Annotated in this window: 41 protein-coding genes and 1 pseudogene (2 of these 42 only partly in view); 31 read left to right on the top strand and 11 right to left on the bottom strand. The window is 70.8% G+C overall.

All coding sequences use genetic code 11. The annotated features are described in order from the left end of the window. A protein-coding gene (locus tag ACR3IO_RS07145) for a formylglycine-generating enzyme family protein (RefSeq protein WP_434070480.1) crosses the window boundary here: on the top strand, window positions 1-11 show its 3' portion. It extends 736 nt beyond the left edge of the window; the window shows 11 of its 747 coding nt (coding positions 737-747); its start codon lies off the left edge, out of view; its stop codon occupies window positions 9-11. Window positions 12-39: 28 nt separating this feature from the next. On the opposite strand, the gene ACR3IO_RS07140 is transcribed toward ACR3IO_RS07145, so the two are convergent. Beyond that, complete coding sequence (locus tag ACR3IO_RS07140) at window positions 40-438, bottom strand: pyridoxamine 5'-phosphate oxidase family protein (RefSeq protein WP_434070479.1); 399 nt, start codon at window positions 436-438, stop codon at window positions 40-42. A gap of 158 nt (window positions 439-596) precedes the next feature. Between ACR3IO_RS07140 and ACR3IO_RS07135 the strand changes: the two genes are divergently transcribed. The 5 genes from ACR3IO_RS07135 (at window position 597) to ACR3IO_RS07115 (ending at window position 5,135) form a co-directional block, all read left to right on the top strand. After that, the gene (locus tag ACR3IO_RS07135; protein ID WP_434070577.1) at window positions 597-1,574 is read left to right on the top strand and encodes a zinc-binding dehydrogenase; all 978 of its coding nucleotides are present in this window, start codon (window positions 597-599) and stop codon (window positions 1,572-1,574) included. 92 nt (window positions 1,575-1,666) lie between these two features. After that, entirely contained in the window at window positions 1,667-2,863 is a 1,197-nt protein-coding gene (locus ACR3IO_RS07130) for a 3-oxoacyl-[acyl-carrier-protein] synthase III C-terminal domain-containing protein (protein ID WP_434070478.1), read from the top strand. Then, on the top strand, window positions 2,860-3,561 hold the full coding sequence (locus ACR3IO_RS07125; RefSeq protein WP_434070477.1) for an iron-containing redox enzyme family protein: 702 nt from the start codon (window positions 2,860-2,862) through the stop codon (window positions 3,559-3,561). Before ACR3IO_RS07130 ends, ACR3IO_RS07125 begins: the two co-directional genes overlap by 4 nt. Then, a complete protein-coding gene (locus ACR3IO_RS07120; RefSeq protein ID WP_434070476.1) occupies window positions 3,561-4,415 on the top strand; it encodes a DUF6999 family protein in 855 nt (284 codons plus the stop codon). The genes ACR3IO_RS07125 and ACR3IO_RS07120 overlap by 1 nt, the downstream gene beginning before the upstream one ends. 84 nt (window positions 4,416-4,499) lie before the next feature. Next, the gene (locus ACR3IO_RS07115) at window positions 4,500-5,135 is read left to right on the top strand and encodes a hypothetical protein (protein WP_434070475.1); all 636 of its coding nucleotides are present in this window, start codon (window positions 4,500-4,502) and stop codon (window positions 5,133-5,135) included. Between the two features lie 47 nt (window positions 5,136-5,182). Here the strand turns inward: ACR3IO_RS07115 and ACR3IO_RS07110 are convergent, their stop codons facing one another. The 5 genes from ACR3IO_RS07110 to ACR3IO_RS07090 form a co-directional block, all read right to left on the bottom strand. After that, window positions 5,183-6,928, bottom strand: a complete 1,746-nt coding sequence (locus ACR3IO_RS07110; RefSeq protein ID WP_434070474.1) for a SulP family inorganic anion transporter — start codon at window positions 6,926-6,928, stop codon at window positions 5,183-5,185. A 180-nt stretch (window positions 6,929-7,108) separates the two neighbouring features. Beyond that, entirely contained in the window at window positions 7,109-9,328 is a 2,220-nt protein-coding gene (locus tag ACR3IO_RS07105; protein WP_434070473.1) for a family 43 glycosylhydrolase, read from the bottom strand. A gap of 150 nt (window positions 9,329-9,478) precedes the next feature. Next, window positions 9,479-11,662 (bottom strand): family 43 glycosylhydrolase, encoded by a 2,184-nt coding sequence (locus ACR3IO_RS07100; RefSeq protein WP_434070472.1) that lies wholly within the window; start codon window positions 11,660-11,662, stop codon window positions 9,479-9,481. Between the two features lie 29 nt (window positions 11,663-11,691). Then, complete coding sequence (locus ACR3IO_RS07095; protein WP_434070471.1) at window positions 11,692-14,583, bottom strand: immunoglobulin-like domain-containing protein; 2,892 nt, start codon at window positions 14,581-14,583, stop codon at window positions 11,692-11,694. 84 nt (window positions 14,584-14,667) lie between these two features. After that, window positions 14,668-17,637 carry an immunoglobulin-like domain-containing protein gene (locus ACR3IO_RS07090; protein ID WP_434070470.1) on the bottom strand — a complete coding sequence of 990 codons (2,970 nt, stop codon included), beginning with the start codon at window positions 17,635-17,637 and terminating at the stop codon, window positions 14,668-14,670. A gap of 232 nt (window positions 17,638-17,869) precedes the next feature. On the opposite strand from ACR3IO_RS07090, the gene ACR3IO_RS07085 reads away from it, so the two are divergent. From ACR3IO_RS07085 to ACR3IO_RS07035, 11 genes are all read left to right on the top strand, one after another. After that, entirely contained in the window at window positions 17,870-20,569 is a 2,700-nt protein-coding gene (locus ACR3IO_RS07085; protein WP_434070469.1) for a LamG-like jellyroll fold domain-containing protein, read from the top strand. A gap of 50 nt (window positions 20,570-20,619) precedes the next feature. Then, complete coding sequence (locus ACR3IO_RS07080) at window positions 20,620-24,771, top strand: beta-L-arabinofuranosidase domain-containing protein (protein ID WP_434070468.1); 4,152 nt, start codon at window positions 20,620-20,622, stop codon at window positions 24,769-24,771. A 528-nt stretch (window positions 24,772-25,299) separates the two neighbouring features. Then, window positions 25,300-25,881 carry a hypothetical protein gene (locus ACR3IO_RS07075; protein WP_434070467.1) on the top strand — a complete coding sequence of 194 codons (582 nt, stop codon included), beginning with the start codon at window positions 25,300-25,302 and terminating at the stop codon, window positions 25,879-25,881. Between the two features lie 97 nt (window positions 25,882-25,978). Beyond that, complete coding sequence (locus ACR3IO_RS07070; RefSeq protein ID WP_434070466.1) at window positions 25,979-27,037, top strand: WxL protein peptidoglycan domain-containing protein; 1,059 nt, start codon at window positions 25,979-25,981, stop codon at window positions 27,035-27,037. Between the two features lie 133 nt (window positions 27,038-27,170). Then, a complete protein-coding gene (locus ACR3IO_RS07065) occupies window positions 27,171-29,801 on the top strand; it encodes an immunoglobulin-like domain-containing protein (protein ID WP_434070465.1) in 2,631 nt (876 codons plus the stop codon). A gap of 170 nt (window positions 29,802-29,971) precedes the next feature. Beyond that, a complete protein-coding gene (locus ACR3IO_RS07060) occupies window positions 29,972-31,000 on the top strand; it encodes a LacI family DNA-binding transcriptional regulator (RefSeq protein ID WP_434070464.1) in 1,029 nt (342 codons plus the stop codon). Next, window positions 30,997-32,541, top strand: a complete 1,545-nt coding sequence (locus tag ACR3IO_RS07055; protein WP_434070463.1) for a sugar ABC transporter ATP-binding protein — start codon at window positions 30,997-30,999, stop codon at window positions 32,539-32,541. Before ACR3IO_RS07060 ends, ACR3IO_RS07055 begins: the two co-directional genes overlap by 4 nt. 186 nt (window positions 32,542-32,727) lie before the next feature. Beyond that, entirely contained in the window at window positions 32,728-33,723 is a 996-nt protein-coding gene (locus ACR3IO_RS07050; protein ID WP_434070462.1) for an ABC transporter substrate-binding protein, read from the top strand. Between the two features lie 131 nt (window positions 33,724-33,854). After that, window positions 33,855-35,486 (top strand): sugar ABC transporter ATP-binding protein, encoded by a 1,632-nt coding sequence (locus ACR3IO_RS07045; RefSeq protein WP_434070461.1) that lies wholly within the window; start codon window positions 33,855-33,857, stop codon window positions 35,484-35,486. Beyond that, window positions 35,483-36,574 (top strand): ABC transporter permease, encoded by a 1,092-nt coding sequence (locus ACR3IO_RS07040; RefSeq protein ID WP_434070460.1) that lies wholly within the window; start codon window positions 35,483-35,485, stop codon window positions 36,572-36,574. Before ACR3IO_RS07045 ends, ACR3IO_RS07040 begins: the two co-directional genes overlap by 4 nt. After that, window positions 36,571-37,626 carry an ABC transporter permease gene (locus ACR3IO_RS07035; protein ID WP_434070459.1) on the top strand — a complete coding sequence of 352 codons (1,056 nt, stop codon included), beginning with the start codon at window positions 36,571-36,573 and terminating at the stop codon, window positions 37,624-37,626. The genes ACR3IO_RS07040 and ACR3IO_RS07035 overlap by 4 nt, the downstream gene beginning before the upstream one ends. Before the next feature lie 118 nt (window positions 37,627-37,744). On the opposite strand, the gene ACR3IO_RS07030 is transcribed toward ACR3IO_RS07035, so the two are convergent. From ACR3IO_RS07030 to ACR3IO_RS07020, 3 genes are all read right to left on the bottom strand, one after another. After that, on the bottom strand, window positions 37,745-38,224 hold the full coding sequence (locus tag ACR3IO_RS07030) for a hypothetical protein (protein ID WP_434070458.1): 480 nt from the start codon (window positions 38,222-38,224) through the stop codon (window positions 37,745-37,747). Window positions 38,225-38,283: 59 nt separating this feature from the next. Next, window positions 38,284-38,562, bottom strand: a complete 279-nt coding sequence (locus tag ACR3IO_RS07025; protein WP_434070457.1) for a hypothetical protein — start codon at window positions 38,560-38,562, stop codon at window positions 38,284-38,286. A gap of 127 nt (window positions 38,563-38,689) precedes the next feature. Continuing rightward, window positions 38,690-40,447: an L-aspartate oxidase gene (locus ACR3IO_RS07020; protein ID WP_434070456.1), complete on the bottom strand. Its 1,758-nt coding sequence runs from the start codon at window positions 40,445-40,447 to the stop codon at window positions 38,690-38,692. A gap of 77 nt (window positions 40,448-40,524) precedes the next feature. Here ACR3IO_RS07020 and ACR3IO_RS07015 point away from each other — a divergent pair, with 77 nt between their 5' ends. The 12 genes and pseudogenes from ACR3IO_RS07015 to ACR3IO_RS06960 all read left to right on the top strand — a co-directional run bounded on the left by ACR3IO_RS07015 (window position 40,525) and on the right by ACR3IO_RS06960 (window position 53,985). Beyond that, window positions 40,525-41,472, top strand: a complete 948-nt coding sequence (locus tag ACR3IO_RS07015; RefSeq protein WP_434070455.1) for a LysR family transcriptional regulator — start codon at window positions 40,525-40,527, stop codon at window positions 41,470-41,472. A gap of 172 nt (window positions 41,473-41,644) precedes the next feature. Beyond that, window positions 41,645-42,592: pseudogene (locus tag ACR3IO_RS07010) on the top strand (manganese catalase family protein); the annotation flags it as partial. 280 nt (window positions 42,593-42,872) lie between these two features. Next, on the top strand, window positions 42,873-44,252 hold the full coding sequence (locus tag ACR3IO_RS07005; protein WP_434070454.1) for an FAD-binding oxidoreductase: 1,380 nt from the start codon (window positions 42,873-42,875) through the stop codon (window positions 44,250-44,252). After that, a complete protein-coding gene (locus ACR3IO_RS07000) occupies window positions 44,249-45,613 on the top strand; it encodes a class I SAM-dependent methyltransferase (protein ID WP_434070453.1) in 1,365 nt (454 codons plus the stop codon). Before ACR3IO_RS07005 ends, ACR3IO_RS07000 begins: the two co-directional genes overlap by 4 nt. A gap of 302 nt (window positions 45,614-45,915) precedes the next feature. Continuing rightward, window positions 45,916-47,964, top strand: coding sequence for a HelD family protein (locus ACR3IO_RS06995; protein ID WP_434070452.1), 2,049 nt, complete (start codon window positions 45,916-45,918; stop codon window positions 47,962-47,964). A gap of 106 nt (window positions 47,965-48,070) precedes the next feature. Then, window positions 48,071-48,556 carry a nucleoside deaminase gene (locus tag ACR3IO_RS06990; protein ID WP_434070451.1) on the top strand — a complete coding sequence of 162 codons (486 nt, stop codon included), beginning with the start codon at window positions 48,071-48,073 and terminating at the stop codon, window positions 48,554-48,556. Window positions 48,557-48,717: 161 nt separating this feature from the next. Further along, window positions 48,718-49,626 (top strand): lytic transglycosylase domain-containing protein, encoded by a 909-nt coding sequence (locus tag ACR3IO_RS06985; protein ID WP_434070450.1) that lies wholly within the window; start codon window positions 48,718-48,720, stop codon window positions 49,624-49,626. 8 nt (window positions 49,627-49,634) lie between these two features. Continuing rightward, window positions 49,635-50,546 (top strand): oxygenase MpaB family protein, encoded by a 912-nt coding sequence (locus tag ACR3IO_RS06980; RefSeq protein ID WP_434070449.1) that lies wholly within the window; start codon window positions 49,635-49,637, stop codon window positions 50,544-50,546. Window positions 50,547-50,625: 79 nt separating this feature from the next. Next, window positions 50,626-51,837 carry a low temperature requirement protein A gene (locus tag ACR3IO_RS06975; protein WP_434070448.1) on the top strand — a complete coding sequence of 404 codons (1,212 nt, stop codon included), beginning with the start codon at window positions 50,626-50,628 and terminating at the stop codon, window positions 51,835-51,837. A gap of 306 nt (window positions 51,838-52,143) precedes the next feature. Then, a complete protein-coding gene (locus tag ACR3IO_RS06970; protein ID WP_434070447.1) occupies window positions 52,144-52,413 on the top strand; it encodes a hypothetical protein in 270 nt (89 codons plus the stop codon). Between the two features lie 157 nt (window positions 52,414-52,570). Beyond that, complete coding sequence (locus ACR3IO_RS06965) at window positions 52,571-53,197, top strand: hypothetical protein (protein ID WP_434070446.1); 627 nt, start codon at window positions 52,571-52,573, stop codon at window positions 53,195-53,197. Beyond that, on the top strand, window positions 53,194-53,985 hold the full coding sequence (locus ACR3IO_RS06960; protein ID WP_434070445.1) for a PspA/IM30 family protein: 792 nt from the start codon (window positions 53,194-53,196) through the stop codon (window positions 53,983-53,985). Before ACR3IO_RS06965 ends, ACR3IO_RS06960 begins: the two co-directional genes overlap by 4 nt. A gap of 86 nt (window positions 53,986-54,071) precedes the next feature. On the opposite strand, the gene ACR3IO_RS06955 is transcribed toward ACR3IO_RS06960, so the two are convergent. Both ACR3IO_RS06955 and ACR3IO_RS06950 read right to left on the bottom strand, forming a co-directional pair. Next, window positions 54,072-54,695, bottom strand: a complete 624-nt coding sequence (locus tag ACR3IO_RS06955) for a response regulator (protein ID WP_434070444.1) — start codon at window positions 54,693-54,695, stop codon at window positions 54,072-54,074. Then, entirely contained in the window at window positions 54,692-55,915 is a 1,224-nt protein-coding gene (locus ACR3IO_RS06950; RefSeq protein WP_434070443.1) for a sensor histidine kinase, read from the bottom strand. Before ACR3IO_RS06950 ends, ACR3IO_RS06955 begins: the two co-directional genes overlap by 4 nt. Window positions 55,916-56,100: 185 nt before the next feature. Between ACR3IO_RS06950 and ACR3IO_RS06945 the strand changes: the two genes are divergently transcribed. Further along, entirely contained in the window at window positions 56,101-57,174 is a 1,074-nt protein-coding gene (locus ACR3IO_RS06945; protein WP_434070442.1) for an ABC transporter permease, read from the top strand. After that, on the top strand, window positions 57,171-57,671 hold the 5' portion of the coding sequence (locus ACR3IO_RS06940; RefSeq protein ID WP_434070441.1) for an ABC transporter ATP-binding protein. 195 nt of this gene lie beyond the right edge of the window; only the first 501 of its 696 coding nucleotides appear in the window; it begins with the start codon at window positions 57,171-57,173; its stop codon lies off the right edge, out of view. Before ACR3IO_RS06945 ends, ACR3IO_RS06940 begins: the two co-directional genes overlap by 4 nt.

Genomic DNA, 57,671 nt, shown 5'->3' with positions numbered 1-57,671 from the left:
GCCAGGCGTGACGCGTGGGCGACAGCCGGCCCTGCGGTGTCAGCCGTCGCTCGCGCGCATCCCGACGGAACCCAGCACTCGCTCGACCGTGAGCTCGAGCACGATCCGATGCGGATTGGGCCGCGGCTGCCGGTAGCGTGCGGCGTAGAGCGCGACGGCGAGCGCGATCGATTCAGGATCGGTGCGGATGCACGCCGGCCCTTCGAAGCTGATCCAACGTCGGCCGTCGACCGTGTTGACGCTGGCGCGGCCGCTGCGCTCGGCGTTGACGAACTTCTGCGATCCCCGGCTGCCGATGACGCGCACGATGCCGTCGAGGTACGTGATGCCGACCGGCACCGAATGGATGCGCCCACGCCGATCGAGGGTCGAGAGCGTGGCGAGGTGGTACTCGGAGAGGAACTCCCGTGCGGTGTCGGTGAGTGCTTCGTGTGGCATCAGAACATCGTAGGTGTCGGGTCCGAGCGAGCCGACCGATCGACGGACGGGAGGTTCGGTGCTCGGTGAACGCCCAGACCCGGGGCGTTGGATGGTCGAGTGCCGCCGGATCGGCGGCGAGCAGGGGACCAGAGGAGCGCAAGATGGAGCAATCGATGATGCGGGCACTCGTGCACGACCGGTTCGGCGACTCGGCTGAGGAGCTGTCGGTGCGAGAGGTCCCGGTCCCCGAGCCCGGTGCCGGGCAGGTGCGGGTTCGCCTGCTGCTCTCGCCGATCCACAACCACGACCTCTGGACGGTTCGCGGAACCTACGGCTACAAGCCCGAGCTGCCCGCAATCGGCGGCACCGAGGCGCTCGGCGTCGTCGATGCGCTGGGCGAGGGCGTCGAGCACCTCTCGGTCGGGCAGCGCGTCGTCACCGGCGGCACGCTCGGGGTCTGGTCGGAGTTCTTCATCGCGTCTGCTGCGGCCCTCATCCCGATGCCGGACGGTGTGCCCGACGAGGTCGCCGCCCAGATCGTGGCGATGCCGTTCAGCGCGGTCAGCCTGCTCGACTCGCTCGCGCTCGAGCCCGGCGACTGGCTGGCGCAGAACGCGGCGAACGGCGCGGTCGGGCGGCTGCTCGCCCAGCTGGGGCCTGCTCGCGGAATCAACGTGGTCGGGCTCGTGCGTCGTGCCGCCGGCGTCGACGAACTCACCCGGCAGGGCATCGGCAACATCGTCGCCACGGATGACGAGGGCTGGCGTGAACGCGTCGACGAGGTGACGGGCGGCGCCCCGATCCGGGTGGGCGTCGACGCGGTCGGCGGTGCCGCGAGCGGCCAGGTGCTCTCGTTGCTGGCCGAGAACGGCACGCTCGTGGTGTTCGGTGCGATGGCGTCGCCAGTCATGGAGATCCCCTCGGGCGACGTGATCTTCAAGCAGGCGACGGTCAAGGGTTTCTGGGGCAGTCGGGTGAGCGCCACCATGGCGGCCGAGGAGCGCGCCAGGCTCATGGGCGAGGTCTTCACACGTCTGCGCGAAGGCGTCATCACCCTGCCCGTCGAGGCGGTCTACGGATTCGACGGGATCGCGGAGGCGAGCCGTGCGAACTTCGACGCCGGCCGCATCGGCAAGATCATGCTGCGACCCTGAGCCGACAGGCGGCGAATGCGTGCGTCCTCGGAATCTGCACAGAACGATGGATGGCGACGCCTGTGATGCATCGCGTGCCCTAGTGTCTCCCCATGGGTTCAACGGCGACCGCGTACCTCACCGGCTTCGGCGCATACCTCCCCGGTGATCCGGTCGACAACGACGGCATCGCGGCGAGGCTCGGCGGCGACGACGCGGTGACCGAGCGCATCCGGCGCCGGGTGCTCGAGGCGAACGGCATCCGGCAGCGGCACTACGCGCTCGACGAGCACGGCGAGCCGACCGAGCTCAACGAGCAGCTCGCCGTCAAGGCGCTGCAGGCGGCCCTCGACGACCGCGGCATCCGGCCCGAAGACCTGCGCATGCTGGCGTGCGCGACGACGATGGGCGACCTGCTCGTGCCCGGCTTCGCGTCGATGGTGCACGGGAGGCTCGGCGGCGGGCCGATGCAGACGCTCACGGCGTCGGGCGTGTGCGCCTCCAGCCTCGCGGCGCTCGACGCGGCCGTGAGCAAGATCCGGCTCGGCGATCATCCGCGTGCGGCGGTGGTCGGCTCCGAGCTGCCGAGCCGCAGCCTGCGCCAGCGGCGGTTCGACGGCATCCGCGCGGGCATGGACTCGCACTTCCTGCGGTGGATGCTCTCCGACGGGGCGGGTGCCGCGATCGTCGAGTTCCAGCCGCATCCGACCAAGCCGTCGCTGCGGGTCGACTGGGTGCGCCAGGTCTCCCTCGCCCACGAGCACGACGTGTGCATGCGCGCCGGCATGAGCGGCGCCGAGCCGAGCGTCGGGCACACCTGGCAGGACCTCGACATCGCGGATGCCGAGGCGGCCGGCATGTTCGTGCTCCGTCAAGACGTGAGCATGCTCGACGACCTCGCCGAGGCCGGCTTCCGGCAGTTCGAGGAGCTCGTCGACATCGGCCTGGTCGACGTCACGCACCTCGACCACGTCGTCTGCCACTACAGCACCAACGCGTTCCGCGACCTCGCGTTCGACGCGCTGAGCCGCCGCATCCCGAACCTGAACACCGACCGCTGGTACTCCAACCTCGAGACGCGCGGCAACACGGGCTCGGCGAGCATCTTCATCGCCCTCGAGGAAGCCTGGCGCACCGGCCGCTTCAAGCCCGGCGAGACGGTGCTGCTCGCGGTGCCCGAGTCGGGCCGGTTCTCGTTCGCCTTCGCCCACCTCACCGTGGTCGCCCCGCCCGGGTGGACCGCCGCACAGCAGCCCGCATCGCCGACGTCCACCGACCAACCCGCATCCGACGACCAAGGAGCAGCATGACCGACACGACCACCATCAGCACTGCGGATGCCGCGGCATCCGGTGTCGACACCCTCGCCGACCGCCTGGCCGACGTCTGGGTCGAGCTCGAGGAACGCCTCGACCGGGTGCCCGTGCTCAGCCGGCTGGCCGACGGCACGGTGACGTTGCGCGACTACGAGCGGCTACTCTTCAACCTGCGCCAGCAGGTGGTCGACGGCTCGCCGTGGATCTCTCGCGCGGCGTCGAACTTCGACATCGACCACTTCGAGCTGCGCACGGCGGCGATCCGCCACGCCGAAGAGGAGCACCGCGACTACCTCATGCTCGAGCGCGACTACGTGGCGATCGGCGGGTCGCTCGCCGAGCTGCGCGCCGGCCGCAAGAACCTCGGCTCCGAGGCGCTGTCGGGCTACATGTTCCACTACGCCGACCGGCCGAACCCCACCGGGCTGCTCGGCGCGATGTTCATCATCGAAGGGCTCGGAGCCAAGCGCGCAGCCGGCTGGGCCGAGCGGTTCCAGGAGGTGCTCGGCCTCGCCGACAACCAGGTGCACTTCATGCAGTACCACCAGGAGGCCGACAGCGAGCACACCGGTGCCCTCGAGGCCATCCTCACGTCGGGCATCATCGACGATGCCGCCGCCGACGAGATCGTGCGCTGCGCGCAGGTCGTCGCCCGCCTCTACGCGCTGCAGTTGGAAGAACTGGACAACTGATGACCGAGCCGCTGCGATCCGACCCGAGCATGTGGGAGGCGGTCGCGGTCGACCCCGCCGTGCCGATCGATCGCGCGGTCGTGCGCAAGATCATCGCCGACCAGCGTCGCCTCTCGCGGCGCTGGCTGTACCCGCTCGCACGGCCGTTCTCACGCGTCGTCGTCGCGCTGATCTCGATCGTGAAGCGCGTGCTGCCGTTCCGGTGGATGCCGCTGACGACGATGGACCGGCTGTGCATCTGGTACCTGCGGCGGTTCGTCTCGCCCGATGCCGTCGAGCTGCTCATCCGGCACTTCGTCATCGAGACGAACCTCGTGAACTTCGTGCTGCGCAACACGGATGCCACGGTCCCGCCGGTCACGCTGCGGCCCGTGAGCCTCGCCGAACTGGGCGACCACGCCGTCGTCGAGCACGACGTCAACGTCTACGACGTGCTCATCGCCCTCGACGGCGTGCCGCTGGCGCCGCCCGCGCAGCTCGACTTCGCGGAGCTCGACATCCCGGCCATCGACGCCGAACGGCGACGGCTGCGACTGCTGCGCCTCGACATCCAGACCGCGCTCTGCGTCATGAACATCCCGTTCTCGATGGCGCTCACGATGGAGGAGTACCGCCGCGCCGTGCACTCGATGCGGTTCGACGACTCCTTCCTCGAGATCCTCGCGGTGCTCTGCGACGACGACACCTTCCGCCACTGGAAGAACGGCGAGCTGACCGTCTGGATGGACTCCAACGTCGACGTGCCGCGCATGGTCTACCGGCACGCCCTCATCTGCGAGTACGCGCACGCGCACCTCGTGAAGCTCGCGGCCAGGGCGGATGCAGCGTCGGAAGCGGCGGCGACCGAAGCTTGAACGCGGCCGCCGGGCGCCTCGCCCGCGCGTCGGTCGCGTGGCCTAGGGTCGTTGCGGGTCACACGAACATCGAGAGGCGGCGGCATGTCGGACCGTGATGCAGCAGACATCGGCGAGCCGCTCACAGAGCGGTATCCGACTCCACGCCGTCGGAGCTTCCTCGCGACGGCGGCGATCACCCTGGCCGTCCTGGGGGTCGGGTTCGCGATCCTCGGGTTCACTCCCGGGATCCTGGTGGCGCTCTACGGGGGGATGATCGCCGCCTATGTTGCTCTCCCGTACACGCTCCTGGCGATCATCGTGCGCGAGGTCGTGGCCCGGCGCGGCCAGGGCGGCGGCGATGACGAACCCCGGAACGACGAGGCGATCCGCTTCGGACTGTTCCGCCAGCGGGCCTCGTTCGTGACTGCCATCGTGATGCTCGTCGCGATCGTGATTCTGGTGGTCATGGCCAACGTGTCGGGCTCCGTCCCCGGCGGATCGGGCCCCTTCGGGGGCGGACTTGCGGTGTTCGGGGCGTTCGCCGTCTTCGCCGGGGCGTTCGCGATCGTGGTGAACGCGCCCTCGATCTACTCGGCCCCGATCGTGCGCTCCGAGCGGTACGCCGTTCGCCAGCGCATCGGTGCCTGGAGGCTGATCCTCGCCACCACGATCCTGACGACCCTGTCCTGGCTCGCGTACTGCGGTTTCGGCGTGTTCTTCGTCACGCAGTCCATGTAGCTCTGACGCCAGGGCTTCGGCTCTGTCCGGCTCGGTGCCTGTCGAGCTCAGGCGATCGTCGAACCGCTTGCGCCCGGAGGCGGCCCCGGGTGCTCGAGCTGCGCTCGCACCGCGCGGTCGACGTTGCCGTGGATGTTGTCGGCGCCGATGCGCTGCAGGACCCCGTCGCGAGCCAGCGTCGCGCTGACGGCAGGCTTCAGGCGGGCGAGGCGGAGGATGACGTCGGAGTCCTGGGCGAGCACGACGATGTCGTTCATCTTGGCGCACCCCTGCGAGTCGATGAAGTTGATGCCCGCGCAGTCGAGCACGATCCCGGTGAGGTCGGGCGTCGAGTGGATGATCTCGCGGACCCGGTCCTCGAGCGCATCGGAGGTTGCGAAGAACAGGCCGCCGTCCATCCGGATCACGACGACACCCGGGATCTGCTCGTCGGCGGGATGCTCGCTCACGTCGCGGAAGACCTGGGTGCCCCGCTGCCGTGCGAGGGTCGCGATGTTGGGATGCGTGGCGACCCCGATGAGCCAGACGACGGACAGTCCGATGCCGATCATCACGCCCGCGAGGACGCCGAAGGTCAGGGTGCCGGCGATCGCGGCGATGGCGATCCAGAAGTCGAAGGGCTGCACGCGGGCGAGGCGGCGCATCTCGGGGATGTTGATCATGCCCATCACGACGGCCTCGATGATCAGGGCGGCGAGGACCGGTTTGGGCAGGCCCGAGAAGAGTGGCGCCAGCACCAGCAGGGTCAGCAGGACGGTGAGCCCCGAGGTGAGCGACGCCAGTCCGGTTCGGGCGCCCGCGTGGTCGTTGAGCGAACTCGCCGACAGGCTGGTCGAGACCGGCATGCCCTGGAAGAGGCCGGCACCGGCATTGGCCACTCCCTGGGCGATCGACTCCTGGTCGATGTCGACCTGGTAGCGGTGCTTGGCAGCGAACATCCTCGCATCGCCGGCGGTCTGCGAGAAACCGATCAGCACGAGCGCGACCGCGGCGATCCCGACCGTGGCCGCGTTGTCCCACATGAGGCCGAGGTCGGGCACCGCCAACGAGGGCAGGCCCCGCGGCACGTCGCCGACGAGCGCAACGCCGCGGGCCCCGAGATCGAGGAGCCACGAGGCGAGCAGGCCGCCGACCACGAGCACCAGCGCACCGGGCATCCGAGGCGCGAACCGGCCGACGCCGAAGACCACGACGAGCGACACGACCCCGACGATCAGCGTGGTCCAGTGCGTCTCGTCGAGCGTGCCGAACCACGACCACAGTTCCTGGATCGCGTTGGAGCCCCCGGGGTCGGTGCCGGTGAGCTTCGGGAGTTCGGAGATGACCACGTCGACGGCGGCCCCGAACAGGAACCCGGTCACCACGGCCCGCGAGAGGAACTGCGCGATCCATCCCATCCGGAGGACGAACAGGAGCAGGAAGAGCACGCCCGATGCGAGCGTGATGCCCGCGACGAACGAGGCGATCTGGGCCTGGTCGGAGAGTCCTGTGGCGAGCACGGCGCTGCCCGCGACGGCCGCCAGCGCCGAACTCGGTCCCATGGAGATCTGGCGGCTGGTTCCGAAGATCCCGTACAGGATCGCGCCGGCCGCGGCTGCGTAGAGGCCGTTCTGCAGCGGGACCCCGGCGATGCCCGCGTAGCCGAGGTTCTTCGGCACGATCAGGGCCGCGACCGTCACCCCGGCGATCAGGTCGCCCGCGAGCCACCGGCGGTCGTACCCGCGGATCCAGCCCAGCAACGGGATGAATCGAGCGACCCCGGGCCGCCGGTTCTGGTCGGGGGCGACGTTCATCGCACGTGCTCCCGCTCGCCGACGTGGCCGGTCATGGATCCATCATGGCCGGTCGGCGACGATCGGGATAGGGCGACGGGTCGGATGCCGCGGCATCCGACCCGTCGACGAACGCCTGATCAGCTCGCGGCGACGACCTCGAACTCGGGGAGGACGTCGGTGGACGGTCGGAGGTTGGGGTCAGCCGCAGTTCCGGGCGACGTATCCGGTGGAGACCGTGTCGGTCGCCGAGGGGTCGACACCGGTCGCGGTGACGGTCGCTGCGCCGGCGGGCAGCGCGACGAGTCGGCTCGAGAAGCTCGCGCTGGCCGAGGCGCCGGCGGCGAGGGACGCCACCTGCTTCGTTCCGTACGGCGTCTCGATGTCGACGGCGACGGACTCGTCGGACTCGTTCGTCGCGGTGACGGCGAGCACGGCCTTGCCGGCGACGCATCGACTGGTCGCGACGGCGGACACCTCGACCTGCCCGCCGATCAGCTGCGGCGCGACGCTCGTGAGCGTCGGCTGCACGACCTGGAAGAGTCCGTCGGCCCCGATCGCCAGCTTGTCGATGGTCGTCTCGCGGTGGGTGCCGTCGCCGTTCGGCATGGCGAAGCGGTGGTACGCGATGTACCAGTCGTCGGTGCCGGGCACGTTGATGATCGAGCTGTGCCCGGGGCCCTTGATGCCGAGCGAGAGGTCCTTCTGCAGGATCACGCCGCGGTAGGTCCACGGCCCGGTGACGCTCGTCGAGGTGGCGTAGCCGACCCGGTAGTTCTCGGAGCCGGTGTCGTCGATCGAGTAGGTCAGGTGGTAGAGCCCGTCGCGGTAGTTCAGGAAGGTGCCCTCGCGGAACGAGGTGAGCCCGCCGATCGCCGCGATCGTGCCCGGCTCGAGCGAGAGCATGTCGTCGCTCAGCTCGGCGTAGACCGGGCTGCCGTTGCCCCAGAAGAGGAAGTACCTGCCCGACACCGGGTCGTGGAACGCGGCCGGGTCGATGGCCTGGCCCGACGTGACGGCCTCGTTGTTCAGCACCATCGCGGTCGGCTGGGCGGTGAACGGGCCCTCGGGGCTGTCGGCCACGGCCACGCCGATCGTCTTGCGGTTGAGCGACGCGTTGTGCCCGCTGAAGTAGAAGTAGTACCTGCCGCCGCGCTCGATGATCGTGGGCGCCCAGGCATTGCCCGTCGCCCACGGCACGTTTCCGTTCGCGCCGTCGAGCGTCAGGAACGGCTCGGCGGATCGCGTCCAGTTCACGAGGTCGCTCGACTTCCAGACGTAGAAGTCCTTGCCGCCCCAGCCGGCGGTGCCGTCGGTCGTCGCATAGATGTAGTACGTGTCGCCGAAGACCGCGATGTTCGGGTCGGCGTACAGCCCGGGCAGCACGGGGCTGTTCACGGACTGGGCCGACAGCGTCCAGGTCGAGGTCGCGCCGTCGGGAGCGGTCAGCGTGTAGGTGACCGGGAACGTCAGGTCGACCGTCGAGCCCGACGCGGGGGAGACGGTCACGCCCGCGGCGGCGACGAAGGTCGGGGCGAGCGCCGTGACATCCGTGCCCGGCTTCACCGGGAGGATCGCCGTGCGCGTCGTGCCGTTCACGATCGGGCCGAGCTTCAGTTGCGTCGGGTCGGCGATCGAGACGTCGGTCAACTGGTCGGTCGCGCCGGCATTCGTGAGCACCTCGGATGCCGAGAGGGCACGGTCGAACACCTGCACGTCGTCGAACGAGCCCTTGAAGTACTCGTCGGCCGCGTAGAGCGACTTGCCGAGGTAGCCGTACTGGTTCGAGCCGAGACCCGCAACCGTCGTGCTCAGCGCCGCGTTCTCACCGAGCTTCGCGCCGTCGAGGTAGACGGTCATCCTCGTGCCGTCGAAGACCACGTCGTAGTGGTGCCATGACGCGTTCGTGGTCGCGCCGGTGACGGCCGACTCGTTCTGCCACGACGCCTTCGTGATGGCGCTGCGCACCTCGGCGCCGCGCAGCCGAAGGTAGTAGTAGTTCGTCGAGTCGGTGCCGAAGGCGAACGTGAAGAAGTTGCCGCTCGTCTTCTCGCTCTTGACGTCCATCGAGACCGTCATGTTCGTGCGGCCGTCGAAGAAGCCCCGGGGGAACGACGCGAAGCCGTTCGTCGTGCCGTCGACGCGCAGCACCTTGCCCCGGTCGGCGTCGGTGACCACGGCGGCGGTGCCCGATGCGGTGAGGTCGGCGGCGCCGACGGCATCCTGCAGGGTGCCGTCGTCGAAGGAGTACGACGCGATCGGCTCGGGTGGCGGTGCCGTGTCGGCCACGGCCGGCATGCCCGCGAAGAGGGTCGACGCCACGGCGGCGCCGACGATGACGGATGCCGCGGCGGTGCGCCGGGCCTTGGTTCGGCGCGGGTGCCGCGCGAGGGTTCGATCACCGGATCGTGAAGAGTGCATCATCGGTCTCTCTGTTCGTTCGGTTCGTTCGGTTCGGTTCGTGGGTCGGTTCGGTTCATGGAGCGGGCGTCGGATCGGTGGCGGTCGTGACGAAGGCGCCGCCCCCACGGGGGAGACGGCGCCTTCGTCATCGCATCGGGTGCGGATGCCTCAGCAGCTCGCCGCCGCGTACGCCGCCGTGGTGCTCAGCGAGCGTGCGGTGTCGGACGGATCGGCGGCCGTGATGGTCACGGTGCCGGCGGCGATCGTCTTCGCGCGAGTCGAGAACGACGCGCTGGCCGACTCGTCGGTGTCGAGCGCGAACGCCTTCGACCCGAAGGTGCTCGTCGCCGTGACGTCGAGCGAGACCTCGTCGGCGTTGCGCACCGTGCTCACGACGACGGCCTTGCCCGCGACGCACCGCGTCGCGGCGACCGCCTCGACCGCCGCCGGGGCGACAGCGTCGGCCGCGACCGAGGAGACCCGGTAGCGCTGGCAGTCGTTGTTCAGCACGCTGTACTGGTGGATGCGAGTGGCATCGGCGGCCGCGCAGAACGAGAGGTCGAGCGCCTTCAGGCTGGTGCCGTTGCGGAACTCGACGACCCCGTCATTGCTGACGAGCACGCGCCAGGTGCTGCCCGCGATGCCGCACGCGCCCTGCGTGACGGTCGCGGAGTCGGCCGTCGAGCCGCCCGTGACCGACAGGCACTTCGCCGGTGCCGAGCCCAGGTGGATCTCGGACTCGCCGTTCGCCGCCGCGGTGAACGTCACGCCCTGGCATGCGGCGCCGACGTACTCGCGCTGCTGCAGGATCGCGCCGTCTGCGGTCGAGCAGCCCGGCAGGTCGAACGACTTGCCCGAGGCGATCGAGGTCACGACGACCGAGCCGGCGGGGCGCAGCGCCCAGTCCTGGCCGGCCGACGCGTTCGCGCTCGCCTGCACGACCGCGACCCCGGTCGAGGTTCCGGTCGCCGTGTCGAGCACCTTGCCGCTGGTACGGTTCGTGAGCGTCGACCAGCCGCCGGTCGTCTGGGCGACCGACCACTGCTGGCAGCCCGTCGTGACGAACGGCGTCTGCAGGACCCCGGTGCCCTGGGCCGTGCCGCATTCGACCGGGCCGAGCGAGGTGCCGCTCACCGCGTTCACGATGCGCAGGTACCCGTCGCCCGTGGTGTCGAGCACGAAGCGCGAGCGCGACGAGGCGCAGTCACCCTGCACGAGCGCCGCGCCGTCCTCGGCGGAGGGCACCGTGGCGCAGAGCCCGGTGCTGCGGCTGACGAGGTTCCACCTGGCGCCCTCGACCTGGGCCGTGATCGGCGCGTTCTCGCCGCTCGGCACGGACACCTGCGTGCTCGTGGCCTGCGGAACGCCGAAGTCGGGCTCACCGGCATCCGACCAGTCCACGATCTGCGCGCGCGCCGAGCGCTCACGACTGCAGCCGCCGTCTGCGCGGGCGTTGGCGTGGTACAGGTTCCACGTCTCGGTGCCGTCGGGCGAGGTGAAGAAGTCGTTGTGACCGGTGCCGTAGACCCCGTTCGCCTTCGAGAAGACGGGTCCGTCGCTCTTCTGCCATGACGCCTGGAGCACGGGATCGCCGCCGAGGTACTCGAGCGTGCCGAGTTGGTAGTCCTCGGTGCCGCAGAAGCTCGCCGAGTAGACGATCCACGTCTTGCCGTCCTTCTGCAGCGGGATCGGACCCTCGTTCACGGGCTGGCCGATGACCTCCCAGTCCTCGGTCGGCTGCGACAGGATGTTGAGCGATCCGGTCGCGGTCCACGGGTTCGACATGCGGGCGATGTAGTTGCTCTGCAGCCCGTCGGGCGCGAACGCCGACCAGGTCACGAACAGCTCGCCGTTCAGCTGCAGGTAGGCGCCGTCGATGTTCCAGTCGTCGGTCGGGATCGGACGGCCCTTGTACGTGTACGGCCCCATCGGGTCATCCGCCGCGCTCTCGATGACCTGCAGGTGCTGGGTGCCGTAGTTGCCCGACACGCCCATCGTGTACATGAGGTACCAGCGCCAGCCGTTCGGCCCCTCGAGGCGCTGCAGCTCGGGCGCCCACATGTTGCCGTTGCGGCCGGTGTTGGTGTCGGAGTACACGGTCACCGGCTTGGTGGTGCCGAGCCCGGCGAGCGTCGGCGCCTTGCGCATGACGACCTTGTTGTCCCACGTGGTCGACACCATGTAGTAGTTGCCGTCGTGGAACTCGATCGTCGGGTCGGCCGTGTCGGGAGCCAGCGGATTGGTGAAGGTGTCGGCGCCGATCGCCTCGGCAGCCGGCGCCTGCGCGGCGTCGAGGGCGGTGAGGCCGGTGACGCCCCCCAACGCCAGCGCGGCGACCAGGGCGGTGTGCATCAGGTTCCGGATGCCGCGGGGCGCGCGCCTCAGCACGAGCGGCCCTCGTACGAGGCGGTGACGGCCGCGCCGTCGACCGTCGCCGTGACCTGCCCGGCGGGCACGGTCGCGAGGCGGCTCGAGAACGTGACCGACTGGGTCGCGCCCGCCGCGAGCGTGATGACGCGCTCGCCGTAGGCCGAGGAGACCGTGGCGGTGAGGCCCTGCGCCCCGCGGTTCGTCGACTTGGCGACGAGCGCCACCTTTCCGGCCACGCAGCGGGTCTCGACGACCGCCTCGACACCGGGCGTGACGGTCACGGTCGCCGTGACCGGCATCCGCGAGTCGTCCTGCGCCACGCCCTGCACCGTGAAGGTGCCGGGTGCCGCGTAGTCGCCCGCGGGCACGTCCTCCCAGACCACGTCGGCCTGCTTCGCGGTGCCGTCGGCGGTCGTGAGCGAGGCCTTCGGCAGCACCGGAGCCAGTCCGGCCCGCGTGCTCACCTCGATCGGGGCGACCTCGGCCACGGCGACGCCCGGGGCGTACGCCTCGAGCACCTTCTGGTACTCGGCGCGCGTCACCGGGATCACGGTGCCGTGGCGCGGCTTTCCGCCGTCGCTGTTCTGCGGCAGGTTCGCACGCAGGGTCGTGCCGAGCGGCTGCCAGGAGGAGCCGTCGGTGATGTCGGCCGAGCCGAACGGGATGTAGTGGTTCGGGCCGCCGTGGTACGACGGCTGGTCGATGAAGAGGTACCACTCGAAGCCGTTGACGTCGCCGGGGTTCGACGGGAAGATGCTCGGCCCCTCGCCGCTCGAGTAGGTTCCGCCGGGCTCGCCGTTGGGCAGCCCCGTGGCGACCTTCTCCTTCACGAGCGTCCACTGGTCGGCTGCGCCGGAGGTGCCGGGCAGCGTGCCGCTGATCGTGGCGAGCAGGTCGGTCGACTTCTCCTCGCGGATCGTCATCGACGCCTCGTCCTTGGTGAAGCGGTAGAAGATGCCGTCCTGCTCGGCGACGGTGGAGTCGATGAGGCCGAGGCCCGTGCCGCGCTTGACGTCCGACCAGACCTGCGGCTCCGAGAACGTGACGAAGTCGTCGGTCGTGGCGTAGACCATGCGGTTGTAGGTGACGGCCGTGCGCGACGCCGGGTTGGTGTCGGGGTAGAGGTTCGACGCCCAGAACACCACGTAGCGGCCGAGCGCGTCGTCCCAGTAGGCCTCGGGCGCCCAGGTGTTGCCGGCGTAGGGCGTCGAGACCTGGATGTGCCGCTGGTTCGACCAGGTGACGAGGTCGGTCGACTCCCACACCTCGATCGCGAGCGAGCCCGAGATCTGCGCCGTCGTGAAGCCGCCGGCGAGTCCGGCGACCTTCAGGTCGGTGGCGAGCATGTAGAACTTGTCACCTTCGTGCGAGCGGATGATGAACGGGTCGCGGAGGCCGGTCGTGCCCTGCGTCGAGGTGAAGATCGGCTCCCCGTCGTTCAGCGTGTTCCAGCGCAGCGCGTCGTTGCCCTTGGATGCCGCGAGGCTGACGCGCTCGGCGCCGGCACCCTCACCGGTGAAGAACGCCCAGACGTAGGCCTCGGGGTCGTCGGCGGTGGTCGGCTCTGCGGGCACCGTCAGCGTGAAGCTGCGCCTGGCCGTGGCGGTGCCGCGCGTGGCGGTCGCGGTCAGTGCGACCTCGGCGTCGGCGGCGGGCCGGGTGATCGCGATCGTCGCCGTGCCGGCCTTGACGCCCGCGCGGATGGCGGCGACCGCGTCGCCCGAGGTGACCGTCCAGTCGATGGTCGAGCCGTTCGCGCCGAGGGTCGGCACCGAGAAGCTCGTGCGCACGTCGTCGGTGCCGGCGAGCGCGACGGCCGCGAGGTCGGCGTCGACCTGGGCCTGGTCGGTGAGCTGGGCGGGAACGGTCACCGGGTAGTCGCGGGTCTCGGTGGAGCCCCCGGCGGTGAAGGTCGCGGTGAGGGTGACCGCGGCGTCGGCCGAGCCGGCCGCCGGGCGGGTCACGGTTGCGGCTCCGCCCGAGACGGCGATGGCGGCCCCGTCGGACGCCCACGAGATGGTCGCGCCGCGCTTGGCCGTCGGCAGGGTGAAGTCGGCCGTCGCGGTCGCGGGCACGGTCACGTCGGCGACCGCGCCGGCAAGGGCCTGCTCGGCGTAGACCTGCTGCACCGTGGCGGCGTCGAGCGCCTCGGCGTAGACCGCGTAGTCGTCGACCGAACCGGCCCAGCCGGCGTCGTTGTACGTCGAGCGGCCGAGGTAGGACACGAGGTTCGCGCCGAACGACGACACGTCGCGCGCGATCGTCACCTGGCCGATCTGCGTGCCGTTGACGTAGGCGGTGAGCTTGCCGGCGACCCCGTCGATGACGGTCGTGTAGAGGGCCATGCCCGCAGGCGTGCGGATGCCGGTGGTGGCGGCGTTCGTCGAGCCCGGGCCCACCTCGGTGCCCCACGGGGCGCCCGCGTTGACGGTGTTCGTCAGCGAGGACTTCACGTAGCCGCTCGGGTTGGTCGGGTTCAGGAGCCAGTAGGCGCTCGAGTACGAGGCACCGGATGCCACGGGCGCGCCGAGGAAGGCGGCGGCGACGTTGGCGGGACCCGAGCGGTTCTCGAGCCAGGTCGAGACGGTCACCTGCTTCTTGCCGACGAGGCCGGCGGTCGGGATCTCGAGGTATCCGGCGGTCGCGCGGGCGCCGCCCGGCAGCGACAGGGCGCCGCCGTCGACGGTCGCGCCGGACTGCTTGATGACGCCGTCGTTGCCGTTGCCCGTGGCATCGGCGACGACCCCGCCAGTGGCGGCGTCGAACGTGTAGTGGATCAGCGGGGCGGGCGCCGGTGCGGCGCCCGCGGCCTGCGGGGCGAGAGCCCCTGCTGCGGCGATGGCGGCGGTCACCGCAACGGCCGCGGCCCCCGTCCGCATCTTTCGCACGAAGGTGTCGCGCATGTCACTCCTTTGTGGTGGTGCAGTGGTGGTGGTCGAGAAGGCGGGGCCGGATGCCTCGGCGGGTCGCCGAGGCATCCGGACCGCTCAGCCGCAGTTCGCGGCCGGGGTGGGGAAGGTTCCCTCGAAGGTGGACCCGTCGGCGGCGCTGCCCGTGAGGGTGAGTGTGCCGGCGGGGATCGAGGCGGCGCGCGTCGAGAAGGACGTCGAGGCGGAGGCGCCCGCGGCGAGCGTGAGGTTCTTGCTCCCGTACGGCGTCTGCAGCACGGTGTCGGCGCGCTGGTCGTCGGCGTTGCGCGTCGTGACGACGAGCTGCACCTTGCCGGCGACGCATCTGGTCGCGGCGGTCGCCGCGAGCTCGAGGCCGCCCTGCAGCTCGACGGCGGCCGAGGTCGAGGTGGCGACGAGGCCGTCGGCGTAGCCGTCGTACTCCGCGGTGACCGAGGCGATGCCGGCGGGCACGGCGACGGTCGCCGCGCCGTCCTGCAGGTCGACGGTCTCGCTCCAGTCGCCGCCCGAGAAGGTGACCGAGCCGACGACGTCGCCGCCGTCGGCCGCCGTGACCTCGGCCTCGACGTCGCGGCCGTCGGCCGTCAGCTCGGTGGTCGAGTCGACGGCCGTGATGCCGGTCCAGTCGTGCATAGCGGTGAGCACCGTCTGCGGCACGCTGACGAAGGCGCCGTGGCGCGGGCTCGCAGGCAGGCCGCCGACGGGGCGGACGTTCCAGCTCGAGCGCTGCGAGAGCCGGTCGGACTGCGAGCTCGACGCGATCTCGGCGCCCGTCGTCGCGAAGGCCCGGTAGCCGCCCGCGCCGTAGTTGTCGACGAGGAAGACGTACCCGTCGCCGCTCGCGTTGTTCGGGTCGCCCTCGTTGAGCTTCACGATCTCGGGGCCTTCACCCGACTGGCCGGTCTCGAGGCTCGTCATGCGGGTGTCGGTGAGCTGCCAGGTCTGGTTCGGGTCGGCCGTCCAGCTCGACGCGGTCGTCGGCGCGGTGAGCACCTTCGAACGCTCGAGGAAGATGTCCTTGCCGGATTCGAGCGTTCCGGCGGCGCCGCTCTCCTCGTTCTTCGTGAACCGGTAGTAGTAGTCGTCGATCTTGGTGACGGTCGAGTCGATGCGGGCGTATCCGGTGTCCTGCCAGCTCGCGGGCGGCGACGTGAAGGTCTTGAAGTCGCGGGTCAGCACCGAGAACATGCGCGCGTACAGCTTGTCGCTGTTCGTATGCGAGGCGTCGGAGTAGAGGCGCGAGGCGAAGAACACGACGTAGGACTGCAGCTCGTCGTCCCAGTACGCCTCGGGCGCCCAGGTCATGCCGGCGGCGGGCTGGTTGATGGTGATGCCCGTGTTCTGGCCGTTCGTGCGGGTCCAGTGCACGAGGTCGACCGACTCCCAGACCTCGATCTTGAGGCTTCCCTCCGACTGGGCGGGGCCCCATCCGGTGCCGCAGCTGATGCAGAGGTCGGTGGCGACCATGTAGTACTTGTCGCCGTCGTGCGAGCGCAGGATGTACGGGTCGCGGAGGCCCTTCGTGTCGGCCGTGGAGGTGATCACCGCGGCGCCGCCGTTGACGGGCGAGAACGTGAAGAAGTCGTTGCCCGAGGTCGCGGCCTGGTAGATCTTCTCGTCGCCGTCGGACTTGAAGTACGCGGCGGCGTAGCCGGCGTCGGGCGCCGAACGCGCGTGCTCGCCGACCGTCACCGTGAACGACTTCTCGACCGTGGTCTCCCCGAGCACGGCCTGGGCCGTGAGGGTGACCGTGCGGTCGCCGTCGCCGTAGGCGGGCCTGGCGACGAGGCCGCCGCCCGCGAACGGGTCGGCGGAACCCACGGCGGGCGCCGTGTAGCCGGCGTCGGTCGGGGTGACCAGGGCGGGGTCGGACGAGGTCCAGGTGATGGTGGCGCCGTTGACCGAGCCCTTCGTGACGAGGGGCAGGTTCTCGGTCGTGCGCGACGCGAGCGAGATCGCGTCGAGGTCGGCCGAGGGCGAGGCGGCGAGCACCGTGAAGTCGAAGGAGATCACCGTGCCCGTCGGGGTGGTCGCGGTGACCGTCACCGGGGTGTCGGCGGTGACGGTGCGCGAGACCACGCCCGTGTTCGAGATCACCGCGGTGTTCTGCGAAGCCCACGTCAGGGCGACGCCGTTCGAGGACGCGGGGAAGGTCAGGTTGCGCGTGACCTGCGAGGCGGAGGGGTTGGCTCCGAGCACGGTCGGCAGCAGGTCGGCGCGGAGCAGCGCCTCGTTCGCGGCCGCCTTCGCGGCGGCGGTCGGCATGCTCTCGGCGACCTGCGGTTGGGTCAGCGCGACATCCCAGAACTTCACGTCGGTGACGTCGGCCTGCACCAGCGCGTCGCCCGTGTAGAGCGAGCGGCCGAGGTAGCCGAGGGTCGTGCCCGACGGGATGATCGAGCTCATCGCGGAGGTGTGCGTGACGGTGGAGATCTGCACGCCGTCGCGGTACAGCGTGAGGGCGTTGCCGTTGCCGACGAGGGTCAGCGTCGAGAAGCCGGGGTTCAGGCCGCCGCCGTTCGGCAGGCGCACCTCGCCGTTGGCGGTGCCCGACTTCACGCGGATGCCCGAGAGCACGGCGTTGCTGTAGGCGGACTCGCCCGAGCGCGGGTTGACGAACACGTGGTTGCCGAGCGCGGTGGTGTTCCACGCGCCGACGCCGTCGCCGATGACCCAGCCGAACTGGTTGGTGGCCGTCTGGGTCGCGACCGTGTACTCGACCGTGAAGGCGTTGTCGGTGCCGGTCACGAGCCCCTTCGGGAGGGCGGCGTAGCCGTCCTTCTTGAACCGCAGCACGGCGTCGCCGCCGGCATCCGCGAAGGAGGCATCGGTGAAGCCCGTGAGCGCGGCGTTGCGGCCGTTGCCCGAGATGTCGAGCAGCTGGTTGCCGGCGTGCGTCATGTCGTAATGCGCGGTGACGGCCGGCAGCTCGGCGGCCGACGCCGAGAGCGGCACGGCCAGGCAGAGCCCGGTGACCATGGCCCCGCTGAGGGTCGCGGCGAGCAATCGCCGCGACCGGAAGGGTGGGAGGAGGGCGGACGGGCGCATGGTTCTCCTTGCAGTCGCCGTTGACGAGGATTCCGGGGAAGAGCGCCGGAACGCCTGAATGTTACCGGACACATTTCGAGATGCCAAGGGTTTCGACGCGCTTCGAAATGGGTTGCTCGAGCCTCTGGCGAGCCGTCTCGAGGGTGTGCTACGTTCTGCCGTTACCGGTAACAATCGGTTCCCATGACCGGATCCAGCCCGCCGACGACGCCGTAGGCCACAGGAGCTCTCAATGTCGAAGCACACCGTCATCACCCGCGCCCTCAGGGCCTGCGGACTCACCCTCGGGGCGGCCATAGCCGCGACCGCGCTCGTCGCCGCACCGCTCGCCGCACCGGCGCCGGCGGATGCCGCGACCACCGCCGCGACGGCCGCAGCCCCTCGCGACGGGCTGCTGGCCGAGTACCTCTTCACGCAGGCGACGGGCAGCAGCGTGCCCAACTCGGCCGGGGGAGGGTCGCCGGTCGGCGCGGCATCCGTCGTCAACGGAACCGACGCGCTCTGGACCGGGTCGTCGTTGAAGTTCACCGGCGGCGCGAAGACGAGCACCGCCGACTGGGTGCGGCTGCCCGACGGCCTGCTCACGGGCAAGCAGTCGGCGACGATCACCGTCGAGACGAAGTTCGACGCCTCGATGCTCACGACCTTCAACTTCCTCTGGAACATCGGCAGCGACAGCACCACCTCGTACTTCTTCGCGTCGATGCGCGACAAGGCGCGCGCCGCGATCACCACCGCGAGCGCCGGCGGCGAGGCGAACGCCAGGGCGACCGCCTCGCTCGCCGCCGACCGCTGGTACAGCGTCACGACGGTGCTCGACGGCGCGGCCGACACGCTGGCGTTCTACGTCGACGGCGTCAAGGTCGGCCAGACCACGACGACCCTCGAACCGTCGTCGATCGCGGCGCAGACGGTCAACGCCATCGGCCGCTCGCCGTGGCCCGACCCCTTCTACAAGGGCGAGGTCTCGACGTTCCGCGCCTACGACCGGGCGCTGTCCGACGCCGAGGTCGCCGCGGTGTCGGATGCCGACGCCGGCCTGCACGCCTCGACCTTCGCGTCGAACGCCCAGGCGGCGCTCGACGCGATCCAGCCGATCGCGATGAGCGACTCGTCGATCACGCTGCCGACCTCCTCCGCGGCCGGGCTCAGCTGGTCGGCACCCTCGGCCGGCCTCGCGCTCGGCGCGAGCGGCACCACCCTGCAGGCCGTGCAGCCGGCGCCGGGCTCCGAGTCGGCGAGCGGCACCGTCACCGCGACGGCGACCGTGCGCGGCGTGAGCGCCTCGAAGCAGATCCCGGTGAGCGTCGCCCCCGTGGCCGAGGCGACCGACGACTACGGCTACCTGATGGTGCACTTCATCGAGGACTCCGCCGGCTACGCCGAGAAGATCTACCTCGACGTCTCGCGCGGCGACGACCCCGAGCAGTGGGACCCGCTCAACGACGGCAAGCCGATCCTCGCCTCGCAGCTCGGCACCACCGGCATCCGCGACCCCTACCTGACCTTCAACCCCGAGACGCAGACCTATTACATCATCGCGACCGACCTGCGCGTGTTCGGCGGAGACGGAGGCTCGGGCTCGTGCACGAGCTGGTGCTACTGGACCAAGAGCGCCAGCACGAAGCTGCTCGTCTGGGAGTCGACCGACCTCGTGAGCTGGGGTGCGCCCCGCAGCATCGACGTCTCGCTCGACGCGAGCGGCACCGAGGTCGCCGAGCTCGGCATGGCATGGGCCCCCGAGGCGACCTGGGTCGACGACTACTACCCCGACGGCCGCGGCGCGTTCGTCATGTACTGGGCGTCGAACGTCTACCAGAACTCCGAGCACACCGGCACGAGCTACAACCGCGTGCTGTGGGGCGCCACGACCGACTTCACGCAGGACACCTACGCCTACGGCGGGCTGTTCGTCGACCCAGGCGCGAACGCGATCGACACGACGATGATCCAGGACGACGGCACCACGTACCGCATCACCAAGGACAACGGCCTCGGCAAGGGCATCTACATGGAGTCGACCACCGCCACGCGCTGGTGGGAGTCCGGCACCACGTGGACGCAGCTCCAGGCGAAGATCGGCGCGGCCTGGGCCGGCGGCAACGCCGGCGGCGTCGAGGGCCCCGCGGTCTTCAAGAGCCACAGCGAGGACCGCTGGTACCTCTACGTCGACGTGATCCCCTCGACCGGCTACCGGCCGATGACCACCACCGACCTCGACGCCGGGTGGACCCAGCTGAACGACCCGTCGTTCTCCATGGCTCCCAGCACCAAGCACGGCGGCGTGATCTCGCTCACCAAGGCGCAGTACGACACGGTCAGGGCAGCGGATGCCTCGACCGCCGTCACGACCGACCTCGGGTCGTTCGAGGTCGGCGAAGGCGCCGACGAGAGCGCCCTCGCGGACGCGCTGCCCGAGAGCGCCGAGGTGCGCCTGGCCTACGACCGCGGCACCGCGACGCGACCGATCACGTGGGATGCGGCATCCGTCGACCTCGAGGCCCCGGGCACGTACTCGGTCACCGGGACCGTGAGCACGTTCAGCGCCAACCTCGACACGTGGGCGGGTGCCGGCGGATCGACCGCGTGGAACGCGCCCGACCGGGTGCTCTCGAGCAGCCGTGCCGTCACCGTGGAGGCCACCGTCGTGGTGACCGCCGCCCCGGCCGGGCCCTCGTTCGCCGTGCAGGCCGACACCCGCTGCGTTGCGGGCAAGGCCGTGCTCGTGACCCAGGTCGCGAACACCGGCGACGCGTCGGCCGAGATCGCGGTGGCCACCCCGTACGGCTCGAAGACCGTGCAGGTCGCCGCGGGCAAGACCGCGAGCCAGACGTTCAGCACGAGGCTCGCCTCCATCCCGGGCGGCGACGTCGTCGCGACATCCGCCTCGGGTTCGAAGACGGCCGCCTTCGCAGCTCGCAGCTGCAACTGACCCGCTCCATACCACCGGCTCCACCAGACCTCCCCGGAAGGACACCTCCCATGGTGAAACTGGCACGCACCGTCGCGTTCGCCGCAGTCGGTGCGCTCCTCGGCGGACTCGTGACCGCGTCGGCCGCGCCCGCGGCCCTCGCCGCGACCGACGAGCTCAGCATCGAGTCGAGCAAGGTGCTCGAGCTGAAGCTCGACGGCGACCTCGCCGACACGAGCACCAACGCCGCCGCCGTGAGCCTGCAGCGCGGCACCGCCGCGTACGCGACCGGCATCCACGGCCAGGCGTTCTCGTTCAACGGCTCGACCGCGCTGAAGCTCGGCACGGCGTCGTACCTGCAGCCGCAGGACCTCACCGTGTCGTTCTGGTACAACCCCAGCGCGGCGATGAGCGCCGAGCAGGTGTTCGCCTGGAGCAAGACGGTCTACAACTCCGACGGCTGGTACCTCACCTCCGAGAGCAACACGACCCCGCTCGCACTGTCGATCGGGCCCTCGACCGGACAGCCCTACAAGGTGGCCGTCGACGCCGACCGGGCGAGCTTCTTCCCGGCCGGGCAGTGGACCCACGTCGTGGCGACCTACGACCACACGACCAAGGCCGTCGCGTTCTTCCGCAACGGCGTGCTCCAGCAGGCGAACGTGAAGACCCCGGTGAGCGCGAGCGCCTCGGGCGTGCTCGGATCCGAGGGCACGAGCACCAAGACCATCGGGTACAACGGCCCGAACTACAACGGCTCGTACCTGAACGGCCGTCTCGACGACTACGCGCTCTACAACGGCGTCGCGACCGTCGCCGACGTCGTGACGCTCACGCAGCGCAATGATCCCGCGTTCGACCCGGCGGCAGTCGCGCAGTCCGACCTCGCCGCGATCTCCCTCCCCGCGAGCGCGACCGTCGACTTCTCGGTGCCGCCCGTCGGCGCGAAGGGCAGCGCGATCGAGTGGACCTCGTCCGACGAGGCCGTCATCTCGATCGACGGCGACATGGCGCGCCTCACGCGACCCGATGCCGCGGTCGCGGTGCAGCTCACGGCGACCGCGAGCTACGGCGGCAGCGACCCGGTCTCACGCGCATTCGACCTCGTCGTGCAGCCGGCGGGGGAGACCACCTCGCAGTACCTCGAGGACGCGGGCCTCGAGAACGTGACGGTCACCGACGGCTACCTCGAGAACGCCAACGCGAAGACGATCGACTACCTGCTGAGCCTCGACCCCGAGAAGTTCCTCTACTCCTGGTACGTGCAGGCCGGCCTCACGCCGACCACCGCGAGCGGGTACGGCGGGTGGGAGCGCTCGAGCGGCACCCGCTTCCAGGGCCACTTCTTCGGCCACTACATCTCCGCGCTCTCGCAGGCCTACGCCACCACGACGGATGCCGCGGTCAAGGCGCAGCTGCTCGCCAAGCTCACCGCCGCGGTCGACGGGGTCAAGCGGTGCCAGGATGCCTGGGCCGCCGCGAATCCGTCGAGCGCCGGGTACGTGGCGCCGTTCGCCCTGAGCGCGCTGCCCAGCGGCAGCGACGGCCTGCTCGTGCCGTTCTACAACCTGCACAAGGTGCTCGCCGGCCTCCTCGACGCCCACGCGTACGCACCGGCCGAGGTCTCGACGAAGGCCCTGTCCGTGGCATCCGCCTTCGGCACCTGGGTGAAGAACTACGCGGCGTCGCTCCCGAGCCCCGCCGTCATCCTGAACACCGAGTACGGCGGCATGAACGAGGCCCTGTACGAGCTGTACAGCATCACGAAGAACCCGGTGCACAAGCGCGCGGCCGAGTACTTCGACGAGGTGGCCCTGTTCCAGAGCCTCGCGAACGGGCAGGACGTGCTGAACGGCAAGCACGCCAACACGACCATCCCGAAGCTCGTCGGCGCCCTCAAGCGCTACACGGTCTTCATGGACGACCCCGACCTCTACGCGACGCTCACCCAGGCCGAGAAGGACGCGCTGCCCATGTACCGCACCGCGGCCGAGAAGTTCTGGCAGATCGTCATCGACGACCACACGTACGCGAACGGGGCCAACAGCCAGTCGGAGCACTTCCACGGCGCCGACACGCTCTACCAGTTCGCGACCAACGGCGTCACCACGGGCTACGGCGAGAACTCCACCGCCGAGGGCTGCAACGAGTACAACATGCTGAAGCTCAGCCACGCCCTCTTCGCCGTGACGCAGGACGTGAAGTACGCCGACTACTACGAAGGCACCTTCATCAACACGATCCTCGCCTCGCAGAACCCCGAGACGGGCATGGTCACCTACTTCCAGCCGCAGACCTCCGGGTACGCGAAGGTCTTCGGCACCCGCCTCGACCAGTTCTGGTGCGACCACGGCACGGGCATCGAGAGCTTCACGAAGCTCGGCGACTCGATCTACTTCACCGACGAGGCATCCGTGTACGTGAACCAGTTCCGAAGCTCGGAGCTGCGAAGCGAGTCGCAGAACCTGCGGCTCGTGCAGACGGCCGACGTGCCGGCCAGCTCCGACGTGCGGTTCGAGGTGAGCGCGCTCGACGGCGGCACCGTCGCCGAGGACACCGTGCTGAAGGTGCGCGTGCCCGACTGGGCGGCCTCGACCCCCACGCTGACCGTCAATGGCGAGGCGCAGGATGTCGCGGCCCTCACGACCGACGGCTACATCGCACTGCCCGTCGCCGCCGGCGACGAGATCGCCTACACCCTCGCTGCGATGGTGACCATCGACGACGACACCGAGAACCCGAACTGGGTCGCCTTCAAGTACGGGCCGGTGCTGCTCGCGACCGAGCTCAGCCGCACCAATGTCGGCGCCAGTTACACGGCCGGCGTGCTCGTGCAGATGGGCGTGGCCGACACGTCGCTGAGCTCCGACGTGATCGTGGCCGACGCGGAGGCCTGGAAGGCCGACGCGGCGACGAGCATCGAGCGCATCGCCGACGGCGAGAACGCGAACGGCATGACCACGATGCGGTTCAAGCTGCACGGCGTCGACTCGACGTCGGCCGCGCTCACGTTCGAGCCGTACTACAGCCTGTACGACGCGCGCTACGCGACCTACATGACGCTCGTGGAGCCCGACTCGGCCGAGGCGCAGGCGCTGATCCTGAAGGGCAAGCAGCAGCTGCGCGTCGCGGAGACGACGATCGACTCGCTCACCTCGTTCGACGACAACAACAGCGAGGCCGACAAGAACGTCGAATACGTCAACTCGACCGTGGGCGCGTACAACGGCCAGAGCTTCCGGCACGCACCCGCGGCCGCCGGGGCCTACTTCCAGTACGACATGATCGTCGACCCGTCGCTGCCGAGGAACTACCTGGGCGCGCGGTACTACGGCGGCGACAACGGCCGCACCTTCGACGTGTACCTGAACGACGTGCTGCTGAAGCACGAGACGATCACGAACGCCGGCGGCGCCACGAACTGGTACGTCCAGTACGACCGGATCCCGCAGGCGGTGCTCGACGGCATCGCCGCGAAGGACAGCTACAAGCGCGACCAGAACGGCCAGGTCGTGCTCGACGAGGACGGCGAGAAGATCCCGGTCGTGACCGTGCGCTTCCAGGGCAACGGCACGAGCTTCGTGGGTGGTCTGTTCGGCCTCTCGACCACGTCGTCGAACAGCTACGGCACGGCGGCCGAGCTCTCGAAGCTCGGCGTCGACGGCGGGACGCTCTCGCCCGACCTGGTGGCCGGGACGCGCGAGTACACCGTCACGGTGCCGCTCGACGCGACGAGCGTGGCGCTCGACTTCGACCCGGCGACGCCGAGCGGCCTCGTGCACGTCGACGGGATCCTCATCGACGACACCGAGCCCCGCACGGTCGCCGTCGCGGCGGGCACCGACCCCACCACGGTCACGGTGAAGGCGACCGCGCAGGACCACACGACGAACGTCACGTACACCCTGCGGCTCGTGCGCGCCGCTCCCGAGCGCGAACTGGCCGTGACGGCCGAGGCGAGCGTGCGCTGCGTCGCCGGCAAGGTCGTGCTGGTCGTGAAGACGACCAACGGCGACGCGGTGCCGGTGGAGCTCGTCGAGACGTCCGTCTACGGCACGGCCACCGCCACGCTCGGCGCGGGCAAGACGGTCTCGAAGACCTTCTCGACCCGCGCGGGCTCGGTCGCAGCCGGATCCGTGACCGTCGTCGCGACGGGAACGCTCGACGGCGACCGGGTCTCGACCGAGGTCGCGGCGGCCCACCCGGCGCTCAGCTGCGGCTGACCAGACCCGGCGGCCGCCACCCTCACCCGGTGGCGGTCGCCGCACCACCAGGCGAACCGAGGTTCGCGAGACACGAGGGGAGCGGAACGAGATGAGACGAACGTGGCGAGGGCTCCAGTCGGTCGAGGCTGCTGACGGTCCCATCGCGACGCGTGAGGAGTCGTTCGGCGCGGGGTCGGTCCTGCACGCGACGGAGGGCTCGGCCGCCCCGGTCGAGCTCCGTTCTCGGCCGTCGCACGTGGGTGAGTCGAGCTCCTCACGGGGGCTTGCGAACCGCCTTGACGGCGTTCGACGTCATGCCTATCCTGTAAATGTTCCCGGGAACATTCCCGGTTCAGACGCGGTCCTCGAAGGGCCGCCACCGGCAAGGACGCCGACCTCGGTCGCCTCCCGAGCCACACATGCGAACGTGCCAGCCCCCTTGCTGCACGACGATTCGGCTCGGCGCACGCCGACCGAGAAACTGGAGGAATCATGATCAGCAAAGGTGCTGCAGCGCGTTGCGCGGCGGGGATCGTCGGCGGGCTGATGCTCGCGAGCGTCGGGAGCCTCGCATTCGCGGCCGACCCCGGCGACAGCTCGGGCATCGACGTGAAGGTCGACATCGCCGCGGTCGAGAACGGCGCACTGAGCCTCACGGTGGCGAACACCGAGACGACCCTGACCGAGACCGGCTCGACCGCCGAGTACCGGCAGTTCACCGGCACGCTTCCGACGGTCACGGTCACCGACACCCGCGACGAGGTCCCCGCGGGCGTCTTCTGGTACGTGACCGGCCAGGCCGGTGACTTCGTCGGCACCGCCGGCCAGCCGAACATCCCGGCGACCCAACTCGGCTGGACCCCGGCCGACGTGCTCGACGGCAGCGGCGCGGTGGCCTCGGGCGGCGAGGTCGTCCCGGCTTCCGACACCCCGACCCAGCCGGGCAACAACACCGGCCTGGCCAGCGGCGAGGACTTCCTCTACCTGTCGCTGGACTCGGCGGATGCGAAGGCCGCGCAGGGTTCGTGGTCGACGACCGCGGACCTCAAGCTGAAGACCGCGGCGAACGTCGCTCCGGGCAGCTACTCGTCGCTGCTCACGCTGTCGCTCTTCGAGGACAGCTACTGATCCACCGCGGCCGGGTCGATGCGACACCATCGACCCGGCCGCACCCCTTCGCCCCGGAACCGACCGGACCGGGGCCCGTTCCACCCCAGGACTCGCCATGACCCGCTTCCGTTTCTCCGCTGGACTCGCTGCGCTCGTCACCGTCGCCGGCCTCGCCGTGGGCCTGGCCGGCGCCGCACCTGCGGTCGCGGAGGAGGCCGCCCCGGTGTCGTGGTCGGTCACGCCGGCCGACGCCTCGGGTCCCGACGGCCGCGTCGCCGTCGAGCACGAGATCGACCCGGCCGCGAGCGCCGACGACCGCTTCGCCGTGCGCAACCTCGGGAGCGAGGAGATCACGTTCCGGCTCGCGGCCGCCGACGGCTTCACCAATGACAACGGCCGGTTCGACATGCTGCCCTCCGACCAGGAGTCGGTCGACTCCGGCACGTGGATCACCCTGCCCGAGAGCGTGACCGTCGCGCCGGGTGGCACGGCGGTCGTGCCGTTCACGATCGCGGTGCCCGAAGACGCGCAGCCCGGCGACCACGCGGCAGGCATCACCGCTTCCATTCTCTCCGTCAAGGAGGGCGAGGGCACCGGAGTCGGCGTCGAGAGCCGGGTCGGCTTCCGGGTCATGACCCGCGTCGCCGGCGAGCTCGCACCCGCCTACTCGGTGCAGCACCTCGAGGCCGACTACCGGACGTCGTGGAACCCGCTCCGACCGGGCAGCATCGACGTCGTCTTCGACGTGGTCAACGAGGGCAACGCACGGCTTGCGGTGGCCGGCCTCCTGTCCATCGCGGGCCGCACCGTCGCCTTTCCCGCCGAGGGGGAGTCGCCCCAGGAGATCCTGCCCGGGGAGTCGCGGTCGGTCGCGCTCACCGTCTCTCGGGTGTGGCCGCTGTTCGCCTTCCCCGGAGAGGTCGCACTGTCACCGACCGTGATCAGTGCGAGCGGAGAGCCGACCGACGAGGTCGCGGTCGAGGTCGCGTCGTCCTCGACGGACGTGCTCCTCTGGGCCGTGCCGTGGCCCCAGCTCCTGGTGCTGGTCGGGCTCGCCCTCATCATCCTCGCCCTGCTCTGGCGTCGAGGCCGCTCGAAGCGCAACCTCGAGGCGCTGCTCACCGAAGCCCGTGAAGAGGGCCGTCGATCCATGGCCGGCGTCGGCCAGGGCTGACACACGGGGCGCGCCGGCACGGCGCGGCCCCGATGACCTGCAGTTCGACCAGTACCAACGCGCCCGGGGCGGATGCCTCGTGGCGTTCGTTCCGCACGCCTCTGACGCGTGCCCATCCGGAATGGGGAAATCGATGGTTCGAGAGGGAACGCCGCTCCTGCGGCGCACAGGGAGATGGGTCGCGGGCGCGACGAGCGCACTGCTCGCGGCCGGGAGCCTCGCGATGATCGGTCCGGTCGCGGTGGCGGCCGAGCCGGCGTCGTTGCTGGCGTCGTACGACTTCTCGGAGGCGTCGGGCACGGTGGCCCACGACCTCTCGGGCAGTGGTCGTGACGGCGCAGTCGTGGGCGGTGAGGCCTGGCGCGGCGGATTCATGCGGTTCACCGGGTCGAACCACGTGAAGCTGCCCGACGGCCTGCTGGCGGGCCGGTCGGCGGCGACGATCGTGATCGAGACGAGCCCGACGGCCCTGAGCGGTGCGAAGTTCCTCTGGAACATCGGCGGCTCGGGTGAGGGCGCCACCGGACAGTTCTTCATCCAGCCGATCGCCCCGCGCGTGGCGATCTCGAAGACCAACTGGTCGGGCGAGCAGTCGGTGACCTCGGCGACGAAGCTCGCCGAGGGGAAGTGGCAGTCGGTGGCGGCGACGATCGCGAAGAACGCCGACGGCACGACGTCGACGCTGCGACTCTTCATCGACGGGGTGCAGGTCGCCGAGAAGGCGAACTCGACCGTGAACCTGAACGACCTCGCGACGCACACCATGAACTTCATCGGCAAGAGCGCGTACGCGGCCGATTCGCTCTATCAGGGGGATGTCTCGTCGTTCCGGGTGTACTCCGAGGCCCTGCCCGCCGCGGATCTCGCCGCGATCGCGGCGACGGATGCCACCGCTGCCGCGAGCGAGACCATCGCTTCGCTCGACCTGGCCGCGGCGAACACGCAGGACCTGGCGGAGGTCGAGACCGACCTGGTGCTGCCGACCGCAGGAGGCGTGACGTGGTCGTCGGCCCCGGCGGGCATCGTGGCCGCCGACGGCGAGGTCGTGCAGCCGGCATCCGACACGGAGGTCACGCTCACCGCGACCGCGACGGTGCGCGGGCAGACCGCTTCGAAGACCTTCGCCGTGACCGTGCTGCGCGCACCCGCGCCGGGTGACGCCGCGCAGCGCGATCTCGACGCGATCGCTCTGCCGTACGCCGACGACGTGCGTTCCGACCTCACGCTGCCGACGATCGGCTCGCGGTACGACTCGACGCTGAGCTGGAGCTCGTCCGAGCCCGGCATCGTCGACGTCGAGGGCACCGACACGGTCGCGCCCGGCATCGTGACGCGTCCTGCGGGCGGCGACGCACGCGTCGTGCTGACCGTCACGGCGTCGAAGGACGGGGTCACCGCGACCCGCGACATCCCGCTCACCGTGCGCAAGGCGTTCGAGCTGCCCGAGACGACCGACTATCTGTTCGCGCACTTCACCGGCACCGAGGGCAGTGCGAACGACGAGCAGATCTACTTCGCGACCAGCCGCGACGCCGTCACGTTCACCGATACGCGCGCGAACGGCAACCCGGTGCTCGCGCTCGCCGAGGGCCAGGGCGACGGCGGTGTGCGAGACCCGTTCGTGGTGCGCTCGCCCGAGGGCGACCGGTTCTACCTGATCGCGACCGACCTCAGCATCTACCACCGCGGCGGCTGGGGATCGTCGCAGGCGACCGAGACCGGCTCGAAGAACCTCGTGGTCTGGGAGTCGACCGACCTCGTGAACTGGACCGAGCCGCGCCTCACCGACGTCGCGAGCGGCATCCCGAACGCCGGCATGGCCTGGGCGCCCGAGGCGATCTGGGACGACGCGACGCAGCAGTACTTCGTGTACTGGGCGACGCGCGCCGACGGCAACACCGAGCTCGGCGACAGCGTCGACGTCTACCTGTCGACGACGCGCGACTTCCGCACCTTCTCGACGCCCGTGAAGTGGATCGACCGCCAGGGCTCGATCATCGACACCACCGTGATCAAGGTCGGCGACTGGTACTACCGGGCCTCCGGCGACGGCCAGATCACGATCGAGCGGTCGAAGAAGCTCGACGCGGTGACCACCTCGGCCACGGCCAAGACCACCGGCACCGACCAGGAGTGGGTGCTCGTGGGCACCCTGCAGTCGATCCTGAGCGGCAGTGGAACGTGCGCCGGCGGCAACAACTACACCGGGGCCTGCCTCGAGGGTCCGGAGTTCTTCGCCTACAACGGCGACGACCGCGGTGCGGCACAGCAGCTCTACGGGTTGCTCGCCGACCAGTACGGCGCGGGCAAGGGGTACCTGCCGTTCCGCACGACCGACCTCGCCTCGACGTCCGTTTCGGCGTGGTCGAAGGCGACCAACGTGAACCTCGGCACGCTCAAGAAGCGACACGGCGGCATCATGCCGATCACGGCGCAGGAGTACCAGCGCGTGATGTTCCACTACGCCGGCGTCGGCACCGACCCCGATCTCGCGATCGAGGCCACGGTCGCCTCGAAGTGCGTCGCGGGCAAGGCGACCCTGGTGGCATCCGTGAAGAACGCCGACACCAGGACGGCGGATGTCACGGTCGCGACCTCGTACGGCACGAAGACCTTCACCGGGGTGCCCGCGGGCAAGACGGTCTCCCAGGCCTTCGCGAGCCGGCTCGCATCGATGCCCGCCGGATCCCTCGGGGTCACCGCGACGGCGACGGGCGCGAGCTTCGCCGGCGGCGCGTCGTACGAGGCGCGGTCGTGCGGTTGAGCGCCCGGTGCGGGCGGCCGGCCCGACGCCGCTGACCAGGCATCGGCACCTGCCCGGCGGCCTCGAACGAATAGGCTGTCCCCGTCGGCCGGTCGTCGAGCGGTCGAGGTCGGCGACTCGGCATCGGGGGTACCTGAGCGGCGACGATTCTGCGAGACAGGAGACCGGTGGTGAGTGACGTCGAGAGCGGGGATCGCCCCGAGAAACTCGGCATCCGCGAGGTCGCCGCGCTCGCCGGCGTCTCCCACATGACCGTGTCGCGGGTGCTCAACGATCACCCGAACATCCGCCCGGCGACGCGCCAGCGGGTGCTGGACGTCATCCGCGAGCTCGACTTCAAGCCCAACAGCGCCGCGCGGGCGCTCGCGACCCAGCGCACCCAGCGCATCGGCGTGATCGTCGACAGCTCGGTCGAGTTCGGGCCGACGAGCACGCTGCGCGGACTCGAGTTCGCGGCGCGCGCCGGCGGGTACTCGGTCGCGTCGGTGGCGATGCAGGATGACGCGAGCCTCACGCCCGAGGGGGCGGTCAGCCACCTCATCGCCGAGGGCGTCGACGCGCTGTGCGTCGTCGCACCGCGCTCCTCGTCGGTGTCGGCGCTGCGCCGCATCTCGATCGACGTGCCGGTGCTCGTGGTCAAGGCCGCGAAGGACCCGAACTTCCTGACGGTCAGCGTCGACCAGCAGCTCGGCACCACGCTCGCCGTCGACCACCTGGTCTCGCTCGGGCACCGCGACATCCTCCACCTCGCCGGGCCGCTCGACTGGCTCGACGCCCGCGGCCGCGAGCGGGCGTTCCATGCGCGCATCGAGCAGTGGGGACTCAAGGCCCGGCCGATCGTGGTCGGCGATTGGACGGCCGACTTCGGCTACGACTACGCCGTCTCGCTCGACGGCGTTCCCGAGTACACGGCGATGTTCATCGCGAACGACGAGATGGCGTTCGGCGTCGTGCACGGGTTCCACGACCGGGGCATCCGCGTGCCCGAAGACGTGAGCATCATCGGATTCGACGACCTGCCGCTCTCGCGCCACTTCATCCCGCCGCTCACCACGGTCACGCAGGACTTCTACGCGCTCGGGGTCAAGGCCATGGAGGTCCTGCGGGCGGCGCTCGAGGGGCGCGAGATCCCGCAGCGCTCGAAGATCCCCAGCGAGCTCGTCGTGCGGGCCTCGACCGCACCTCCGAGGGCGTCATGACCGCGCCGACTCCCTCGACGTCCCCCGTGGTGGAGATGACGGGCATCACCGTCGACATCGACGGCACGACCGTGCTGCACGAGGTCGACCTGCGCCTGTTCGCCGGCGAGGTGCACGCGCTCATGGGCGGCAACGGCGCGGGAAAGTCCTCGCTGGTCAAGGCGTTGAGCGGCGCGTACCGCATCACCGCGGGCGAGGTCCGCATCGCGGGGGAGCCCGTCGTGCTCTCGGGACCGGCCGCGGCCGAGGCCGCCGGCGTCGCCGCGGCCTTCCAGGACGTCGACCTCTGCGGCAACCTCTCGATCGCCGAGAACGTGATGATCGGGCACGAGGAACGGCGCTGGTACGGCATCTCGTGGGCCGCGACCCGACGCCGGGCCACGGCCGTGCTCGACGAGCTCGGCCTCGGCGACCTCGACCCCAGGCAGGCCGTGTCGACCCTGCCGCCCGCCATCCAGCAGCTCGTCGCGATCGCGCGGGCGATGGTGACCCATCCCAAGGTGCTGGTGCTCGACGAGCCGACCTCGAGCCTCGACGCCGACGAGGTCGCGACGCTGTTCCGCGCGATCAAGCGGCTGCGCGAGCACGGCGTCGCGATCCTCTTCGTCTCGCACTTCCTCGAGCAGGTGTACGCGATCAGCGACCGCATCACCGTGCTGCGCGACGGCCACGGCCAGGGCGAGTACGCGACCCGGGAGCTCGATCGCGCGGTGCTCATCTCGAAGATGATCGGCAAGGACCTCGTCGAACTGCGTCGCATCGGGTCGGATCGTCGCGCGCACCGGGTGGAGCCGAAGGGCACGCCGGTCTTCCGGGCGGTCGGCGTCGGGCGTCGGGGCGACTTCGAGCCGACCGACTTCGAGTTGCACCGCGGCGAGGTGGTCGGCCTCGGCGGCCTGCGCGGTTCGGGGCGCACCGAGTTCGGCCAGCTGCTCACGGGCGTCGTGCGGAGCGACTCCGGCACCTTCCTGATCGACGGTCGACCGGTCGGGCTGCCGAACCCGGCGACGGCGTTGCGACGCCGCATCGCGTTCGCGAGCGAGGACCGCCGTGACGGCGGCATCATCGAGGAGCTCAGCGTGCGGGAGAACATCATCCTCGCGCTGCAGGCGATCCGCGGGTGGGCGAGGCCCATCTCCCACGCCGAGCGCGACGCGCTCGTCGAACGCTTCGTGGAGTCGTTCGGGATCGTCGCGCCCGGGCTGGACGCACCCGCCCGACAGCTCTCGGGCGGCAACCAGCAGAAGGTGCTGCTCGCGAGATGGCTCGCGACCCGGCCTCACGTGCTCATCCTCGACGAGCCCACCAGGGGCATCGACATCGCGTCGAAGGTCGAGATCCAGTCACGCGTGGCCGAGATGGCCCGTGACGGCATGGCGGTGGTGTTCATCTCCTCCGAGCTCGACGAGGTCGTGCGGTTGAGCGACCGCATCGCCATCTTCAAGGACCGCCGCAAGATCGGCGAGGTGAGCAACGGCCCGGGGCTCAGCGTCGACACGATCATCGAGATGATCGCGGCCGACGACGAGGACGACGCCTAGCCCGATTCGGGGCTCGCGCCCTCGTGTCCGGAATGTTATGTTTCCGGGAACAAATGCGCTTGTGCGCCCGACTTTGTTCCCGGTAACATCTCCGTGTGGGACGCCCCAAGCGTCGCCGCAATCACACGGATTCCGCTCAGCGGAAAACACCGGCGCATCGGCGCCGGGTCTCAAGGAGGAGATCACATGTCAGTTCAGAGGCGATTCACGAAGATCCTCGGCCTGGCGGCCGTCGGTGCGCTGAGCATCGGCCTCGCCGCGTGCTCGAGCGGCGGTGACAGCGGATCGGACGCAGACGCCGACGAGCTCACCACGGTCGGCTTCGTGGCGGTCGGCCCCGAGGGCGCCTGGCGCGAGGCCAACGAGACGAACATCCAGGACACCTTCACGAAGGATGCCGGGTTCGACCTCAAGTACGCGCCCGCCACCAACCTCGACCAGAAGTCGCAGATCGACGCGTTCACGTCGTTCGTCGACGAGGGCGTCGACGTCATCCTGCTGTCGGCGACCGAGGCATCCGGCTGGGAGGACTCGCTCGCTCGCGCCCAGGAGGCCGAGATCCCGGTGATCCTGCTCGACCGCGGCATCGAGCCCGACGACACGAGCCTCTACGTGACCCGCATCGCCCCCGACAACGTCGAGGTCGCCAAGGAGGTCGGCGCGTGGGCTGTCGAGCAGTTCCCCGACGGCGGCAACTACATCACGCTCGAGGGCCCCGCCGGCGTCGGCGTGGTGAACGAGCGCAACGAGGGCTGGAACGAGTCGGTCGACGGCTCGGACCTCGTCCAGGTCGCCGCGCAGACCGCGAACTGGTCGGCTGAAGAGGGCAAGAGCGTCACCGAGACGCTCCTCAAGGCGAACGGCAACGACATCCAGCTGATCTTCGCGCAGAACGACGAGATGGGCCTCGGCGCAGCCCAGGCGGTCGAAGAGGCCGGTCTCAAGCCCGGCGTCGACGTCAAGATCGCGACGATCGACGGCACGAAGGCCGCCATGCAGGCGCTCGCCGACGGTCAGCTCAGCTACGTGCACGAGTACAACCCGCTCTTCGGCGACACCGCGCTCGACGTCGTGAACAAGACCCTCGACGGTGAGTCGGTCGAGTCCTACATCATCGTGCCGAGCGAGGCATTCGACTCCGCCGAGGCCGCGCAGGCCGTGCTCGCCGACCGCAAGTACTGATCGGCCGGCCACGCCGCTGATCGCGGCGTGCCGTGCATGCGGTGCGGGGTCTGCTGCTTCAGGCGACCCCGCACCGCTCCATTTGAAAGGCCGACCGCCCTGGCGCGGTCGAAGCACAGGATGCGAATGCCATGAGTGAATCACTGCCCATCGTGGAGATGCGCGACATCTCCATCGAGTTCCCGGGCGTCAAGGCGCTGGACGGCGTGGACTTCCGCCTCTTCCAGGGCGAGGTCCACGCGCTGATGGGCGAGAACGGTGCCGGGAAGTCGACGCTGATCAAGGCCCTCACCGGGGTCTACAAGATCGACGGCGGCTCCATCATCGTCGCGGGCCAGGAACGGCAGTTCCACGGGACCCGCGATGCGCAGGGCGCCGGCGTCTCGACCGTGTACCAGGAGGTCAACCTGGTCACGAACCTCTCGATCGGCGAGAACGTGATGCTCGGCCACGAGATCCGCGGTGCGTTCGGCGTCAACTGGCGTGCCACGCACGCCGCCGCCACCCAGGCGCTCGCCCGGCTCGGGCTCGAGCACCTCGACACGCACCAACCACTGTCGACGCTGTCGATCGCCGTGCAGCAGCTCGTCGCGATCAGCCGGGCGATGGCGGTCAACGCGAAGGTGCTCATCCTCGACGAGCCCACGTCGAGCCTCGACGCCGCCGAGGTCGAGGGCCTGTTCCGCGTCATCCGCTCGCTCCGCGACCAGGGCGTCGCCATCCTGTTCGTCTCGCACTTCCTCGACCAGATCTACGCGATCAGCGACCGCGTGACGATCCTGCGCAACGGCCGGTACGAGGGCGAGTACCTCACCCGCGATCTCGACCGGCACGAGCTGATCTCGAAGATGATCGGCAAGGACCTCGGCACGCTCTCCTCCCTCGGCGGCAACCGTCGCGTGGAGCAGCGCGACTACGCCGCCGAGGAGCCCGTGCTCGCGGCGAAGGGACTGGGCCGGCGAGGCTCGATCGAGCCCACCGACCTCGAGATCCACCGTGGCGAGGTGGTCGGCTTCGCGGGCCTCCTCGGGTCGGGCCGCACCGAGCTCGCCCGGCTGCTCTACGGCGCCGATCGCGCCGACGAGGGCGAGGTCGAGCTGCACGGCACGCGCGTCGACCTCAAGACCCCCGCCGACGGCCTCGGCAAGCGGATCGCGTTCTCGACCGAGAACCGCCGCGACGAGGGCATCATCGGCGACCTCACCGTGCGCGAGAACATGATCCTCGCGGTGCAGGCCGAGCGCGGCTGGGCCCGGCCCATCCCGCGCAAGGAGCAGGACGAGCTCGTCGAGAAGTACATCGCCGCCCTGAACGTGCGACCCGCCGACCCGAACCGGCTCATCAAGAACCTCTCCGGCGGCAACCAGCAGAAGGTGCTGCTCGGCCGGTGGCTCGCGACGAAGCCCGAACTCCTGATCCTCGACGAGCCGACGCGCGGCATCGACGTCGGCGCGAAGGCCGAGATCCAGGAGGCCGTCGCCGAACTCGCCGAGGACGGCGTCTCGGTCGTCTTCATCTCGTCAGAGCTCGAGGAGGTCGTGCGCCTGAGCGAGCGCATCGTCGTCCTGAAGGACCACCAGAAGATCGGCGAGATCGTGAACGGACCCGCCATCACCGCTCAGCACGTCGTCGACGTCATCGCCGCGCACGGTGTCGAGGCGGCGGCGGAGAGTGGCATCATCGATGCCGAGGCGGGTTCGCACCCGACCGAGGCCCCGCACGCGGGCGCGCAGGCGTCCGCTGCGCCGGAGGAGGAATCATGAGCACCGCTGCTCGATCGATTTGGCTGCGCGAGCTCATCCGCAAGCCGTACTTCTGGGGTGTGGTCGCGATCTTCGCGCTCCTCGCCCTCAACGTACTCAAGGACCCGAACTACCTCGCGCTGTCGGTCAACCCGGTCAACGGCAACCTCGTCGGCAACGTCGTCGACATCCTGCGAGCCTCGGCTCCGATCCTGATGATCGCCGTCGGCCTGTCGCTCGTCATCGCCACCGGGGGCATCGACCTCTCGGTCGGCTCGGTGATGGCGGTGTCCGGCGCCGTCGCGATGGTGTTCATGAAGGATGCCGCGCAGTCGGGCTCCGTCGGCACCGCGCTCGGGGCCATCGGACTCGCGCTCCTCGTGAGCGCGATCCTCGGCACGATCAACGGCGTGCTGGTGGCCTACGTCGGCCTCCAGCCCTTCATCAGCACGCTCATCATGATGCTCGCGGGCCGCGGCATCGCGAAGGTGATCACCGAGGGGCAGAACACCTCGGCGACGAATGAGCCGTTCCGCTGGATCGCCAACGGCTTCGTCCTCGGCCTGCCCGTCGTCTTCCTCATCGCGATCGCGATCGTGATCGTCGTCGGCCTCGTCGTGCGCCGCAGCGCGCTCGGCCTCATGATCGAGGCGATCGGCATCAACCCCAAGGCGAGCCGCATGGCCGGCATCAAGCCGAGCGGCCTGCTGCTCACGGTGTACATCCTGAGCGCCGTGCTCGCGGGCGTCGCCGGCATCATGTCGGTCGGCACCGTGATGACGGTCGACGTCTCCCGCACGGGCTACCAGATGGAGCTCGACGCGATCCTCGCCGTCGTCATCGGCGGCACCTCGCTCGCCGGCGGCAAGTTCTCGATCGGCGGAGCCGTGGTCGGCGCCCTGCTCATCGCGACGCTCGACAAGACCATCGTGTTCCTGGGCATCTCCTCGTCGGCGACGCCGGCCTTCAAGGCGATCGTGATCGTCGTGCTCTGCCTGCTGCAGTCCGACCGCGTGCGCAGCTGGTTCGGCCAACGGCGCAAGCCTCCGCAGTCGAAGCCCGAATCGTCCGTTGCCTCGAAGCAGCAGAAGCAGGAGGTGACCGCATGACCACCGTGCAGACCCCCCGCGTCGACGCACCCGTCGAGGAATCCGCACTGTCGAAGATCACGGCCCGCGTGAAGCGCGTCGTGTCGTCGAACCCGTCGGTGCTGCCGACCGCCGCGGCCATCGTGATCTTCATCGCCATGGTGATCTACGGCGAGGTGGCCTACGGCCGCATCGTGCAGTACAACACGCTGTCGAACCTGTTGATCAACAACGCGCACCTGATCATCCTCGCGGTGGGCATGACGTTCGTGATCCTCACCGGCGGCATCGACCTGTCGGTCGGCTCGGTCATCGCGCTCTCGAGCGTCGCCGGCGTGATGCTCTCGAACGCCGGGTGGAACCCCTGGCTCGTGATCGTGCTGATGGTCCTCATCGGCACGGCGACCGGCCTCGCCAGCGGCATCCTGATCCAGTACTTCAACGTGCAGCCGTTCATCGCGACGCTCGCGATGATGTTCCTCGGTCGCGGCCTCGCCGCGCTGCTGAGCACCCGGCCCGAGCGCCTCGACGACGAATCGCCGATCCTCTGGCTCGGCGAGCAGCTCAAGGTGATCGACGGCGAGAAGGTCAACGACGTCGTCGTCACGCCGGGCGTGATCATCGCCCTGCTGGTCGTGCTCATCGCGTTCTTCGTGCTGCACCGCACCCGCACGGGGCGCACGGTCTACGCCATCGGCGGTTCCGAGAGCTCGTCGGCCCTCATGGGCCTCGCGGTCCCGCGGACCAAGGTGCTCGTGTACGTGATCAGCGGAACGCTCTCGGGCGTCGCCGCGGTGGTCTACACGTCGCGCCTCGGCATCGCGCAGAACATCACCGGCATCGGCTGGGAGCTCGACGCCATCGCCGCGACCGTCATCGGCGGCACCCTGCTCACGGGCGGGTACGGCTACGTGCTCGGATCCGTCGTCGGCGCGCTGGTGCTCGGCCTGATGAACGTCCTGATCACCCGCGACGGCGGCATCCCGCCCGAGATGACGACGATCATCACCGGCGGCATCCTGCTGGTCTTCGTGCTGCTGCAGCGCGCGGTCACCTCGAAGCGGCATACCTAGCCGCCGCACACCATGCACGATCGAAGGGCGGATGCCGCATGGCATCCGCCCTTCGTCGTCGTCCGGTGTGTTCGTGCCGGGCTCCGCTCCTCGACGGGGTTGCCCGCGACCGAGACCCTCAGCCGTCGCTCGTGGGCAGCTCGGAGGTGTCCGTGCACCGGAGCTCGCCCGTCAGCACGGCGGCATCGTCGAACGTCGCGGTGGGCAGCTCGTCGGGCGTGCCCTCGCCGATGGTGCCCACGAGGCCGTCGAAGTTCACCCCGTGCTCATCGGCGGTGAACGCGTCCCTGGAGAGGAACCAGAGGTCGTCGCCGAATCGGATCGCGACGAGGTGCCCGTCGGAACCGTCGGCGTCGACGGACGCGGTGAACGGACTCTGGCCCGCAGAGCCGCGTTCGGTGGTGCTGAACATGCGCTTTCCGGCTGCCTCGACGCAGAGCACGCCAGGGAGTTCGACCGTCGCGGTGCTCTCGGTTCCGTCGACGACGTACTCGACCGTGACGTCTTGCGGCGACGCCGAAGGCCCGGCGCATCCGGTGAGCGCGAACGTCGCCGCCGCGACGGCGACGGCTGCACCGATCGTCTTGCCGTGAACCACTCGAACCTCCCGTGGCGCGCCGGGGCGGGGCGGCGCACCCGCCGATCCTAGCCCGCTGCTCAGACCCTCGTTCGCCGGTCGCGCTCCGCGTCGCGGAGGTCGCGGAGGGTGGTCCACGTGACGCGGATGCCGAGCAGGATGCCCGCCGCCCCGAGTAGTCCGAGGATCGCGATCGCGAAGCCGGCCGGGACCCTCGCGCGCGCGCCGACCATGGCCGACAGGTCCCAGCCGACGCGGTTCATCAGGTACAGGCCGCCGAGCCAGAACAGCACGCCGACGCCCGCGACGAGTGCGCCGGCGCCCCAGGCCAGGCGTTTCGTGGGGAGGCGACGTGGCATCCGTCCATTATCCGGCTGCACGGCTGCACGGCTGCACGGCTGCACGGCTGCACAGGGCGTACGCCGACGTGGACGCACGAAGGGCGGATGCCGCGCGGCATCCGCCCTTCTGGGTCTCGACCGCCCGCTACTCGACGAGCTTGCCCGCGACCGAGACCTCATCGCGCATGAGCGCGGCGATCTCATCGGGGATCGGCGGGATCGTCTCGCGGGTGACCCCGGCCGACGGCGACCAGACGAGGTTGACCTGCAGCGCGGCATCCGTCTCGGGGTGGTCGCTGCGGTTGTGGCACCCGCGGGTCTCGCGTCGTTCGAGCGCCGCCTCGAGGGTGGCGCGGGCCGCGAGTGCGGCCGACTTGAGATCGAACGCGTGGGCCAGGTCCTGGTAGCCCGCGATGTCGGGGTGCACGCCGATGTCGGCCATGCGCGCCTCGATCGCGTCGAGCTCGGCGAGCCCGGCCAGCAGGCCCTGCTCGTCGCGCACGACGCCGGCGTGCTCGGTCATGGTGTTGCGGATGGCGCGCTGCAGGGCGCGCACGTTCTCGGTGCCGTCGGAGGCGAGCAGCGAGGCGATCTCGTCGCGCGCGACCTGCACGGCGGCCGCCGAGCGCTGCTGGGCAGGGAGTGCGCGGGAGTAGTCGATCGCCGCCTGCCCGACGATGCGCCCGAACACGAGCAGCTCGATGAGCGAGTTGCCGCCGAGCCGGTTCGCGCCGTGCAGCCCGGAGGATGCCTCGCCGATCGCGTAGAGGCCGGGCACATCCGTGCCGTGGTCGTCGGGGCGCACCCACACGCCGCCCATCGAGTAGTGCGCGGTCGGCGCGATCTCGATCGGCTCCTTCGTGATGTCGAGCATCTGCAGCTCGAGCATGGTCTGGTAGACCCTGGGGAGCCGGGTCATGATCGTCTCGCGCGGCAGGTGCGAGACGTCCAGCCAGACACCGCCGTTGGGGGTGCCGCGTCCCTCCTTGATCTCGGTGTAGCAGGCGAGGGCCACCCGGTCGCGGGTCGAGAGCTCGAGGCGCTCGGGGTCGTACTTGTGCATGAAGCGCTCGCCGAGGCCGTTCGTGAGGATGCCGCCCTCGCCGCGAGCGGCTTCGGAGATCAGCGTGCCGGCCGCGTTCTCGGGCTCGATGATGCCCGAGGGGTGGAACTGCACGAGCTCTGGGTCGCGCACCCGGCCACCGGCTTCGACCGCGAGCCGCCACGAGTCGCCCGTGTTCTCATCGCGCCGCGAGGAGGTGCGGCGCCAGATGCGGTTGTGGCCGCCCGCGGCGAGGATGACCGCGTCGGCGTGGATGAGGGTGCGGGTGCCGTCCTCGAGGTCGAAGCCGTAGGCGCCGAAGACAGCCCCGTCGTCGTTCACGAGGATGCGCGTGACGTAGACGGTGTCGAGGATCGGCACGTTCAGCTGCGCCGCCCGGTTGACGAGCGTGCGCTGGATCTCGAGCCCGGTGTAGTCGCCCGCGAACGCGGTGCGGCGATACGTGTGGGCGCCGAAGAAGCGCTGCGAGATGCGGCCGTCGGCTTCGCGGGCGAACGGCATGCCGTAGCGCTCGAGGTCGTCGATGCCGCGGGCCGCGCCCTCGGTGACCGTGACGACGGTGCGCGGGTCGGCGAGCAGGTAGCTCTCCTTGAGGGTGTCGGCGGCGTGCTGCTGCCAGCTGTCGTCGGCGTCCATCGTGGCGAGGGCGGCGTTGATGCCGCCGGCCGCGAGCGAGGTGTGGGCGTCGGACTTGGGGCGCTTGCCGAGGGCCAGCACGTCGACGCCCGCCTCGGCGAGTTCGATGGCGGCGCGGAGGCCGGATCCGCCGGTACCGATCACGAGGACGGTCGTGGAGATCTGGCGCTCGGAGGGGAGGTCCGTGGGGGTCGTGGTGCTCATGGCGTCAACGCTAGGCAGCGAGGTTGGATTACTCCAATGCATATATGTCGTCGAATCGATGCGCATAGGCTATCGACATGAACCTCGAACAACTGCGCGGTTTCGTCGAGGTGGCCCGCTTCGGCAACTTCACCCGGGCCGCCGAGGAGCTCTACCTCGCCCAGCCCTCGCTGAGCCGGCAGATCGCCGCACTCGAGCACGACCTCGGAGCAGAGCTGTTCCACCGTGCGCGCGGCGGCAGCACGCTGACCGTCGCGGGGGAGTCGCTGCTGCCGCTCGCCAGGCGCATGCTCGCCGACGCCGAGTCGGTGCGCCGCGAACTCGCCGAACTCGCCGGCCTCGAGCGCGGGCGGGTGCGCCTCGGCGCCACCCCTACTCTCTGCATCAGCCTCGTCGCCGAGGTGCTCAGCGCGTTCCACGCGGAGCATCCGGCCATCGAGCTGCACCTCTCGGAGCACGGCTCGCGCCACCTGCTCGACCAGCTCGCGAGCGGCGAACTCGACCTCGCCCTGATCACGACGTCGGATGCCTCAACGGCCGACCGCTTCACGGTGACCCCGCTGCTCGTCGAGGAGCTCGTCGTCATCTCGTCGGCCGGCGCGCCGCCCGTCACGACCGGCGACACCGTCGCGCTCGACGAGGTCGCGAGCCTGCCGCAGATCGTCTTCAGCTCGAGCTACGACCTGCGTGCCGCGACGGATGCTGCGTTCCGGGCCGCCGACCTCACGCCCGACGTCGTGCTCGAGGGCGCCGAGATGGATGCGGTGCTGCGCTTCGTCGAGCGTGGGCTCGGCGTCGCGATCGTGCCGGCGATGGTGCTCCTCGACCGGCCGGGGCTGCGCTCGGTGCGGCTCGGCGGGCCGGCAGCCGGCTCCGCGCTCGAGCGCACGATCAGCGTCGCCCGGCCCGCGGATGTCGCGCCGACCGCGGCGGTCGAGGTCATGCGCCGCACGATCACCGCCGGTGCCACGGCGTTCGCGGCCCGCGCGGGTGCGACGATGCGGCTGGCCGGCGTCGGCTCCTGACGCGGGTCGCAGGGAGCCCGCGGGACCCTCAACCTCGGGGCGGCCGGGCGAAGCATGATAACCCGGCCGACTCCCGTTGAGAAGGCCTATGCGTCCGGCATCCCCAGGCGCAGGCTCAGGGTGCGCAGAGTTGCCGGCTTCGCCGGTACGGCGCCACCCAAGGGGGTCCCGCATGTTCTTCCACGTGCAACGACTGATCAACGAGATCGTGCCCGACGAGCCGGATCCCGCCGCCGCGAACGCGCTCCAGGAGGGCCTCGGCGGGCAGTTCGGCGAGATGCGCACGATGATGCAGTACCTGTTCCAGGCCATGAACTTCCGTGGGCCGACCGGCAAGCCGTACCGCGACCTGCTGCAGGGCATCGGCACCGAGGAGATCAGTCACGTCGAACTGATCGGCACGACGATCTCCCGGCTGCTCGACGGCTCGCCGCGGTATCAGGGCAAGCCCACGGATCCCGTCGACGAGCCGGGTGCGGGAGGTGCGACGCCGCTCGGCATCGCCCTCGACGAGGGGAACATCCACCACTACCTCGTGGGCGCGCAGGGCGCACTGCCCGTGGACGCCGCCGGGAACCCGTGGAGCGGCAGCTACGTCTACAACTCCGGGAACCTGCCGCTCGACCTGCTCTACAACCTCATGCTCGAGTCGACCGGGCGACTGCAGAAGTGCCGGATCTACGAGATGACCTCCAACGCGACGGCGCGCTCCACCATCGCGTACCTCATCGTCCGCGACCAGGCGCATGAGAACGCCTACGCCCGCGCCCTCGAGTCGCTCGGGGTCGACTGGAACGTCCTGCTGCCGATCCCGAAGACCAACGCGGAACGGTTCCCCGAAGTGAAGAGACTCCTCGACCTCGGCCTGCAGAGCAAGCAGTACACGTTCGACCTCGCCGGCCAGTCCGAGGCGGGCCGGATCTTCCAGGGAATGTCGCCGTCGAAGGACGGAACGACGCTCGACGCGAGCGAGCAGGCGCCGCCGGGCGTGCCGTCCACGATCGCCCCCGAGCGCTTCGAGGAGTTCTCGCCGGGGCTCGATCCCGACCTCCTCGCGCTCGTGCAGGCCACCGCGGAGATGGAGATGGCCGAAGCCGCCGACCCGCTGTTCGGTCCGGTCTCGTCGGCCGCGACATCCGCAGCGGGGAGGGCGACGTCCTCGGCGAAGACGACGAAGGCGTCGACGTCATCGAAGGCGCCGAGCACGCAGGCGAAGGCGCCGACGAAGCGTTCGGGCAACTCCAAGAAGGAGAAGAAATGACGACCACGACCGCAGCACCCCGCCCACCGGGGTCGCCGTCGACGCCGCTGGAGCCGGCTCCTTCCCGGTCGAGACCGTGAACCGTCGCGATCGCAGCGGGCCAGTGGTCGCGGCTCGGCCCGAGGACTAGCGTGGGATCGTGTCCGCACCCGCGACCGACGCACGGACCGCTCACGCCGCCGGCGTGGAGCGCCTGCTCGCGAGCTACCGGGCCGTGCCCGAGGCATCCGCGGTCCGGCTCGCGAAGCGAACGTCGAACCTCTTCCGCACGCGGGCGAAGGCGGATGCCGCCGGGCTCGACACCTCGGGCCTGACGCACGTCATCGCGGTCGACGCCGTGGCGCGCACGGCCGACGTCGCGGGCATGTGCACCTACGAGGACCTCGTCGCCGCGACGCTGCCGTTCGGCCTCGCGCCGCTCGTCGTGCCGCAGCTGAAGACGATCACGCTCGGGGGAGCCGTGACGGGCCTCGGCATCGAGTCGACGTCGTTCCGCAACGGCCTGCCGCACGAGTCGGTGCTCGAGATGGACATCCTCACGGGCGCCGGCGAGGTGCTCACGGCGTCGCCGGGCGAGCACGCCGACCTGTTCCGTGCGTTCCCGAACTCGTACGGCACGCTCGGGTACGCCGTGCGCCTGCGCATCGAACTCGAGCCGGTGGAGCCGTTCGTCGCGCTGACGCACGTGCGGTTCCACGACCTCGACGAGCTCGTGACGGCGATGGACCGCATCGTCGCGACGGGCGAGCACGACGGCGAACGCGTCGACTACCTCGACGGGGTCGTGTTCGGCCCCGACGAGGGGTACCTCTGCCTCGGCGCGAAGACGGCCGAGGACGGCCCCGTCGGCGACTACACGCGGCAGCAGGTCTACTACCGGTCGATCCAGCACGCCGGGGGCGCCGAGCACGACCGGCTCACGGCCCACGACTACCTCTGGCGTTGGGACACCGACTGGTTCTGGTGCTCCGAGGCGTTCGGCGCGCAGCATCCGCTCGTGCGCCGGCTCTGGCCCCGTCGGCTGCGGCGCAGCAGCGCCTACGCGAAGCTCATGCGCCTCGAACGCCGCTACGACATCGGCGACCGCCTCGAGCGACTGAAGGGCCGACCGCCGCGCGAGCGCGTCATCCAGGACATCGAGGTGCCGATCGAGCGCACCGCGGAGTTCCTCCGGTGGTTCCTCGCGAACGTGCCGATCGAGCCGATCTGGCTGTGCCCGCTGCGACTGCGTGGCGACGACGCGTGGCCGCTCTACCCGCTCGAACCCCATCGCGCCTACGTCAACGTCGGCTTCTGGTCGACCGTGCCGGTCGGCGCGACGGAGGGCGAGACGAACCGTCGGATCGAACGCGAGGTCTCCGCGCTCGACGGGCACAAGTCGCTCTACTCCGACGCCTTCTACTCGCGAGCGGAGTTCGACGAACTCTACGGCGGCGACGCCTACCGGGCCGTGAAGCAGGCGTACGACCCCGACTCACGGCTCCTCGACCTCTATGCGAAGGCGGTGCAACGACGATGACCACGACCAAGGGCCCGGCGACCGGGACGGCGGGCGCGCCGGATCCGAAGGGCCGAGCGGATGCCGCGGCCGAACCCGACTCGTCGGGCCGGCTCACGCTCGCCGAGATCCTCGAGATCTTCGCCGGCGGGCGTCTGCCGCTGCGGTTCACCGCATACGACGGGAGTTCGGCGGGCCCGCCCGACGCGCCGCTCGGCATCGAGCTGACGAGCCCGCGGGGCACGACCTACCTCGCCACGGGTCGCGGCGACCTGGGCCTCGCCCGCGCCTACATCGCCGGCGACCTCGAGATCCACGGCGTGCACCCCGGCGACCCGTACGAGCTGCTCAAGGCGCTGGCCGACGAGCTCGTCTTCAAGCTCCCGCCGCCCAAGCTCATGGCGCAGGTGGTGCGGTCGATCGGCGTCGAGCACCTGCGCCCCATCGCGCCGCCGCCGCAGGAGGTGCCGCCCCGGTGGCGCCGAGTCGCCGAGGGCCTGCGGCACAGCAAGTCGAGGGACGCCGAGGCGATCCACCACCACTACGACGTCTCGAACACCTTCTACGAGTGGGTCCTCGGGCCGTCGATGACGTACACGTGCGCCTGCTACCCGACGCCCGAGGCGAGCCTCGACGAGGCGCAGGAGAACAAGTACCGGCTCGTGTTCGAGAAGCTGCGGCTGAAGCCGGGCGACCGGCTGCTCGACGTCGGCTGCGGGTGGGGCGGCATGGTGCGCTACGCCGCGCGCCGCGGCGTGAAGGCCGTCGGCGTGACGCTGTCGGAGCAGCAGACCGCGTGGGCGAAGCACGCCATCCACGAGGAGGGCCTCGGCGACCTGGCCGAGGTGCGGTTCGGCGACTACCGCGACATCCGCGAGACCGGCTTCGACGCCGTGTCCTCGATCGGGCTGCTCGAGCACATCGGGGTGAAGAACTACGCGTCGTACTTCACGTTCCTGCAGTCGCGGCTGCGCCGGGGCGGGCTGCTGCTGAACCACTGCATCACCCGCCCCGACAACACCTCGCAGGCGTCGGCGAAGGGATTCATCGACCGCTACGTGTTCCCCGACGGGGAGCTCACGGGCTCCGGCCGCATCATCCGCGAGGCGCAGGACGTCGGGTTCGAGGTGCTGCACGAGGAGAACCTGCGCCCGCACTACGCGATGACGTTGCGCGACTGGTGCGCGAACCTCGTCGCCCACTGGGACGAGGCGGTCGCCGAGGTCGGCCTGCCCACCGCGAAGGTGTGGGGGCTGTACATGGCGGGGTCGCGGCTCGCCTTCGAGTCGGGCGGCATCCAGCTGCACCAGGTGCTGGCCGTGCGGCCCGACGAGCGCGGCGGCAACGGCGACCTGCCGCTCCGCCCGTGGTGGACGCCGTAGGCCCGAGCACCGAACGGGACGGACGAGGGCGGATGCCGCGCGGCATCCGCCCTCGTCGCGCCCGCCAGGTCCTCCGCGACCGGTAGAATCGACGGTTCCGCCGCACGAGGGGTACCGACATCAGCAGCAGCCTTCCCACCACGCCCGTCGCCGAAGAGCAGACGGCGCTCGACCGCATCCGCGAGGTCGTCGCCGAGCTCCTCGAGCAGGAGACCGAGTACCTCCGGGCGACCCTTGCGCGCCCCAGCGAGGGGCTCAACCTCACCGAACGCGACGCGCTCGTCGCGCATCACGCGCAGCGGGTGCAGGGGCTGCAGACGGCGTCGTACGGGCTGCTCTTCGGCGGGGTCGAGACCGACGAGGGCGGGCGCTTCCGCATCGGCCGCATCGGCCTCAGCGACCCCGACGACGGCGAGCGACTGCTCATCGACTGGCGGGCGCCCGTGGCCCGCGCGTTCTACACGGCGACGCCGCTGCACCGCGAGGGCCTGAAGGCCAGGCGCCGCATCACCTCGACCGATCGCACCGTCACGGCCGTCTACGACGAGCCGCTCCTCGTCGACGACCTCGACGACCTCGGCGACGCCGACAGCCGCGATGCCGCGCTCATGGCCGCCCTCGACCGGCCGCGCTCGCAGCACATGAGCGACATCGTCGGCACGATTCAGCGCGAGCAGGACGCGATCATCCGCGGCCCGCTGGCCGGAACCCTCGTCGTGCAGGGCGGCCCGGGCACCGGCAAGACCGCGGTCGCCCTGCAGCGCGCGGCGTACCTCCTGTACGAGCACCGCAACCGGCTGTCGAAGTCGGTGGTGCTCATCGTCGGCCCGAACCTCCGGTTCCTCGAGTACATCTCGCAGGTGCTGCCCTCGCTCGGCGAGGACTCCGCCGTGCTCGTCACGCCGAGCACGCTCGTGCCCGGCGTCATGGCCACCGCGACCGAGTCCCCGCTCGCCGCCGAGTTCAAGGGACGGCTCGACATCGTGCCCGCGCTCAAGCAGGCCGTGCGCGCGTTCGAGGTGCCCAACGGTGGCACGCGGGTGCTGCGCCCCGCGGGCCTGAAGCCGATGACGCTCGACGGGCGGATGCTGCATCGCGTGCGCACGCGCGGACGGTCGGGCGCGACGCCGCACAACGCGGCCAGGCCGAAGTTCGAGAAGGCGCTGCTCACCGAGATCCTCCGCATCGAGGACGAGGAGCACGGCGCGTCGTCGATGGAGGACTGGGAGCGTCGGGCCGACTGGGCCGAGGACCCCGCGGTGCAGGAGCTCTTCGACGAGCTCTGGCCGCTGCTCGACCCGGTCGAGGTGGTGCGGGGCCTCTTCAGCGACCCCGATCGCTTCGACGAGGCCTTCCCGAAGCTCGACCCGGCCCTGCGGTCGGTGCTGCTGCGCCCGCGCGAGCACGGCCTCACCCCGGCCGACATCCCGCTCGTCGACGAGCTGGCCGAGCTGCTCGGCGAGGACCCCCGCCCGGCGGCGGCCGCGGCGGCACGGGCCAGGTTCGACCGCGCGACCGACCTCGAGTACGCGCAGAACGTGCTCGACATGGTGACCGACGCCGATGCGGATGCCGACCACGTCAGCGCCCCCGTCTCGATCGTGAGCGCCGCGGCCCTCGCCGACCGCCAGGCCGCCGGCGACGGCCGCACACCCGCGGAGCGCGCGATGTCCGATCGCGAGTGGGTCTACGGCCACGTCATCGTCGACGAGGCGCAGGAGACGAGCCCGATGCTGCTGCGCGCGCTCATCCGCCGCTGCCCGACGCGCTCGATGACCCTCGTCGGCGACGCGAACCAGTACACGGCGACGGATGCCCCGTTCACGTGGGCGGAGCTGCTCGACCCGCAGGTGCCCCGGTGGAGCCGTACCGACCTCACCGTCAACTACCGCACGCCCGGCCGCATCATGCGGCTCGCGACCGGCGTGCTGCGCCGGGTCGACCCCGGTGCGCCCGAGCCGACGTCCGCCCGCGACGGCGAGCACGAGCCCCGGGTGGTGCGCGTGGATGCCGCGCAACTCGGCGAGGCCGCCGCCGGCGCCGCCGCCGAGGCGCTCGCCGAGAGCGAGGGCACGGTCGGCGTGATCGCGCCGCTCGGCGTGCACGGCGCGCTGCGCGGGCTGCGCGCGGCCGAGGCCGCGAAGGCGACGGCCGACGGGGCATCCGATCGACTGTGGGTCGGCACGCCCGACGACGCGAAGGGGCTCGAGTTCGACGCCGTCGTAGTCGCCGTGCCGCCGATGCCGGCGCCGCACGCGGTGTCGTCGGCGACGTGGAAGCGGCTCTACGTCGCGCTCACGCGGCCGACGAAGCGGCTCACCGTCGTCGAGGCGGGCGACGCGATCGGCTGAGGCCGGTCGAGGGTCGGCGCGCGCGTCATCCACCGGTGCGCGCCACGAACGGTCCTGGCGCCCGAGACCGCTCGCCATGCGCGGCGCGCAGCGGCAGACTCGTGGCATGGCGATCTCCGACACCGACCTCACCCACCTGCGACGCGCGGTCGACCTCGCGCGCGAGGCGTTCGATGCCGGCGACGGTCCGTTCGGATCCGTGCTCGTCGACGCCGCGGGCGTCGAACGGTTCGCCGAGCGCAACCGCGAGGAGACCGAGGACGACCCGACGCGGCATCCTGAATTCGACATCGTGCGCTGGGCGATCGCGAACCTGGCACCCGACGAGCGTGCGACCTCGACCGTCTACACGTCGGGGGAGCACTGCCCGATGTGCTCGGCGGCGCATGCGTGGGCGGGGCTCGGGCGCATCGTGTTCGCGGCCTCGGCGGAGCAGATCTCGGCGTGGCGCCGGTCCGCCGGCAGCGGTCCCTCGGCGGTGGCGCCGTTGCCGATCGCCACGGTCGCCCCGGGCGTGCCGGTCGAGGGCCCGGCCGACGAGCTCGTGGCCGACGTGCGTGACCTCATCGAGCGGGCCGTCCGGGAGGGCTGAGCGCCGCTCCGGCCCCGGTGCCACGCCGTGGAACGTTCCCGTGCGTCGAACGCGGGACGCGCGTAGGGTGGGAAGACCGGGTCATCGTCGTCGACTCGACCGAGCCGACGACGCGACCCGGCGGGCAACCATGCACCCACGCCCGAACGGAGCGACCACCCATGTCATGGGAAGACGATGACGATGCCGGCCAAGCCGGCGCGCGCCCGCGTGTTCGGGCACGGCTCACCGGATGGCGCGTCGCCCGGCTCGTCGCGGCCTACACGGGCGTGGTCGTCGGCGTCGTCGCGCTGGTGATCGGCACCGTCGTCGCGGTCAACGTCGTCGGCACCGCGACGAACCCCGGCGGATTCGCCGCGCCGTCGGCGGGCGGTTCTCGCGTGGCGCTGCCGCCGACCACGACGCAGCCCGATTCCGAGCCGCTCGACGACGAGGCGCCGGCATCCGAGGAGGCCACGGCGCTCGAGGAGCCGGGCGACGTGTCGGGCTCCGAGCTGGAGTCGACGCCGATCGAGATCATCGACGAGGAGTGGATCGCCCGTGTCGCGACGGCCACCGGCATCCCCGAGCGAGCGCTGACGGCGTACGCCCTCGCGCACGTCATGACCGCGGGCGAGGAGCCCGACTGCGGCCTCGACTGGGCCACGGTCGCCGCCATCGGCGAGGTCGAGTCGGGGCACGCGAGCCACGGCTCGACGTCGCTCGCCGAGAACGGCGATGCCGAGCCGCCGATCATCGGGCGGGCGCTCGACGGCGACGGGGTGGCGAAGATCGCCGACACCGATGGCGGCCTGCTCGACGGCGACACCACGTGGGACCGCGCCGTCGGACCGATGCAGTTCATCCCGTCGACCTGGGCGAAGTGGGGCGCCGATGCGAGCGGCGACGGCGTCGCCGACCCGAACCAGATCGACGACGCCGCACTCGCGACGGCCCGCTACCTCTGCGCCTCGGGCTCGATGACGAGCTCCGAGGGCTGGCGGGCGGCGGTGTTCTCGTACAACCACGACAACGACTACGTCGACAAGGTCGCGAAGGTCGCGATCGGATACGCCGAGTCGGCCGGGTAGCACCGCGGATGCCGCAGCGGGGAGCAGCCACGGCCGGATCGTCGATCGGCGCCGCGCGCTGGCATCCGATCCGGTCCAAGCGGGCGGAGCCTCCCGCGTGGACCGCCGCGCTCGCCGATGGTGAGGACGCCGGGTTCTTCGGACCGGGCAGTGCGGTGTGGACGGTCAACGGCGCGCTGCCGACGCTCGTCGCCGGCATCCGCGCGCTGCTGCTGCAGACCCTGCATCCGGGCGCGATGGCGGGGGTCCACGACTGGTCGAGGTACCGCGAGGATCCGCTCGCGAGGCTCGACGGCACCGTGCGCTGGGTCGCCGTGACGACGTTCGGCGATCGACGCGACGCGACCGCGGCATCCGCGTTCGTGTCCCGACTCCACGAGCACGTGACCGGCACCTACGTCGACGCGACCGGCATCGAACGCGACTACGCGGCGAACGACGCGGAGCTCCTGCGGTGGGTGCATGACGCCTTCACCGAGGCGTTCCTCGGTGCGCACGAGCTCTGGGGCGGCCCCATTCCCGGAGGGCCCGACGCGTACGTCCGCGAATGGGCGCAGGCCGGGCGCCTCATGGGCGTGCCCGACCCGCCGACGACCGTCGAGGCGCTGCACGCCGAGATGGCGGCGTTCCTCGTCGGCGCCAAGCGCGATGCACGGGTCGTCGAGGCCGTCGGCTTCCTGCGCCGACCGGGCCTGCCCGGGCTCACCGGCCGGCTGTACCCGATCCTGTTCGGCGGCGCCGTCGCCTCCCTCGAGCCCGAGCACCGCGACCTCCTCGGCCTGCGGCGGCCCAGATGGCCGGCCATCACGCTCACGCGCATGGTGCTCGCGCTCGCCCGTCGCGCACTCGGGCCGACCTCGCCGAGTGAGCGCAATGCGCGGTCGCGGGTCGCCCGACTCGCCGATGCGGCGGGGGAGTGACACGATCCTCTTCGGCGACTCGATCGGGGCGGAGGCGCGGAGCGGGCCGATACGCTCGGCCCCGGGAGGTGATGCGTCGATGGGCGATGCAGCCGGGTCGCGGACGACGAGGATCGGATTCCGTCGCGACCTCCTGAGGCCGTCGGGCTCGGAGCGCGCCGACCGCGTCACCTTCGTCGAGCTGTTCTTCGACCTCGTGTTTGTCTTCGCCCTCACCCAGCTCGGCACCTACCTGTACGCCAACCAGACGCTCCTCGGGGCGTTCGAGGGCGCGCTCGCCGTCACCGCGCTGTGGTGGGCGTGGATCTCGACGAGCTGGCTGACGAACTGGCTCGACCCGGTGAAGCTGCCGGTGCGCGGCGCCGTCATCGCGCTCGCCTTCGTGGCCCTCGTGCTGAGCGTGTCGATCGCCGAGGCGTTCGGCGATCGCGCGTGGGCGTTCGCGATCTCCTATGTCGTGCTCCAGCTCGGACGAGCGGTGTTCATCGTCCTGGCCGCGGCGCGGCACGATGCGGCCCTCGCCCGGGACTTCTCGTGCGTGCTCGTCTGGACCGCGGTCGGGTCGGTGCTCTGGCTCGTCGGCGCCCTGCTGCCGCTTCCCGTCCAGCTGCCGTTCTGGGCGGCGGCCCTCGGCATCGAGCTGCTCGGCAGCGTGCTCGGCTACCCGGTGCCGCGCCTCGGCCGAGTCGAGGTCGGGGCGTGGGACGTCTCGGGCCCGCACATCGCGGAACGCGCCGCGCTGTTCGTGCTCATCGCCCTCGGCGAGGGGCTGCTCGTCACGGGATTCCAGGTCGTCGACTCGGAGGCGAGCGTCGAGGTCGCCGTGGCGCTCGTCACCGCGTTCGTCGCGGCGGCGGCCTGCTGGTGGATCTACTTCGACCACGGGGAGCGCGTCGGCCCCGAGGCGATCGCGGCGCACGAGGCGCCGGCGCGACTGGCCCGGACGGCGTACTCCTGGGTGCACCTGCTCATCATCGCGGGCATCGTCGTACTCGGTGTCGGCGACAAGGAGGTGCTCGCGCATCCGCACGAGCACAGCCCGGGCGCGGTGGTGACGGTCATCGGCGGCCCGCTGCTCTTCCTCGGCGGCACGCTGCTGTTCCGGCGCGTGCTCGAGGGGCGCTGGATGCGCGCGCAGCTGGGCGGGCTCGGCCTGCTCGTCGTGCTGGCGGCGCTGAGCGGGCTGCTCGACCCGCTGTCGATGGGCGTGCTCGCCGCGCTCGTGCTCGCCGCGACCGCCGCGGGCGAGACCGTCGAGCGGATCCGCACCGGCCGGCGCACCGGCGGCTGAGCCCGCGCACCGGCGGCTGAGCCCGCTCAGGCCGAGTCGCGCCAGACGACCGAGGTCTCGACCATGATGCCGTCGGGCCTCGCGCAGGGTCTCGAGCGGACGGAGACCGCGAGCACCGAGCGAGTGGAGCCGCAGGCCTATCGAGGGCGCCGAGTCAAGCCCTTCCCGCGACGACGGCGCGCGCCTACCGTCGAGGATGTCGGACTCCGGTCGAGCCCGACGCGAGAAGGAGCACCCGATGATCCACGCAGATCCCCACCCTCACAGACCCTCGCCCCCGATCGACGTCCGAACGGCGGTGACGCCATGATCACGCTCATCGAGCCTGGATCCCGTCATGAGCGGCGGCGTCAGCACGGGCTGCCGCCCATCGGTCGTTGGTGGCCGAGGCTGGAGCACCCGCTCCAGCGCGAACTCGTCGAGAACCCCGGCGCGCCACTGCGGCCGTTCATGGTGCGGCGCATCCTCGACCTCTGCGACCTCGAGGATGCGCCGCTGCCGCATCGACCGGTGCGCCTCGACCTCGACGAACGCGCCTACATCGCCGGTTGGGCGCACGAGATCACGTGGGAGTGAGGGTGCGCCGCGGCCGAGGGCGAGCGGTCCGACCACGCGGGCGTTCCTGCACGCCGACCGCGAATCTGCCCTCGGCACTCACGGTTCTCACGATTCCGGGGTATTCTCGCGACACGCGTTATATCGCGTATTGACGTTGGCGTCGGACTGAGCGGGGGTGGTGCTCGTGACGGGCATCGAGGCGATCTTGATCGGACTCGGCGTGGTCGTGCTGCTCTCGATCGGCGTCATGGTCACGTTCGTGCTCGTCGTGCGCTCGCTCGTGCGGCGCGTTCGACGCAGCCGAGCGGTCGGCGGCGCGACCCTGCGCACGAAGGCACGTCTGGCGCACGGGCCGCAGCGCGCCGTGCTCGCCCTGCGGGTGCGCCTCGACGAGACCCTGCGCAGCGGCACCGCCGCCGTGGAGCTCATCGCCGCGCCGACTCGCAGCGAGCTGCCTCGCCTGTTCCGCCGCATCGGCGAGGAGGGCTCGGTGCTCGACCTGCAGCTGCGGCTGATGGAGTCGGAGACGGACTCGGCGGTGCTCTCGGCCGAGCTTCCGGCCGCCCGCCAACGCGTCGAGCAGGTCGAGGGCCTCGTGAAGCAGGTGCGCTCGGCCGTGGCATCCGGTCTCTCCGGTTCCACCGACGACGCCCTGTCGGCGCTCGGCTCCGACGTCGACCGCGAGGTCGCATCCCTGCACGCCGGCATCGAGGAGCTCCAGGCGCTCAACCGCCGCGACGGGCGCACGGCGCCACGACCGACCACGACATCCACTGTTCGAGATGAGGGGACCCAGCGATGAGCAGCAGCAACGCCAACAGCAATTCCGCGCGGATGAAGACGATCTTCCGGAGCAAGACCTCGAAGGCGCTCGACCGCATGGAGGACCCGCGCGAAACGCTCGATGACAGTTACGACCAGCAGGTGAAACTGCTCCAGCAGGTTCGCCTGGCCGTCGCAGACGTCGCGACCGCGAAGAAGCGCATCGAACTGCAGGGCGAGGAGATGGGCGCGCGCTACCAGCGGCTCGGCTCGCAGGCGGCCGAGGCGCTCGCCCAGGGCCGTGAAGACCTGGCCCGGGCCGCACTGGAGCGGCGGGCGATGCTCGAGGGGCAGGTGGCGCAGCTGCAGAACCAGTTCGCCTCGCTCCAGCAGCAGACCGCCCAGCTGCAGGATCGCGAGCGCCGCCTCACCGACCAGGTCGCCGCCTTCCGCATCGAGAAGGAGACGATCAAGGCCACGTACACGGCGTCCGAGGCCCAGGTGCGGGCGAACGAGGCCGTGTCGGGCATCAGCAACAGCATCACGGATGTCGGGTCCAGCCTCGATCGTGCCCGTGACCGTGTCGCGCAGATGCAGGCCCGCGCGGCGGCCACCGACGAGCTGCTCGCGAGTGGCGCGCTGACGGACCTCACGGCCGCACCCGACGCCGACATCGAGCGCCAGCTCGCCGCGGTCTCGGCCCAGGCCGAGATCGAGCGTCAACTGCAGGCGTTGAAGGGCGGCGCGGCGCCGAGCGGCGCGACGCAGCAGCCGGGGGCAGGAGGATGGACGAGCATCGGTCAGGCGGGGCCGGTCGGTCAGGGCTGAGCCCGCGTCGCCCGCGCGTCGGGGCGGGCTCGCATCCGGTCTCGCTCCGAGCTCGACGTCTGACGGCGCACCATCTCGGCGCGGCGTCAGCGCAGGATGCCGCGCTGACGGGCCGCGGCGACCGCGGCCGTTCGCGACGACACGTTCAGTTTCGAGAAGACGTGCGCCAGGTGCGACTTCACGGTGGTCTCGCTGACGAAGAGCTCGGCGGCGATCGCGGTGTTCGACCGCCCGGCGGCGACGCGTTCGAGCACCTCGATCTCGCGTGAGCTCAGGCTCACCGACGGTGCCCGCATGCGGTCGAGAAGCCGCGAGGCGATGACCGGGGCGAGGGCGCTCTCGCCCGCTGCGGCGGCGCGCACCGCTGCGAGGAGCTCGTGCGGCGGGGCGTCCTTCAGCAGGTAGCCGCTCGCGCCGGCCTCGACCGCGCCGAGGATGTCGGCGTCGGAGTCGTAGTTCGTGAGCACCAGAACGTACGGCGGGGCGCTCAGCGAGCGGATGCGCCGGGTCGCGTCTGCCCCGGTGCCGCCGTTCGCGCCGAACTGGAGATCCATGAGCACCACGTCGGGGTTCTCGCGCTCCGCTGCGCGCACGGCCTCCTCGCCCGATGCGGCCTCGGCGACGACTTCGACGTCGGGCTCCTGGCCGAAGAGCGCGACGAGCCCGGCTCGCACGATCGGGTGGTCGTCGGCGATCACGATGCGGATCATGCGACCCCCTCGAGGGTGATGGTCACGGCGAGCGTCGTGCCGAGACCCGGTGCGGAGTCGATGACGAGCACCCCGCCGAGTTGCTGCACACGCTCACGTGCGGCCCGCAGGCCGAACGAATCCGATCGCCCTGCGGTGTTCGCGCTCTGACGTGGATCGAACCCGTCGCCGTCGTCGACCACGGTGAAGAGCAGTTCGTCGTCCTCGACGGTCAGCGTGATCGTCGCGACCGATGCGTGCGCGTGCTGGATGACGTTCGCGATCGCGCCCTGCGCGATGCGGAGCAGAGCGGTCTGCAGCTGCATCGGCAACGCCACCTCGTCGGAGACGCGCACGCGCACTTCGAGCCCGTCGGTCGCCCACTGCGTCTCGGCGAGACGGCGCAGCGAACCGCCGAACCCGTGGTCGTCGAGGTCGGGCGGGGTGAGCTCCCGGATGAAGCGACGCGCGTCGGCGAGGTTCGCGGCGGCGGTCTCGCGGGCCAGCCGGATGTGCTCGATGCCGGGCCGCTCGCCATCGGCGCGTTCAGCCGCGTGCAGGAGGATCTGGATGCTCGAGAGCCCCTGTGCGACCGTGTCGTGGATCTCGCGGGCCAGTCGTGCGCGCTCGGCGAGCACCCCTGACTCGTGCTCCGTCGTCGCGAGTTGGTGGCGTGTCGCGAGCAGTTCGTCCATGAGGGCCTCGCGCTGTGCGGCTTCGCGGGCCAGCGCCTGGTACCCGAGTCCGATGAGGAGCGCGACCCCGGCGCCGATGAGCGGGCCGATGACGCCGCCGATCGTCCATTCGCCGTGCAGACCCAGGGCGCAGATCGCGATGATCGTCGCACCGAGGATCGCGGCGGACCCCCACCACCGGCCGAGCAGGTGCAGGTAGAGGAAGAACATCGGAAACACGAGGTAGGCGGCCTCGGGGATGAGCCACACCAGCGCGACCCACTCGACGCTGAGCGCCGCGAGCCAGATCAGCGGGGCGATCCGCCGGCGGGAGCCTGCGCGCGTGCGCCCGGCGGTTGCCACGCGCACGCCTTCGCGAGGCCGAGCGACCACGCCGCCCAGGCCGTAGGTGAGCAGCAGCACCGCCGAGATCGCGATGACCAGGCCGCTGGATTCGGTCGGGGCGAGGATCGCGCGCACCATCACGAGCACCGTGAGGGCTGCGAACAGCACGTGCAGCCCGGTTCGCAGGCCCACGAAGACCGGAGTCAACGCGGTGTGGGCCATGGGCCGACTCTACGGCCAGGTCGCGGCGGCGGCACCCTTCGAAAGGACGATTCCCGGGTCATCCGTTCGCCCGCCGAATCGTGTGCGGAGTGCGGATGACGCGGGCGGGCCCCGCGAGAAGAGTGGGACATGCCACCTCGTCGGGTGGTCATGCCGCCCCATCGGGCGGCCGGAAAGGACTCCACATGTTCGTCGCGATCCGCGACCTGCGCTTCGCCAAGGGCCGATTCGTGCTCATCGGCTCGGTCGTCGCGCTCATCACCATCCTGGTCGGGTTCCTCAGTGGGCTCACCGGCGGCCTCGCCACGCAGAACATCTCGGCCGTGTTCGCCATCCCGGGCGACCGCATCGTGTTCTCGGCGCCCACCGATGGCTCCGACGCCGCGAGCTTCTCGGACTCCGCCGTCACCGCGCAGCAGGCCGAGGACTGGGCCGACGTTCCCGGCGTGAGCGGCGTCGAGCCCATCGGCATCAGCCAGACGAGCGCCGAGGCCGGTGACGTTCGCACGGCCATCGCCGTCTTCGGGGTGCAGCCCGGCTTCGACGCCACGGCCCCTTCCGCCGACGGACACGTCGGGCTCTCGACGCCCGCGGCGAACGATCTCGGCGTCGAGGACGGTGACGAGATCTCCATCGCCGGCACCGCGTACACCGTCGAGACGATCGGGGGCGACGCTTGGTACAGCCACACCCCGGTCGTCGAGATGACGCTCGCCGACTGGCAGTCCTACGCCGCCGCGACCGGCAATCCGGGGGCGGATGCCACGGTGCTGGCCGTGAGCGGCGACCCCGACTGGGGTACCGCCGACGCCGCGAACGGCACGGTCTCGAAGACGACCCTCGGATCCCTGCTCGCGCTCAGCGCCTTCAAGTCCGAGATCGGCTCGCTGCTGCTCATGGTCGCGATGCTGTTCGGCATCTCGGGTCTCGTCATCGGCGCGTTCTTCACCGTCTGGACCATGCAGCGCAAGGGCGACATCGCCGTGCTCAAGGCCCTCGGGGCGAGCACGGGGTCGCTCGTGCGGGACGCCCTGGGACAGGCGCTCGTCGTGCTCGCCCTCGGCATCGGGGTGGGCCTCGCCGTGGTCGCGCTGTTCGGCGTGCTCGTCGGCGGCAGTGCCCTGCCGTTCCTGCTCAGCCCGATCACCACCCTCCTGCCGGCCGTCATCATGATCGTGCTCGGCCTCGCCGGAGCCGGCTTCGCGCTCCGCTCCGTCACCTCCGCAGACCCACTGACCGCCCTCGGGAGCAACCGATGATCACCCTCGACACCATCACCCTGACCTTCCCCGACGGCGACGGGCGGCTCACGGCCGTCGACCGGGTATCGCTCACCGCGCACCCCGGAACCGTCACGGGCATCACCGGCCCGAGCGGGTCGGGCAAGTCCAGCCTGCTCGCCGTGGCCGCGACGCTCATCCGACCCGATGCCGGCCGCGTGCTGATCGACGAGGTCGACGCCACGCAGCTCGACGCCGGCGACGCCACCGAGCTGCGACGCAGCCGGATCGGCATCGTGTTCCAGCAGTCGAATCTGCTGCCGTCCCTCACCGCGACCGAACAGCTCACGGTGATGAACGAGCTCGGCGCGAGGCACAGCCGCCGCAACCGCGGTGCCGCGTCGGCTCGGGCCGACGAACTCCTCGACGCCGTGGGCCTCGCCGATCAGCGGGGCAAGCGACCGCACCAGCTCTCGGGAGGTCAGCGGCAGCGCGTGAACATCGCCAGGGCGCTCATGAACGACCCGAGTGTGCTG

Source organism: Agromyces sp. Marseille-Q5079 (genome assembly GCF_051016555.1).
Classification (GTDB): domain Bacteria; phylum Actinomycetota; class Actinomycetes; order Actinomycetales; family Microbacteriaceae; genus Agromyces.
This window is presented reverse-complemented; position numbering and strand designations above follow the sequence as displayed.

Bases quoted from the DNA above. Each gene is read 5' to 3' on its own strand.
- ACR3IO_RS07140 (WP_434070479.1), bottom strand. From the start codon at position 438: ATGCCACACGAAGCACTCACCGACACCGCACGGGAGTTCCTCTCCGAG.
- ACR3IO_RS07135 (WP_434070577.1), top strand. From the start codon at position 597: ATGCGGGCACTCGTGCACGACCGGTTCGGCGACTCGGCTGAGGAGCTG.
- ACR3IO_RS07130 (WP_434070478.1), top strand. From the start codon at position 1,667: ATGGGTTCAACGGCGACCGCGTACCTCACCGGCTTCGGCGCATACCTC.
- ACR3IO_RS07125 (WP_434070477.1), top strand. From the start codon at position 2,860: ATGACCGACACGACCACCATCAGCACTGCGGATGCCGCGGCATCCGGT.
- ACR3IO_RS07120 (WP_434070476.1), top strand. From the start codon at position 3,561: ATGACCGAGCCGCTGCGATCCGACCCGAGCATGTGGGAGGCGGTCGCG.
- ACR3IO_RS07115 (WP_434070475.1), top strand. From the start codon at position 4,500: ATGTCGGACCGTGATGCAGCAGACATCGGCGAGCCGCTCACAGAGCGG.
- ACR3IO_RS07110 (WP_434070474.1), bottom strand. From the start codon at position 6,928: ATGAACGTCGCCCCCGACCAGAACCGGCGGCCCGGGGTCGCTCGATTC.
- ACR3IO_RS07105 (WP_434070473.1), bottom strand. From the start codon at position 9,328: ATGCACTCTTCACGATCCGGTGATCGAACCCTCGCGCGGCACCCGCGC.
- ACR3IO_RS07100 (WP_434070472.1), bottom strand. From the start codon at position 11,662: ATGCACACCGCCCTGGTCGCCGCGCTGGCGTTGGGGGGCGTCACCGGC.
- ACR3IO_RS07095 (WP_434070471.1), bottom strand. From the start codon at position 14,583: ATGCGCGACACCTTCGTGCGAAAGATGCGGACGGGGGCCGCGGCCGTT.
- ACR3IO_RS07090 (WP_434070470.1), bottom strand. From the start codon at position 17,637: ATGCGCCCGTCCGCCCTCCTCCCACCCTTCCGGTCGCGGCGATTGCTC.
- ACR3IO_RS07085 (WP_434070469.1), top strand. From the start codon at position 17,870: ATGTCGAAGCACACCGTCATCACCCGCGCCCTCAGGGCCTGCGGACTC.
- ACR3IO_RS07080 (WP_434070468.1), top strand. From the start codon at position 20,620: ATGGTGAAACTGGCACGCACCGTCGCGTTCGCCGCAGTCGGTGCGCTC.
- ACR3IO_RS07075 (WP_434070467.1), top strand. From the start codon at position 25,300: ATGCTCGCGAGCGTCGGGAGCCTCGCATTCGCGGCCGACCCCGGCGAC.
- ACR3IO_RS07070 (WP_434070466.1), top strand. From the start codon at position 25,979: ATGACCCGCTTCCGTTTCTCCGCTGGACTCGCTGCGCTCGTCACCGTC.
- ACR3IO_RS07065 (WP_434070465.1), top strand. From the start codon at position 27,171: ATGGTTCGAGAGGGAACGCCGCTCCTGCGGCGCACAGGGAGATGGGTC.
- ACR3IO_RS07055 (WP_434070463.1), top strand. From the start codon at position 30,997: ATGACCGCGCCGACTCCCTCGACGTCCCCCGTGGTGGAGATGACGGGC.
- ACR3IO_RS07050 (WP_434070462.1), top strand. From the start codon at position 32,728: ATGTCAGTTCAGAGGCGATTCACGAAGATCCTCGGCCTGGCGGCCGTC.
- ACR3IO_RS07045 (WP_434070461.1), top strand. From the start codon at position 33,855: ATGAGTGAATCACTGCCCATCGTGGAGATGCGCGACATCTCCATCGAG.
- ACR3IO_RS07040 (WP_434070460.1), top strand. From the start codon at position 35,483: ATGAGCACCGCTGCTCGATCGATTTGGCTGCGCGAGCTCATCCGCAAG.
- ACR3IO_RS07035 (WP_434070459.1), top strand. From the start codon at position 36,571: ATGACCACCGTGCAGACCCCCCGCGTCGACGCACCCGTCGAGGAATCC.
- ACR3IO_RS07025 (WP_434070457.1), bottom strand. From the start codon at position 38,562: ATGCCACGTCGCCTCCCCACGAAACGCCTGGCCTGGGGCGCCGGCGCA.
- ACR3IO_RS07020 (WP_434070456.1), bottom strand. From the start codon at position 40,447: ATGAGCACCACGACCCCCACGGACCTCCCCTCCGAGCGCCAGATCTCC.
- ACR3IO_RS07015 (WP_434070455.1), top strand. From the start codon at position 40,525: ATGAACCTCGAACAACTGCGCGGTTTCGTCGAGGTGGCCCGCTTCGGC.
- ACR3IO_RS07000 (WP_434070453.1), top strand. From the start codon at position 44,249: ATGACCACGACCAAGGGCCCGGCGACCGGGACGGCGGGCGCGCCGGAT.
- ACR3IO_RS06990 (WP_434070451.1), top strand. From the start codon at position 48,071: ATGGCGATCTCCGACACCGACCTCACCCACCTGCGACGCGCGGTCGAC.
- ACR3IO_RS06985 (WP_434070450.1), top strand. From the start codon at position 48,718: ATGTCATGGGAAGACGATGACGATGCCGGCCAAGCCGGCGCGCGCCCG.
- ACR3IO_RS06980 (WP_434070449.1), top strand. From the start codon at position 49,635: ATGCCGCAGCGGGGAGCAGCCACGGCCGGATCGTCGATCGGCGCCGCG.
- ACR3IO_RS06975 (WP_434070448.1), top strand. From the start codon at position 50,626: ATGGGCGATGCAGCCGGGTCGCGGACGACGAGGATCGGATTCCGTCGC.
- ACR3IO_RS06970 (WP_434070447.1), top strand. From the start codon at position 52,144: ATGATCACGCTCATCGAGCCTGGATCCCGTCATGAGCGGCGGCGTCAG.
- ACR3IO_RS06960 (WP_434070445.1), top strand. From the start codon at position 53,194: ATGAGCAGCAGCAACGCCAACAGCAATTCCGCGCGGATGAAGACGATC.
- ACR3IO_RS06955 (WP_434070444.1), bottom strand. From the start codon at position 54,695: ATGATCCGCATCGTGATCGCCGACGACCACCCGATCGTGCGAGCCGGG.
- ACR3IO_RS06950 (WP_434070443.1), bottom strand. From the start codon at position 55,915: ATGGCCCACACCGCGTTGACTCCGGTCTTCGTGGGCCTGCGAACCGGG.
- ACR3IO_RS06945 (WP_434070442.1), top strand. From the start codon at position 56,101: ATGTTCGTCGCGATCCGCGACCTGCGCTTCGCCAAGGGCCGATTCGTG.